General features: G+C 71.4%; 53 protein-coding genes and 3 tRNA genes (2 of these 56 running past the window's edge). 25 read left to right on the top strand and 31 right to left on the bottom strand.

The annotated features are described in order from the left end of the window. Together ACH4VX_RS18205 and ACH4VX_RS18200 are read left to right on the top strand one after the other, a co-directional pair. Positions 1 to 67, top strand: partial view of an ATP-binding cassette domain-containing protein gene (locus tag ACH4VX_RS18205; protein ID WP_398368381.1) — the final stretch only. It extends 956 nt beyond the left edge of the window; 67 of the gene's 1023 nt are visible here — the last part of the coding sequence; its start codon lies off the left edge, out of view; its stop codon occupies positions 65 to 67. After that, complete coding sequence (locus tag ACH4VX_RS18200; protein WP_398368380.1) at positions 64 to 912, top strand: ABC transporter permease; 849 nt, start codon at positions 64 to 66, stop codon at positions 910 to 912. Before ACH4VX_RS18205 ends, ACH4VX_RS18200 begins: the two co-directional genes overlap by 4 nt. A gap of 6 nt (positions 913 to 918) precedes the next feature. Here ACH4VX_RS18200 and ACH4VX_RS18195 read toward each other — a convergent pair whose 3' ends face one another. The 6 genes from ACH4VX_RS18195 to pdhA all read right to left on the bottom strand — a co-directional run bounded on the left by ACH4VX_RS18195 (position 919) and on the right by pdhA (position 8036). After that, entirely contained in the window at positions 919 to 2013 is a 1095-nt protein-coding gene (locus ACH4VX_RS18195) for a potassium channel family protein (RefSeq protein WP_398368379.1), read from the bottom strand. Then, positions 2010 to 3374: a molybdopterin molybdotransferase MoeA gene (locus tag ACH4VX_RS18190; protein WP_398368378.1), complete on the bottom strand. Its 1365-nt coding sequence runs from the start codon at positions 3372 to 3374 to the stop codon at positions 2010 to 2012. Before ACH4VX_RS18190 ends, ACH4VX_RS18195 begins: the two co-directional genes overlap by 4 nt. After that, complete coding sequence (locus ACH4VX_RS18185) at positions 3374 to 4408, bottom strand: NTP transferase domain-containing protein (protein ID WP_398368377.1); 1035 nt, start codon at positions 4406 to 4408, stop codon at positions 3374 to 3376. The genes ACH4VX_RS18190 and ACH4VX_RS18185 overlap by 1 nt, the downstream gene beginning before the upstream one ends. A gap of 84 nt (positions 4409 to 4492) precedes the next feature. Continuing rightward, the gene (locus ACH4VX_RS18180; protein ID WP_398368376.1) at positions 4493 to 5893 is read right to left on the bottom strand and encodes a dihydrolipoamide acetyltransferase family protein; all 1401 of its coding nucleotides are present in this window, start codon (positions 5891 to 5893) and stop codon (positions 4493 to 4495) included. Next, positions 5893 to 6897 (bottom strand): alpha-ketoacid dehydrogenase subunit beta, encoded by a 1005-nt coding sequence (locus ACH4VX_RS18175; RefSeq protein WP_398368375.1) that lies wholly within the window; start codon positions 6895 to 6897, stop codon positions 5893 to 5895. Before ACH4VX_RS18175 ends, ACH4VX_RS18180 begins: the two co-directional genes overlap by 1 nt. Next, positions 6894 to 8036: a pyruvate dehydrogenase (acetyl-transferring) E1 component subunit alpha gene (gene pdhA / locus ACH4VX_RS18170; RefSeq protein WP_398368374.1), complete on the bottom strand. Its 1143-nt coding sequence runs from the start codon at positions 8034 to 8036 to the stop codon at positions 6894 to 6896. Before pdhA ends, ACH4VX_RS18175 begins: the two co-directional genes overlap by 4 nt. Before the next feature lie 185 nt (positions 8037 to 8221). Between pdhA and ACH4VX_RS18165 the strand changes: the two genes are divergently transcribed. Beyond that, positions 8222 to 8707, top strand: coding sequence for an Lrp/AsnC family transcriptional regulator (locus ACH4VX_RS18165; RefSeq protein ID WP_398368437.1), 486 nt, complete (start codon positions 8222 to 8224; stop codon positions 8705 to 8707). A 6-nt stretch (positions 8708 to 8713) separates the two neighbouring features. Here the strand turns inward: ACH4VX_RS18165 and ACH4VX_RS18160 are convergent, their stop codons facing one another. Together ACH4VX_RS18160 and ACH4VX_RS18155 are read right to left on the bottom strand one after the other, a co-directional pair. Next, on the bottom strand, positions 8714 to 9304 hold the full coding sequence (locus tag ACH4VX_RS18160; protein WP_398368373.1) for a TetR/AcrR family transcriptional regulator: 591 nt from the start codon (positions 9302 to 9304) through the stop codon (positions 8714 to 8716). Continuing rightward, positions 9301 to 10815, bottom strand: coding sequence for a 3-hydroxyacyl-CoA dehydrogenase (locus ACH4VX_RS18155; protein WP_398368372.1), 1515 nt, complete (start codon positions 10813 to 10815; stop codon positions 9301 to 9303). The genes ACH4VX_RS18160 and ACH4VX_RS18155 overlap by 4 nt, the downstream gene beginning before the upstream one ends. A 160-nt stretch (positions 10816 to 10975) precedes the next feature. Between ACH4VX_RS18155 and paaN the strand changes: the two genes are divergently transcribed. Beyond that, on the top strand, positions 10976 to 12667 hold the full coding sequence (paaN, locus tag ACH4VX_RS18150) for a phenylacetic acid degradation protein PaaN (protein ID WP_398368371.1): 1692 nt from the start codon (positions 10976 to 10978) through the stop codon (positions 12665 to 12667). A gap of 9 nt (positions 12668 to 12676) precedes the next feature. Here the strand turns inward: paaN and ACH4VX_RS18145 are convergent, their stop codons facing one another. Genes ACH4VX_RS18145 through ACH4VX_RS18135 form a run of 3 tightly spaced genes read right to left on the bottom strand, consistent with a single transcriptional unit; the run spans position 12677 to position 15568 of the window. Beyond that, positions 12677 to 13450, bottom strand: a complete 774-nt coding sequence (locus ACH4VX_RS18145; RefSeq protein WP_398368370.1) for a TrmH family RNA methyltransferase — start codon at positions 13448 to 13450, stop codon at positions 12677 to 12679. A 10-nt stretch (positions 13451 to 13460) separates the two neighbouring features. Continuing rightward, entirely contained in the window at positions 13461 to 14702 is a 1242-nt protein-coding gene (locus ACH4VX_RS18140; RefSeq protein ID WP_398368369.1) for an HTTM domain-containing protein, read from the bottom strand. Next, a complete protein-coding gene (locus ACH4VX_RS18135) occupies positions 14699 to 15568 on the bottom strand; it encodes a DUF5819 family protein (RefSeq protein ID WP_398368368.1) in 870 nt (289 codons plus the stop codon). The genes ACH4VX_RS18140 and ACH4VX_RS18135 overlap by 4 nt, the downstream gene beginning before the upstream one ends. Before the next feature lie 299 nt (positions 15569 to 15867). On the opposite strand from ACH4VX_RS18135, the gene paaA reads away from it, so the two are divergent. From paaA to ACH4VX_RS18110, 5 genes are read left to right on the top strand one after another with little or no spacing between them, the layout of a single operon-like run. After that, on the top strand, positions 15868 to 16881 hold the full coding sequence (paaA, locus tag ACH4VX_RS18130; RefSeq protein ID WP_398368367.1) for a 1,2-phenylacetyl-CoA epoxidase subunit PaaA: 1014 nt from the start codon (positions 15868 to 15870) through the stop codon (positions 16879 to 16881). Continuing rightward, on the top strand, positions 16878 to 17165 hold the full coding sequence (gene paaB, locus ACH4VX_RS18125) for a 1,2-phenylacetyl-CoA epoxidase subunit PaaB (protein WP_093764322.1): 288 nt from the start codon (positions 16878 to 16880) through the stop codon (positions 17163 to 17165). Before paaA ends, paaB begins: the two co-directional genes overlap by 4 nt. Then, positions 17162 to 17896: a 1,2-phenylacetyl-CoA epoxidase subunit PaaC gene (paaC, locus tag ACH4VX_RS18120; protein WP_398368366.1), complete on the top strand. Its 735-nt coding sequence runs from the start codon at positions 17162 to 17164 to the stop codon at positions 17894 to 17896. The genes paaB and paaC overlap by 4 nt, the downstream gene beginning before the upstream one ends. Then, a complete protein-coding gene (paaD, locus tag ACH4VX_RS18115; protein WP_398368365.1) occupies positions 17890 to 18432 on the top strand; it encodes a 1,2-phenylacetyl-CoA epoxidase subunit PaaD in 543 nt (180 codons plus the stop codon). The genes paaC and paaD overlap by 7 nt, the downstream gene beginning before the upstream one ends. Further along, positions 18432 to 19490 carry a 2Fe-2S iron-sulfur cluster-binding protein gene (locus ACH4VX_RS18110; RefSeq protein ID WP_398368364.1) on the top strand — a complete coding sequence of 353 codons (1059 nt, stop codon included), beginning with the start codon at positions 18432 to 18434 and terminating at the stop codon, positions 19488 to 19490. Before paaD ends, ACH4VX_RS18110 begins: the two co-directional genes overlap by 1 nt. Positions 19491 to 19583: 93 nt before the next feature. Here ACH4VX_RS18110 and ACH4VX_RS18105 read toward each other — a convergent pair whose 3' ends face one another. The 4 genes from ACH4VX_RS18105 to ACH4VX_RS18090 all read right to left on the bottom strand — a co-directional run bounded on the left by ACH4VX_RS18105 (position 19584) and on the right by ACH4VX_RS18090 (position 23152). Continuing rightward, positions 19584 to 19913 carry a rhodanese-like domain-containing protein gene (locus tag ACH4VX_RS18105; protein WP_398368436.1) on the bottom strand — a complete coding sequence of 110 codons (330 nt, stop codon included), beginning with the start codon at positions 19911 to 19913 and terminating at the stop codon, positions 19584 to 19586. A 52-nt stretch (positions 19914 to 19965) separates the two neighbouring features. Continuing rightward, a complete protein-coding gene (locus ACH4VX_RS18100; RefSeq protein ID WP_398368363.1) occupies positions 19966 to 20805 on the bottom strand; it encodes a J domain-containing protein in 840 nt (279 codons plus the stop codon). 91 nt (positions 20806 to 20896) lie between these two features. Then, complete coding sequence (locus ACH4VX_RS18095) at positions 20897 to 22336, bottom strand: DUF2252 domain-containing protein (protein WP_398368435.1); 1440 nt, start codon at positions 22334 to 22336, stop codon at positions 20897 to 20899. A gap of 150 nt (positions 22337 to 22486) precedes the next feature. Further along, positions 22487 to 23152 carry a ScbR family autoregulator-binding transcription factor gene (locus tag ACH4VX_RS18090; RefSeq protein ID WP_398368362.1) on the bottom strand — a complete coding sequence of 222 codons (666 nt, stop codon included), beginning with the start codon at positions 23150 to 23152 and terminating at the stop codon, positions 22487 to 22489. A gap of 246 nt (positions 23153 to 23398) precedes the next feature. Between ACH4VX_RS18090 and ACH4VX_RS18085 the strand changes: the two genes are divergently transcribed. Then, complete coding sequence (locus ACH4VX_RS18085) at positions 23399 to 24358, top strand: ScbA/BarX family gamma-butyrolactone biosynthesis protein (protein WP_398368361.1); 960 nt, start codon at positions 23399 to 23401, stop codon at positions 24356 to 24358. Then, positions 24355 to 25281: an NAD-dependent epimerase/dehydratase family protein gene (locus ACH4VX_RS18080; protein ID WP_398368360.1), complete on the top strand. Its 927-nt coding sequence runs from the start codon at positions 24355 to 24357 to the stop codon at positions 25279 to 25281. The genes ACH4VX_RS18085 and ACH4VX_RS18080 overlap by 4 nt, the downstream gene beginning before the upstream one ends. A gap of 26 nt (positions 25282 to 25307) precedes the next feature. Here the strand turns inward: ACH4VX_RS18080 and ACH4VX_RS18075 are convergent, their stop codons facing one another. Further along, the gene (locus ACH4VX_RS18075; RefSeq protein WP_398368434.1) at positions 25308 to 25940 is read right to left on the bottom strand and encodes a response regulator; all 633 of its coding nucleotides are present in this window, start codon (positions 25938 to 25940) and stop codon (positions 25308 to 25310) included. A gap of 23 nt (positions 25941 to 25963) precedes the next feature. Next, positions 25964 to 27220: a sensor histidine kinase gene (locus ACH4VX_RS18070; RefSeq protein WP_398368433.1), complete on the bottom strand. Its 1257-nt coding sequence runs from the start codon at positions 27218 to 27220 to the stop codon at positions 25964 to 25966. Positions 27221 to 27429: 209 nt separating this feature from the next. On the opposite strand from ACH4VX_RS18070, the gene ACH4VX_RS18065 reads away from it, so the two are divergent. Both ACH4VX_RS18065 and ACH4VX_RS18060 read left to right on the top strand, forming a co-directional pair. Next, positions 27430 to 28176 (top strand): ABC transporter ATP-binding protein, encoded by a 747-nt coding sequence (locus tag ACH4VX_RS18065; RefSeq protein WP_398368359.1) that lies wholly within the window; start codon positions 27430 to 27432, stop codon positions 28174 to 28176. Beyond that, on the top strand, positions 28170 to 30626 hold the full coding sequence (locus ACH4VX_RS18060; RefSeq protein WP_398368358.1) for an FtsX-like permease family protein: 2457 nt from the start codon (positions 28170 to 28172) through the stop codon (positions 30624 to 30626). The genes ACH4VX_RS18065 and ACH4VX_RS18060 overlap by 7 nt, the downstream gene beginning before the upstream one ends. 304 nt (positions 30627 to 30930) lie before the next feature. On the opposite strand, the gene ACH4VX_RS18055 is transcribed toward ACH4VX_RS18060, so the two are convergent. Continuing rightward, a tRNA-Leu gene (locus ACH4VX_RS18055) sits at positions 30931 to 31014 on the bottom strand. 519 nt (positions 31015 to 31533) lie between these two features. On the opposite strand from ACH4VX_RS18055, the gene ACH4VX_RS18050 reads away from it, so the two are divergent. From ACH4VX_RS18050 to ACH4VX_RS18020, 7 genes are all read left to right on the top strand, one after another. After that, entirely contained in the window at positions 31534 to 32388 is an 855-nt protein-coding gene (locus ACH4VX_RS18050) for an FhaA domain-containing protein (protein ID WP_398368357.1), read from the top strand. Between the two features lie 10 nt (positions 32389 to 32398). Further along, positions 32399 to 32908: an FHA domain-containing protein gene (locus tag ACH4VX_RS18045; RefSeq protein ID WP_398368356.1), complete on the top strand. Its 510-nt coding sequence runs from the start codon at positions 32399 to 32401 to the stop codon at positions 32906 to 32908. 141 nt (positions 32909 to 33049) lie between these two features. Further along, a complete protein-coding gene (locus ACH4VX_RS18040; protein WP_398368432.1) occupies positions 33050 to 34591 on the top strand; it encodes a Stp1/IreP family PP2C-type Ser/Thr phosphatase in 1542 nt (513 codons plus the stop codon). 27 nt (positions 34592 to 34618) lie between these two features. Continuing rightward, entirely contained in the window at positions 34619 to 36067 is a 1449-nt protein-coding gene (locus ACH4VX_RS18035) for an FtsW/RodA/SpoVE family cell cycle protein (RefSeq protein WP_398368355.1), read from the top strand. Next, the gene (locus ACH4VX_RS18030; protein WP_398368354.1) at positions 36064 to 37530 is read left to right on the top strand and encodes a peptidoglycan D,D-transpeptidase FtsI family protein; all 1467 of its coding nucleotides are present in this window, start codon (positions 36064 to 36066) and stop codon (positions 37528 to 37530) included. Before ACH4VX_RS18035 ends, ACH4VX_RS18030 begins: the two co-directional genes overlap by 4 nt. Positions 37531 to 37698: 168 nt before the next feature. Continuing rightward, positions 37699 to 39699 carry a Stk1 family PASTA domain-containing Ser/Thr kinase gene (gene pknB, locus ACH4VX_RS18025; RefSeq protein ID WP_398368353.1) on the top strand — a complete coding sequence of 667 codons (2001 nt, stop codon included), beginning with the start codon at positions 37699 to 37701 and terminating at the stop codon, positions 39697 to 39699. Positions 39700 to 39884: 185 nt separating this feature from the next. Beyond that, the gene (locus ACH4VX_RS18020) at positions 39885 to 40925 is read left to right on the top strand and encodes a restriction endonuclease (protein WP_398368352.1); all 1041 of its coding nucleotides are present in this window, start codon (positions 39885 to 39887) and stop codon (positions 40923 to 40925) included. A gap of 90 nt (positions 40926 to 41015) precedes the next feature. On the opposite strand, the gene ACH4VX_RS18015 is transcribed toward ACH4VX_RS18020, so the two are convergent. From ACH4VX_RS18015 to ACH4VX_RS17995, 5 genes are all read right to left on the bottom strand, one after another. Continuing rightward, entirely contained in the window at positions 41016 to 41783 is a 768-nt protein-coding gene (locus tag ACH4VX_RS18015; RefSeq protein ID WP_398368351.1) for a class E sortase, read from the bottom strand. 13 nt (positions 41784 to 41796) lie between these two features. Further along, positions 41797 to 42924, bottom strand: coding sequence for a class E sortase (locus ACH4VX_RS18010; protein ID WP_398368350.1), 1128 nt, complete (start codon positions 42922 to 42924; stop codon positions 41797 to 41799). Further along, the gene (locus ACH4VX_RS18005) at positions 42921 to 43562 is read right to left on the bottom strand and encodes an aminodeoxychorismate/anthranilate synthase component II (RefSeq protein WP_398368349.1); all 642 of its coding nucleotides are present in this window, start codon (positions 43560 to 43562) and stop codon (positions 42921 to 42923) included. The genes ACH4VX_RS18010 and ACH4VX_RS18005 overlap by 4 nt, the downstream gene beginning before the upstream one ends. Further along, positions 43559 to 43720 (bottom strand): hypothetical protein, encoded by a 162-nt coding sequence (locus tag ACH4VX_RS18000; RefSeq protein ID WP_040906698.1) that lies wholly within the window; start codon positions 43718 to 43720, stop codon positions 43559 to 43561. The genes ACH4VX_RS18005 and ACH4VX_RS18000 overlap by 4 nt, the downstream gene beginning before the upstream one ends. A gap of 197 nt (positions 43721 to 43917) precedes the next feature. Then, entirely contained in the window at positions 43918 to 44697 is a 780-nt protein-coding gene (locus ACH4VX_RS17995) for a DUF881 domain-containing protein (RefSeq protein WP_398368348.1), read from the bottom strand. A gap of 141 nt (positions 44698 to 44838) precedes the next feature. Here ACH4VX_RS17995 and crgA point away from each other — a divergent pair, with 141 nt between their 5' ends. Next, a complete protein-coding gene (gene crgA / locus ACH4VX_RS17990) occupies positions 44839 to 45093 on the top strand; it encodes a cell division protein CrgA (protein ID WP_030215376.1) in 255 nt (84 codons plus the stop codon). A 279-nt stretch (positions 45094 to 45372) separates the two neighbouring features. Here the strand turns inward: crgA and ACH4VX_RS17985 are convergent, their stop codons facing one another. Together ACH4VX_RS17985 and ACH4VX_RS17980 are read right to left on the bottom strand one after the other, a co-directional pair. Next, positions 45373 to 46263, bottom strand: coding sequence for a rhomboid family intramembrane serine protease (locus ACH4VX_RS17985; protein WP_398368347.1), 891 nt, complete (start codon positions 46261 to 46263; stop codon positions 45373 to 45375). Between the two features lie 104 nt (positions 46264 to 46367). Continuing rightward, positions 46368 to 46895, bottom strand: a complete 528-nt coding sequence (locus tag ACH4VX_RS17980) for a peptidylprolyl isomerase (protein ID WP_398368346.1) — start codon at positions 46893 to 46895, stop codon at positions 46368 to 46370. Between the two features lie 339 nt (positions 46896 to 47234). Here ACH4VX_RS17980 and ACH4VX_RS17975 point away from each other — a divergent pair, with 339 nt between their 5' ends. After that, positions 47235 to 47924, top strand: a complete 690-nt coding sequence (locus tag ACH4VX_RS17975; RefSeq protein WP_398368345.1) for a DUF5324 family protein — start codon at positions 47235 to 47237, stop codon at positions 47922 to 47924. A gap of 124 nt (positions 47925 to 48048) precedes the next feature. Here ACH4VX_RS17975 and ACH4VX_RS17970 read toward each other — a convergent pair. Next, positions 48049 to 48121 (bottom strand) — tRNA-Ala (locus tag ACH4VX_RS17970). Between the two features lie 182 nt (positions 48122 to 48303). On the opposite strand from ACH4VX_RS17970, the gene ACH4VX_RS17965 reads away from it, so the two are divergent. Both ACH4VX_RS17965 and ACH4VX_RS17960 read left to right on the top strand, forming a co-directional pair. Continuing rightward, a complete protein-coding gene (locus ACH4VX_RS17965) occupies positions 48304 to 48852 on the top strand; it encodes a helix-turn-helix domain-containing protein (protein ID WP_398368344.1) in 549 nt (182 codons plus the stop codon). Positions 48853 to 48939: 87 nt separating this feature from the next. Further along, the gene (locus ACH4VX_RS17960) at positions 48940 to 50487 is read left to right on the top strand and encodes a protein kinase (RefSeq protein ID WP_398368343.1); all 1548 of its coding nucleotides are present in this window, start codon (positions 48940 to 48942) and stop codon (positions 50485 to 50487) included. A gap of 29 nt (positions 50488 to 50516) precedes the next feature. Here the strand turns inward: ACH4VX_RS17960 and ACH4VX_RS17955 are convergent, their stop codons facing one another. Next, positions 50517 to 51785: a hypothetical protein gene (locus ACH4VX_RS17955; RefSeq protein ID WP_398368431.1), complete on the bottom strand. Its 1269-nt coding sequence runs from the start codon at positions 51783 to 51785 to the stop codon at positions 50517 to 50519. A 208-nt stretch (positions 51786 to 51993) separates the two neighbouring features. Beyond that, a complete protein-coding gene (locus tag ACH4VX_RS17950) occupies positions 51994 to 52122 on the bottom strand; it encodes a DLW-39 family protein (protein WP_003999697.1) in 129 nt (42 codons plus the stop codon). 338 nt (positions 52123 to 52460) lie between these two features. Here ACH4VX_RS17950 and ACH4VX_RS17945 point away from each other — a divergent pair, with 338 nt between their 5' ends. Beyond that, positions 52461 to 52829: a DUF6344 domain-containing protein gene (locus ACH4VX_RS17945; protein ID WP_398368342.1), complete on the top strand. Its 369-nt coding sequence runs from the start codon at positions 52461 to 52463 to the stop codon at positions 52827 to 52829. Positions 52830 to 53033: 204 nt separating this feature from the next. Here ACH4VX_RS17945 and ACH4VX_RS17940 read toward each other — a convergent pair. The 3 genes from ACH4VX_RS17940 to gyrA form a co-directional block, all read right to left on the bottom strand. Then, positions 53034 to 53110 (bottom strand) — tRNA-Ile (locus ACH4VX_RS17940). Between the two features lie 121 nt (positions 53111 to 53231). Beyond that, positions 53232 to 53981: a DUF3566 domain-containing protein gene (locus ACH4VX_RS17935; protein ID WP_398368341.1), complete on the bottom strand. Its 750-nt coding sequence runs from the start codon at positions 53979 to 53981 to the stop codon at positions 53232 to 53234. A gap of 18 nt (positions 53982 to 53999) precedes the next feature. Then, positions 54000 to 56180, bottom strand: partial view of a DNA gyrase subunit A gene (gene gyrA / locus ACH4VX_RS17930; protein ID WP_398368340.1) — the 3' portion only. It continues 414 nt past the right edge of the window; the window shows 2181 of its 2595 coding nt (coding positions 415-2595); the start codon falls outside the window, past its right edge; the stop codon is at positions 54000 to 54002.

Here is a 56180-nt window from a genome sequence, read left to right as displayed (position 1 = left end):
CGGCCACGACACCCACGAATCCGGCCCCGACAACGCCCACGACCCGAAGGACGAGGTGGCGGCATGAGCACCACGACGACCGCCGAGAGCGCCGAACTCGCCCCGGTGCGCACCGACTCCCTCGCCGAACTGCTGGTCGTCAAGGAGCGCCCGCCGCGGCCCAGCGCGTGGTCGGCCTCGCTGACCTTCGGCTGGCGGGCGATCCTGAAGATCAAGCACGTGCCGGAGCAGCTGTTCGACGTGACGGCGTTCCCGATCATGATGGTGCTGATGTACACGTACCTGTTCGGCGGGGCGCTGGCCGGGTCGCCGAAGGAGTACATCCAGTTCCTGCTGCCGGGGATCCTGGTGATGTCGGTCGTGATGATCACCATGTACACCGGGGTCTCGGTCAACACGGACATCGAGAAGGGCGTCTTCGACCGGTTCCGCAGCCTGCCGATCTGGCGGCCGTCGACGATGGTCGGCTATCTGCTCGGTGACGCCCTGCGTTACACCATCGCGTCGGTCGTGATGCTGACCGTCGGCATGATCCTCGGCTACCGCGCCGACGGCGGGGTGGTCGGCGTACTCGCCGGGATCGCGCTGCTGGTGCTGTTCTCGTTCGCCTTCTCGTGGATCTGGACCATGTTCGGGCTGATGCTGCGCACCGAGAAGTCGGTGATGGGCGTCAGCATGATGGTGATCTTCCCGCTCACCTTCCTGTCCAACGTCTTCGTCGACCCGAGGACCATGCCGGGCTGGCTGCAGGCGTTCGTCAACAACAGCCCCGTCACCCACCTGGCGTCCGCGGTGCGCGGGCTGATGGCGGGTGACTGGCCGGCCGACGAGATCGCCTGGACGCTGGGCTGGGCCGCCCTGTTCGTGGCGGTCTTCGGGCCGGTCACGATGCGGCTGTACAACCGGAAGTAGGCGGCCTCAGCTGCGGAGCGGGCGGAAGTCGGGTGCGATCTGCGTGCCCGGCGTCGCCCGCACGATCGTGATCAGCCGGTCCGTCAGCTCCAGCGTGCCGACGTCCCGGTCGTCGTAGCCGAGCACCCGGTGCCCGCGTACGACGCTCACCACCAGGTCGCCGATCTCGCGGGGCGTCTTGCCCACCTCGGCCTTTATGACCGGCCGCTCCACCATGTCGAGCCCGGTGCCCTGCTGGATGAGGTCCTCCATGACCATGCCGGCCGAAGGGCTGAGCACGGACAGCCCGAGCAGCCGCCCGGCCGCGCTGGCGCTGGTGATGACCGCGTCGGCGCCCGACTGCTTCAGCAGCGGGGCGTTCTCCTCCTCGCGCACCGCGGCCACGATCTTCGCGCCCCGGTTGAGCTGTCGTGCCGTCAGCGTCACGAGGACGGCCGTGTCGTCGCGCTGCGTCGCGATGATGATCTGCCGTGCCCGCTGCACCTCGGCCCGCTTCAGCACCTCGCTGCGCGTGGCGTCCCCTATGACACCCGCGTAGCCGTCCGCCGTGGCCGCCTCGACCGCCTTCGCGCTGGGGTCGACGACCACGACCTGCTCCTTCCTGAGCCCGGTCGCGCAGACGGTCTTGATCGCGGACCTGCCCTTGGTGCCGAACCCGACGACGACGGTGTGATCGCGCAACGCGGACCTCCAGCGGTTCAGTCGCCACTCCTCCCTCGTGCGTTCGGTGAGGGCCTCGAGGGTGGTGCCGACCAGGATGATCAGGAACAGCACGCGCAGTGGCGTGATGACGAAGATATTGGTGAGCCGGGCGCTGTCGCTGACCGGCGTGATGTCTCCGTACCCGGTGGTGGAGAGGGTGACGGTCGCGTAGTAGAACGCGTCGAGGAGATCGATGGATCCGTCGGAGTTGTCGTTGTAGCCCTCCTGGTCGGCGAAGACGACGAACGCCGTCACCACCAGCACCACCAGGGCCATGGACAGCCGTTTGGCGACCTGGCGGACCGGGTGCTCCACCAGTTTCCTCGGGAGTCTCACCCTATGGGTCACCAGGTGTTCGTCCGCCTGGCGAGCGATGGCGTCCTGGCCCGGAAGTTTCACGTGAAACACACCCCGATTCCCCCGGACGCCCAGGGCAGGTCGAGCAGTTCCGCCTCCTGGCCGGGCCGCGCTCCGCCGGGAGGCACGACGGCGAGCGCGTCGGCCGCCGCGATGCCGCGCAGCATGGCCGGGCCGTTGTAGAGCAGCGGCAGCGCCCGGTCGCCGCGCAGGGCGACGGGGACCAGCCGGGTGTCGTACGGGTGCCCCTGCACCCCGTCCCGCAGCGGCAGCGCGTACGGCTCGGGGGCGGGGCGGGCCGCGAGGGCGCGCAGCAGGGGCTCGGCGAGCGTGAGCAGGCCGGAGACGGCGGCGAGGGGGTTGCCGGGCAGGCCGACGAGGTGCTGGTCGTCCTTGGTGCGGGCCAGGAGCATGGGGTGGCCGGGGCGCACCTTGACGCCGTCCACGAGGAGTTCGGCGCCGATGCGGCGCAGCACGGGGTGCACATGGTCGACCGGGCCCGCGGCGGTGCCGCCGGTGGTGACGACGACCTCGGCGTCGGACGCCGTGATGGCCTCGTACAACGCCTGTTCGTCGTCGCCGACCCGGCGTACGACGGTCACCTCCGCGCCGAGTGCGCGCAGCCAGGGCGGCAGCAGCGGGCCGAGCGCGTCCCGGATCAGCCCGTCGTGCGGCAGGCCCTCGCCGAGCAGTTCGCCGCCGAGGACGAACACGTCGGCACGGGGGCGGGGGACGGCGGTGAGCGTGTCGTATCCGGCGGCGGCGGCCATGCCCAGGACGGGCGGGGTCACCGGGGTGCCCACGGGCAGCAACTGGTCGCCGCTGCGGCACTCCTGGCCGCGGGGGCGGATGTCCTGGCCGTGGGTGACCGTGTGCGGCGGCCGGGTGGCGGCGGTGACGTGCAGCCGGCCCTTGTCGTCGGTGCGGCCGTGTTCGCTGCGGAGTACGGCGGTGGTGTCCGGGGGGGTGCGGGCGCCGGTGGCGATACGGACGGCCTCTCCGTCGGTGAGCGGCGTGTGCGCGGCGTGCCCGGCGAGGACGCCTTCGTCCCGTACGGACCAGGGACCGGGGCCGGAGACCGCCCAGCCGTCCATCGCGGAGGTGTCGAAGGAGGGCAGGTCGATGAGGGCGGTGAGGGGGGTGGCGAGGGTGAGGCCGAGGGCGGAGGCGAGGGGGACGGCGACCGGGGTCAGGTAACCGGTGCGGCCGCCGGTGCCGTGGCGCGGGGCGCGTTCGGCGATGACGCGGGCGTCGGGCCAGGCGGTGGCGTCGTGGTGCGGGTGGCGGGGGGCGCCGGAGGGCTGGTCGCCGGTGCGGCCGGGGTGTTTCTTCACGAGGGCGAGCGCCTCCTCGACGTCGAGGTCGTCGGCGTTCTCGTCGGCCCGGGTGGCGCGCGCGGCCATCAGGCGTCCGGGCGGGTGTCGGGGGTGGCGTCGGGCGCCACGTCACCGGGCTCGACACCGGAGGACGCGGTGTCCGCGGTGTTGTCGGGGCCTGTGTTTTCTGTGGTGGTCCTGGAGCCTGTGGTGTCCGTGGCGTCAGGGGTTTCCTCGTCGGCCCAGCGCAGGGCGAGTGCCGCGGCCTTGTGGGCCGCCTCGGCGACGGCCTCCCGGTCGCCGCCCGCCCGTGCGGCCGCGTAGCCGACGAGGAAGGTGGTCAGCGGCGCGGCGGGCCGGGCCACCCCGTGGGCGGCGTCGCGGGCGAGGTCGAGCAGTACGCCGGTGTCGACGTCCAGGTCGATGCCCAGCTCGTCCTTGACCGCGGAGATCCATTCATCCAACACGTGTCCATGCTCCCTGATGCGTGCCCTGGCGGTGGTGATGTCGTCCCAGGTGTCGCAGTCGAAGGACGCCACCGGGTCGGGGATACGGGTGAGATCGAGCGAACCGGTCAGCCGGCGCAGGGGCAGCCCGGCCAGCTCGCCGTGCCGGCCGGTGAGCACGGTCAGTTCGCGGCGCAGGGACCCGGTCCGGTACGCGGCGACGAGCGGCTGGTCCCGTCCGTCGGAGTCGGTCAGCAGCACGCCGTCGGTGGTGCCGTGGCGGAGTGGCGCCAAGAGCCCCCGCACCGTGCGGCGGTCGAGGAACGGCAGGTCGGCGGAGAGCACGACGACATGGTCGGCCGTGGTGTGCCGGAGCCCGGCGGCGAGCGCGGCCAGGGGGCCGCCGCCCGGAGGTTCCTCGCGGGCCCAGACCACGGGCCGCGCGGTGGGTCGGGGGCCGGCGACGACCACCGTGGTCCGGGCGCCGGCGCAGGCCGTGAGCACCCGGTCGAGCAGCGCCCGTCCACCCACCCGCACCCCGGGCTTGTCCGCGCCCCCGAGCCGTCGGGCGGCGCCACCGGCGAGCACGACGGCGTCGTACGCGGAGCCGGGGCCCCCGGGGGAACCGCCGGAAGGATCACCGGAGGGATCGCCGGGTGGCTGATACTCGGTCACCCTCCGAGTATGCGTGCCCCCGCGATCACAGGGAACGCGGGGGCACCGAGATGTGACCGGGGAGACCGGTGGCTCGAAGCGGACTCACAGCGTCCGCAGCAGTACCGCCGGTTGTTCGACGCAGTCCGCCACGTACCGCAGGAAGCCTCCCGCGGTACCGCCGTCGCAGACCCGGTGGTCGAAGGTGAGCGCGAGCTGCACGACCTGCCGCACCGCCAGCTCGCCCTCGTGCACCCACGGTTTGGGGACGATGCGGCCGACGCCGAGCATGGCGGCCTCGGGGTGGTTGATGATCGGTGTGGAGCCGTCGACGCCGAAGACGCCGTAGTTGTTCAACGTGAAGGTGCCGCCCGTGAGTTCCGCGGGCGTCAGCGCCCCGGACCGGGCCGCCCCGGTCAGCCGGGCGAACTCGGCCGTGAGCGACTCGGCGTCCCGCGTGTGCGCGTCCCTGACGACGGGGACGACCAGTCCCCGGTCGGTCTGCGCGGCGAAGCCGAGGTGCACCTCGCCGTACCGGACGATCTCCCTGGCCTCGGTGTCCACCGAGGAGTTGAGCTCGGGGAAGCGGGCGAGTGCGGCGGTGCAGATGCGGGCCAGCAGGGCGATGACGGAGATCTTCGGTCCGCCGGCCGCGTTCATCGCCGCGCGGGTCCGCATCAGTTCGGTCGCGTCGGCGTCCACCCAGCAGGTCGCGTCGGGGATCTCGGTGCGGCTGCGGGAGAGCTTGTCGGCGACGGTCCCGCGGATGCCCTTGAGGGGGACACGGGTCACGCCCGAGGCGCCCGCGGCCGGTGCCGTCGCACCCGTCCGGTCGGCCCGCGTGCGCGGTTCGTCGGCCGTCGCGCCCGTACGGCCCTGTGCGGCGGCGGCGCGCAGGGCGTACTCCACGTCCGCGCGGAGGATCAGGCCCTCGGGTCCGGAGCCGGTCATCTCCCGCAGGTCCAGGCCGTTCTGCCGGGCCAGTCTGCGCACCAGGGGCGAGATCACGGGGACGGGGCCCTCCACCGCGCCCGGGGTGCGGGCCTGCGCGGCGACGGGCTCCGCGGTCCTGACCCGCCCGTTCGCTGTCGGGGTGGCGGGTGTCGTCTCCGCCGGACGCACCCGGCGGCGGCGGGCCGGTGCCTCCGCGGTGCCGTAGCCGACCAGGACGTTGCCGGAGCCCTCGGTGGCCGGGGCCCGGCCGCGCGCACCCTCGGATTCCGCGGGGCCGGCGTCCCCGGCCGGGCGGCCGTCGGCCGGCTCGCCCACCGCCACCGTCAGCAGCGGAGCACCGACGGGCAGCTCCGTGCCCTCCGCGCCGAAGCGGGCCGTGACGACACCGCCGTAGGGGCAGGGCACATCCACCATCGCCTTGGCCGTCTCGACCTCGACGACCGGCTGGTCCACGGCGACGACGTCACCGACCTCGACCAGCCAGCGCACGATCTCCGCCTCGGTGAGCCCCTCACCGAGGTCGGGCAGCTTGAACTCCAGCACCTGTGCCATCAGCTCTCGGCCTCCCATTGCAGACGCCCCACGGCGTCCAGGATCCGGTCCACTCCGGGCAGGTGGTGGCGCTCCAGCATCGGCGGCGGATAAGGCAGGTCGAACCCGGCCACACGCAGCACCGGCGCCTCCAGGTGGTGGAAGCAGCGCTCCGTGACCCGGGCCGCGATCTCCCCGCCCGGGCCGCCGAAGCCGCCCGACTCGTGGACGACGACCGCGCGTCCCGTCCGCCGCACCGAGGCGCACACCGTCTCGTCGTCGAACGGCACCAGGGAGCGCAGATCGACGACTTCGAGGTCCCAGCCCTCGGCCCGGGCCGCCTCGGCCGCCTCCATGCAGGCGGGCAGCGACGGCCCGTACGTGATGAGCGTGGCGCTCCGCCCTGAGCGCCGCACCACCGCACGGCCTATCGGTTCAACGGCCGTCGGCTCCTCCGGGTTCCAGGAGTCCTTCGACCAGTACAGCCGCTTGGGCTCCAGGAAGACGACCGGGTCGTCGGAGGCGATGGCGGCGCGCAGCAGCCCGTAGGCGTCGGCGACGGTGGCGGGCGTGACGACGTGGAGCCCCGGAGTCGCCATGTAGTACGCCTCGGAGGAGTCGCTGTGGTGCTCGACGCCGCCGATGCCACCGCCGTAGGGGACGCGGACGGTGAGCGGCAGGGGCATCTTCCCGCGCGTGCGGTTGCGCATCTTGGCCACGTGCGAGACGAGCTGTTCGAACGCCGGGTAGGCGAACGCGTCGAACTGCATCTCCACGACCGGGCGCAGCCCGTACATGGCCATGCCGACGGCCGTGCCGAGGATGCCCGCCTCGGCCAGCGGGGTGTCCGTGCAGCGGTCCGGGCCGAACTCCTCGGCGAGTCCGTCGGTGACCCGGAAGACACCTCCGAGGGTGCCGACGTCCTCGCCCATGACGTGCACGGACGGGTCGGCGGCCATGGCGTCGCGCATGGCGCGCGTGAGGGCCTGCGCCATGGTGGCCGGCTTGACGGCGACGGTGGTCATCGCTGCGCCCCTTCCGGCTCGGCCCCGGCCGCCAGCTCGGCCCGCAGCTGCTCCCGCTGCTCCAGCAGCTGGGGGGTGGGCTCGGCGTAGACGTGGGCGAAGAGGTCCATGGGGTCGAGCGCCGGGTCCTCGTTCATGCGGGCGCGCAGGGAGGCGGCCATGGTCTCGGCGTCCTGGCGGACGGCCTCGGCACCGGCCCCGTCGAGCAGTCCGCGCCCGGTCAGTTCGTGTTCGAGGAGCGTGATCGGGTCGTGCCGCTTCCAGGTCTCGACCTCGGCGTCGCCGCGGTAGCGGGTGGCGTCGTCGGCGTTGGTGTGGGCCTCCACGCGGTACGTGATCGCCTCGACCAGGGTCGGGCCGCCGCCCGCGCGGGCGCGGCGTACGGCGTCGGCCAGGACCTCGTGCACGGCGGCGGCGTCGTTGCCGTCCACCAGGCGGCCGGGCATGCCGTAGCCGACGGCCTTGTGGGCCAGCGACGGGGCCGCGGTCTGCTTGGCGAGCGGTACGGAGATCGCGAAGCCGTTGTTCTGGACGAGGAAGACCACCGGGGCCTGCCAGACGGCGGCGAAGTTCAGCGCCTCGTGGAAGTCGCCCTCGCTGGTGCCGCCGTCGCCGACCATGGCGAGCGCGACCACGTCGTCGCCCTTGAGGCGGGCGGCGTGCGCGAGACCGACGGCGTGCGGCAGCTGGGTGGCGAGCGGGGTGCTCAGCGGGGCCACGCGGTGCTCGTAGGGGTCGTAGCCGGTGTGCCGGTCGCCGCGCAGCAGGGTGAGGGCCTCGACGGGGTCCACACCGCGCGCGACGACGGCGAGGGTGTCGCGGTAGCTCGGGAAGAGCCAGTCGCGCTCCTCCAGGACGAGCGCGGCGGCGACCTCGCAGGCCTCCTGGCCGGTGCTGGAGGGGTAGACCGCGAGACGGCCCTGCTTGGTGAGGGCGGTGGCCTGCGCGTTGTAGCGGCGGCCCTTCACCAGCCCCGCGTACAGCCGGCGCAGCAGCTCCGGGTCGGCCTCGGCGGCCGCCTCGGTGCCGAGCACGCGGTACGGCTCCGCGTCGGGCAGCAGCGGCACGGGGTCGGTACGGGGCTGCCAGGCGGGCGGCGGGGTCGGCCGGTAGGCCCCCCGCTGCTCCATGACCGTCATGACGGCACCTCCTCGTGGGATGTCGGAGGCACGGCGTCTGTGACGCGCCTCACCAACCGATTGTTCGGTCGTCGGCACATTTTGGCTACGGGTGGCACCGGGCTGTGGACAAACGGTTCTCCACAACCTGAGATGGATGCAGGACGTCCACGGCGGAGAGGTGGGGGCGGGTGGCATCTGAACAAATGGCCGAGGGCCGGGAGGGGACCGGGCCGCTTGCTCCCGCGCGGCCCCTGGACGCCATCGACCAGGACATCCTGCGGATGCTCCAGGCGGACGGCCGCGCGTCCGTACGCTCGGTCGCCGAGCGGGTCCACGTCTCCCGCGCGAACGCGTACGCACGCATCAACCGGCTGGTCGAGGACGGTGTCATCCGCGGCTTCGGGGCCCGCGTCAACCATGAGCGGGCCGGTCACGGGACGTCCGCGTACATCACCCTGAAGATCGTCCAGAACACCTGGCGCACGGTCCGCGAGCAGCTCCGGCAGCTTCCGGGCGCCTCGCACATCGCTTTGGTGGGAGGGGACTTCGACGTACTGCTGCTGGTGCACACGCCCGACAACCGGGCGCTGCGCGAGCTGGTGCTGACCCGGCTCCAGGCGATCCCCGAGGTGCTGAGCACGCGCACCCTGCTGGTGTTCGAGGAGGAGGACCTGGAGCCGCAGGGGTGACGACCCTCAGGACGCCTTGCGCAGCCCCCCGAAGGCCAGCTGCGCCACCGCGTCGGCCACCTCGCGCTCGCTCATGCCACGCCCGTCCGGCCGGTACCACTCCACAATCGAGTTGATCATGCCGAAGACCAGCCGGGTCACCAGGCGCACCTCTATGTCCTCGCGCACGTCCCCGTCGGCCGCCGCCGCCTTCAGCAGCGCCGCCACCCGGTGGTCGAACTCGCGCCGCCGCTCCAGCGCCCACCGCTCGGTGCCCGTGTTGCCGCGCACCCGCAGCAGCAGCGTCACGTACGGCAGTTCGGCGATCAGCACCTCGACCATGCGCCGCACGACGTACTCCAGGCGCTCGGCGGCACGCCCCACGCGCGCGTGCTCCTCGTCGAGGATCTCGAAGAGCCCGTCCAGGGCCCGGCTCACCGCGCGGCGCAGCAGTTCCTCCTTGCCGGCCACGTGGTGGTAGATCGACGACTTGGAGATGCCGGCGGCCTTGGAGAGGTGCTCCATGGAGGTGCCGTCGTAGCCGCGCTCGTTGAACACCTGGACGGCGACGGACAGCAGCGTCTCCGGGGTGTACGTGTCGCGCTTGGCGGTGGTCATGGGGTGTCCTCCCGCTTGTCGGTGGCGCACGCGTACCGGTAGAGCGCGAGGGACGGCGCGTAGCGGCCGGACGGATCGATCTCGTGCAGTTCGTCCAGCAGGGAGCCGGCCCAGCCGCGGCCGAGGCGGCGGCTCCACTCAAGGGGCCCCAGGGGGTAGTTCACGCCCAGGCGCATCGCGGTGTCGATGTCCTCCTCGGTGGCGACGCCCTTGGCGACGGCGTCGACCGCCAGGTCGATGATCCGGGCCACCGTCCGCGCGACGATCATTCCGGGGACGTCCCCGATGACGCTGACCTTCTTGCCGAGCGCCTGGAACAGTCCGGTGGCCTCGGCGACGGTCACCGGGGAGGTGTTCGGGGCGTGGGACAGGGCGACGCGCGTGGCCTCGCGGTAGTCGAGGGCGAGGTCGAAGTAGACGACGTCGCGGTACTCCACGGAGGTCTGGCCGTCGGTGAGCGCCAGCTGGCCGCCACTGGGCAGCACCAGGCGGGTGCCGTTGTCCTCGTCCTCCTCGCGCACCTGGATCCCGGCCTCGCGGATCAGGGCGAGCAGGTCCGAGGCGGGCCCCAGACCGCCCTCGGCGACCACGTACGCGGGCGGCTCGGCGGGCTCCGCGGTGTGCGGCTCGGGGCGCTCGGCGCCGTCCCGGTGGTCGTACCAGCCGTGCCCGGTCTTGCGGCCGAGGCGGCCGGACTCGACCAGGCGGCGCTGGGCGAGCGAGGGGGTGAAGCGCACGTCCTGGAAGAAGGACTGCCACACCGAGTGCGTCACGGACTCGTTGACGTCCTGGCCGATGAGGTCGGTCAGTTCGAAGGCGCCCATCCGGAACCCGCCGGACTCGCGCAGGACCGCGTCGATGGTGGCCGGGTCGGCGCCCTGGGACTCGTACACCGCGAAGGCCTCGGCGTAGAAGGGCCGGGCGACGCGGTTGACGATGAAGCCGGGGGTGTCGGCGCAGGCGACGGGCGTCTTGCCCCAGGCGCGGGCCGTCTCGTACGCGCGCGTGGCGTACGAGACGTCGGTGGTGAAGCCGGAGACGACCTCGACGAGCGGCAGCAGCGGGGCGGGGTTGAAGAAGTGCAGGCCCACGAAGCGGCCGGGCACGCGCAGGGCACCGCCGATCGCGGTGACCGACAGGGAGGAGGTGTTGGTGGCGAGCAGGCAGTCGTAGGAGACGACGTCCTCCAGCGCGCGGAACAGCTCCTGCTTGACGTCCAGGCGCTCCAGGACGGCCTCGACGACCAGGGCGCAGTCGGCGAGCCCGGTGAGCTCGCCGACGGGCCGCAGACGGGCACGGGCCGCGTCCCGCTCGGCGGCGGTGAGGCGCTCCTTCTCCACCAGCCGGTCGAGCCGGGCGCCGATCGCTTCGGCCGCCTGACGGGCCCGGCCGGGGGCGGCGTCGTACAGCCGCACGGAATGGCCCGCGACCAGCGCGACCTGGGCGATTCCCTGACCCATGGTGCCGGTGCCGACCACGGCCACGGGACTGCTGAGGTCGAGTGCTGTCATGTGCGCGATCCTCCCGCACGGGGTTTTCCACAGATGCGGCGGACCCCCTTGTACCGACCGATCGTTCGGTTACTCTAACTCCGACCGCCCGTTCTGACTACGTTTCCGCACAGGTCCATGAGCTCGACGAAGAGTTCCTGAGACGAGGAGTTGGTCCCGCATGGCCGCCGAACTCACCGCGCACGAACTGATCGCCCGGCACCGTCCCACCCTGGACCAGGCGCTGGAAGCGATCCGCACGCGCGCGTACTGGTCACCCCACCCCGAGCACCCCAAGGCCTACGGGGAGCACGGCAGCCTGGACATGGCGGCGGGCAAGGCCGCCTTCGACGCCCTGGCCGGCACCCGCCTCGACCTCGGCCAGCCCGGCACGGACGGCTGGGTGGACGGCGAGACCTCCCCGTACGGCATCGAGCCGGGCGTCAGCTACCCGCACGCGGACCTCGACGAGCTGCTGCCGGCCATGAGGTCCGGGATGCGGGCCTGGCGGGACGCGGGCCCGGAGACCCGCGCGGTGGTCTGCCTGGAGATCCTCAAGCGGATCAGCGACCGGACGATGGAGTTCGCCCAGGCGGTCATGCACACCTCCGGCCAGGCGTTCATGATGGCGTTCCAGGCGGGCGGCCCGCACGCGCAGGACCGCGGCATGGAGGCGGTGGCCTACGCCTACGCGGAGCAGACCCGCACGCCCGACACCGCGGAGTGGACCAAGCCCCAGGGCAAGCGCGACCCGCTCGCCCTCACCAAGCGGTTCGTCCCGGTCCCGCGCGGCATCGCGCTGGTCATCGGCTGCAACACTTTCCCGACGTGGAACGGCTACCCGGGCCTGTTCGCCTCTCTCGCCACCGGCAACGCGGTCCTGGTCAAGCCGCACCCCCGCGCGGTTCTGCCGCTCGCGCTCACCGTCCAGGTCGCCCGTCAGGTGCTCACCGAGGCCGGCTTCGACCCGAACCTGGTGGCGCTGGCCGCCGAGCGGCCCGGCGAGGGCATCGCCAAGACCCTCGCGACCCGCCCGGAGATCCGGATCATCGACTACACGGGCTCCACGGAGTTCGGCGACTGGCTGGAGAGCAACGCCCGCCAGGCGCAGGTGTACACCGAGAAGGCCGGCGTCAACACGGTGATCGTGGAGTCGACCGGCGACTACAAGGGGATGCTGGCCAATCTGGCGTTCTCCCTGTCGCTGTACAGCGGCCAGATGTGCACCACCCCGCAGAACCTGCTGATCCCGCGCGACGGCATCACCACCGACCAGGGCCCCAAGTCCTTCGACGAGGTCGCCGCCGACCTGGCGAAGGCGGTCGACGGCCTGCTCGGCGACGACGCGCGCGCCAACGCGCTGCTGGGCGCGATCGTCAGCCCGGACGTCAAGGCCCGCCTGGAGGCCGCCGCCGGGCTCGGCGAGGTCGCCCTCGCCTCCCGCGAGATCGCGCACCCGGAGTTCCCGGGAGCGGTGGTGCGCACGCCGGTGATCGTGAAACTCGACGGCGCCAAGCCGGACGCCGAGGCCGCCTACATGAGCGAGTGCTTCGGCCCGGTCTCCTTCGCCGTCGCGGTCGGCTCGGTCGCCGACGCGGCGGACCTGCTGCGGCGCACCGTCCGGGAGAAGGGCGCCATGACGGTCGGCGCGTACACCACCTCCCCGGAGGTCGAGGAGACGGTGCGGGAGGTCTGCCTGGAGGAGGCCGCCCAGCTCTCCCTGAACCTCACCGGCGGGGTGTACGTCAACCAGACGGCCGCCTTCTCCGACTTCCACGGCTCCGGCGGCAACCCGGCGGCCAACGCGGCTCTGTGCGACGGCGCGTTCGTGGCCAACCGGTTCCGGGTGGTCGAGGTGCGCCGGGAGGCGTGAGGGATCCGTTCAGGAGGGTGCGCCCCCGGTGGCGCTCCAGTGGTACAGCGTCATGGCCGCACTGGTCGCGAGGTTGTAGCTGGAGACCTGGGGGCGCATCGGCAGCGCCACCAGATGGTCGGCCCGCGCGCGGAGCTCCGCCGACAGTCCGCTGCGCTCGGAGCCGAAGGCGAGCAGCGCGTCGTCCGGCAGCTTCAGCGAGCGGATGTCCTCGCCCTCCGGGTCGAGCGCGAAGACCGGGCCGGGCGGCAGCTCCTCCACGGACAGCCGCTCCACGGCGGTGGCGAAGTGCAGCCCCGCCCCGCCGCGTACGACGGTGGGGTGCCAGGGGTCGAGCGTGCCGGTGGTGACGACCCCGGTCGCCCCGAAACCGGCGGCCAGCCGGATCACCGCGCCCGCGTTGCCGAGGTTGCGCGGATTGTCCAGGACCACCACCGGGGCGGTGCGCGGGGTGTGCGCCAGCTTCTCGAGGTTGCCCGCGCGGGTGGGGCGTACGGCCAGGGCGGCCACGGCGGTGGGGTGCGGGCGCGGCACGAGAGCGGCGTACGTCTCGTGGGGCACCTCGGTCAGCAGCTCCGCCAGCGTGTCCCGCACGTCCCCGGCCAGCTCGTCGGCGAGCGCGAGCGCGCCGGCCCGGTCCGCGGTGAGCGCCGCCCGGACCTCGGCCCCGAAGCGCACGGCGTGCTTGAGGGCGTGGAAGCCGTCGAGCAGCACGGCGGTGCCGGCCAGACGGTGCCAGGCGGAGACGGGGTCGGCCGAGGTCTCGGGAGCGGGGTCGGTCATGGCGTGCAGCCTACGTGCGCGGGCTCGGCACTCCGCCGGGTGCCGGAGCAGCCTCCACCGGGTCCATTCCGGCCGGGGGGCCGGCCGGGGGCCGCGGTCGCGGAACCGACGTCCCGCGCGGGCGCAGCCGCCCACGCGCGCGGGCCGCGAGGTTCCCGAGGCGGCGCAGGAAGGCCGTCGGCAGGAAGACCGCGTCCGCCGCGATCATCGCCAGGGAGAAGAAGGGCAGTCCGAGCACGACGGCGATGACCGCGTGCTCCATGATCATGAAGGCCAGCAGGACGTTCTTGACCCGACGGTTGAACAGCGTGAACGGGAAGGCGACCTGCACGGCGACCGTCCCGTAGGTCACCAGCATCACCATCGTGCCGCTGGCCGACAGCAGGTCCGCGAGGGCCGGCCAGGGGGAGAAGTACTCCAGGTGCAGCGGGTAGTGGACGGCGGTCCCGTCCTGCCAGCGGGAGCCCTGGACCTTGTACCAGCCGGCCGTGGCGTAGATCAGACACGCCTCGGCCATGATCACGAGCAGCGCGCCGTTGTGCACGGTGTTCGCGACGACGTCCAGCAGGATCCGCGGCTGCCCGGTCCTCGCGCGGAGCCCGACCAGCCACCACAGCGCCTGCGCGGTCCATACGGTCCACAGCAGCACCGGTATGAACCGGTCGCCGTCCATCCGGCCCGCCGTCGTCGCCAGGACCAGCAGGAAGCCCAGGACGCCCCACAGCAGCGGGCCGACCCGGTCGCGCGGCCGCTCGCCACGCGCGCGTGCCTCGGCCGCGCGGCGCGCGCGCCGCGCGTCCAGGGACCAGACCTGACCACAGCGCGTGAACACCAGGTAGACCGACATCAGGTGCAGGACGTTGTCGCCGCCGTCCCCCATGAAGACGCTGCGGTTCTGCAGCGCCAGCACACCCACCATGAACAGCACCGACATGGTGCGGGTGCGCCAGCCGAGCAGCAGGAGGAGGCTCCACAGCACGGCGAGCGCGTAGACGGCCTCGAACCAGACCTGGCTGTCCGACCACAACAGCGGCGTGAAGGCGTCGTTCGTCGCGACCAGCTGATCGGCGAGGTCCCAGCTCCAGGGCCCGTCGGGGCCGTACAGCTCCTGACGGTGGGGGAACTCGCGCAGCAGGAACAGCAGCCAGGTCAGGCTGAAGCCGATGCGGATCACGGCGGTCTGGTGGGGGCCGAGCGCGGAGTCGGTGACGCGGGCGATCGCGCGGGACAGGGCCGACGAGCAGCGGTTCACCCCACACCTCCCCGGGCCTCGTCCTCGGGCAGTGACCACCAGGACAGCGTGCGGTACACGGGTGTGGCGGAGATCTTCTCCCCGCTCCACTCGGGCGGCGGCACCTGGGCGGTCCGTGAGCGGATCTGGACGCGCGCGACGGCACCGTCCGCACCGGCCGCGTCCGCGCGGTCGAGGCGCAGCGCCATGATCCGGCGCAGATACGTCTCGGACAGCGCCCCGCGCAGGCCCACCGGCCGGTTGTCGTTGTCGTGCGTGGCGACGAAGAAGTCCCAGGCGCGGCGCAGCTCGTTCTGCTGGGTGTGGCTGGGCAGGGGGTTGCCGTCGATGGCGCGACCGTCCTGGGCGGACAGGTCGTACCAGCCGGTGGTCCGTGTCCCCCCGTCCGCCGTGCGGATCTCGGCACGCACCTGGACGGCGATGTCCTGCTGCAACGGGTTCGGCGCGAACAGCTTCCAGTTCTGCTCGAACTCCGGGTAGATCCAGTCCTCGACCGTCTCGCGGTGCTCCTTGCTGACCGTGTTCGCCGGTGCGACGTGCAGGAACGTCATGCCGAGGTGCACACAGACCGCGACCGCGACGACCGCGAGCGCCATCGCGGCGCCGATCCGATAGCGCAGGGAGAGTGCGGCCACCCCGGCGCGGGATCCGGCGGGCGGGCCGGCAGGGGAGTGCGGCGCGGGCGGGCCGACAGGGGAGTGCGGCGCGGGCGGGCCGTCCGCGGGTTGCCCGGGATCGGACGGAGGGGTCCGGGGCCCTGATGGGTCCACCGGCGACGCGGGGGCGGGCAGGGCGGGGCGCGGGTCGGGCACGCCCCGCCCGGCAGGCCCGTGCCGGGCGTCCGAGCCCTTGTCGTACGCGTTCATCCCGCCCCGATCCACCGATCCCGGTCCGTCACCGCTTCCGCCCCGCCGCGAGGGCCTGGCACCGCTCCGTCGCGTCGCACGGAACGGTACTCAGCACCGGCCCCCCGGGCACAGTCCCGCCGGGATCCCGTTCCGTTGCCGTCACCACACCGCGGTCCGAGCCCCGGCGTCCACAGGCGGCCCCCGCAGGTTATCCACAACGGTTGACACCTCGCGGCGCCCGTCTCACCATGGAATCGCACGAACCGAACGATCGGTCGGGAGCGTGCTCCGGGAAGCATCCAGTCGAGGGGGACCTCATGGCGACAGCAGCCGCCCGCGATACGGCCGGCAGCCAGGCGTACGACGCACCGGCCGGCGCCGGCGACACCGCCGGTCACGAGCGCGCCTTCGACGCGGCCGTCGCCGCCGACGAGCGGATCGAACCGCGCGACTGGATGCCGGACGCCTACCGGGCCACGCTCGTCCGGCAGATCGCCCAGCACGCGCACTCCGAGATCATCGGCATGCAGCCGGAGGCCAACTGGATCACCCGCGCGCCCTCGCTGCGCCGCAAGGCGATCCTGATGGCCAAGGTGCAGGACGAGGCCGGACACGGCCTGTATCTGTACAGCGCCGCCGAGACGCTCGGCACCAGCCGCGACGAGCTGCTCGACAAGCTCCACTCCGGCCGCCAGAAGTACTCCTCGATCTTCAACTACCCGACGCTGACCTGGGCGGACGTCGGCGCCATCGGCTGGCTGGTGGACGGCGCCGCGATCACCAACCAGGTCCCCCTGTGCCGCTGCTCCTACGGGCCGTACGCACGCGCGATGGTCCGCATCTGCAAGGAGGAGTCCTTCCACCAGCGCCAGGGCTACGAGCTGCTGCTGGCCCTCGGCAGGGGCACCCCGCAGCAGCGCGCGATGGCGCAGGACGCGGTGGACCGCTGGTGGTGGCCGTCGCTGATGATGTTCGGGCCGCCCGACGACGAGTCCCAGCACTCCGCGCAGTCGATGGCCTGGAAGATCAAGCGCCACTCCAACGACGAGCTGCGGCAGCGCTTCGTCGACATCTGCGTCCCCCAGGCCGCATCGCTCGGCCTCACCCTCCCCGACCCGGACCTGAAGTGGAACGAGGAGCGCGGGCACCACGACTTCGGCGCGATCGACTGGTCGGAGTTCCGGGACGTCCTCAAGGGCAACGGCCCGTGCAACGAACAGCGGCTGACCCGGCGCAGGCAAGCCCACGAGGAGGGCGCCTGGGTCAGGGAGGCCGCGGCGGCCCACGCGGCCAAGCACACGAACGGCGAGACAGGAGCCACACGAGCATGACCCACACCGACTGGCCCCTGTGGGAGGTCTTCGTGCGCTCGCGCCGCGGACTGTCCCACACCCACGCCGGCAGCCTGCACGCGCCGGACGCGGAGCTCGCCCTGCGCAACGCCCGCGATCTGTACACCCGGCGCGGCGAGGGCGTCTCGATCTGGGTCGTCCCGTCGTCCGCGATCACCGCCTCCTCGCCCGACGAGAAGGACCCGTTCTTCGAACCGGCCGCCGACAAGCCCTACCGGCACCCGACGTTCTACGAGATCCCCGAGGGGGTGCAGCACCTGTGACGACGACCCCCGCCAAGGACACCGCCCACACGGCGGCCGCGCTCGCCCTCGGCGACGACGCGCTGGTGCTCTCCCACCGCCTGGGCGAGTGGGCCGGCCACGCCCCCGTGCTGGAGGAGGAGGTCGCCCTCGCCAACATCGCGCTGGACCTGCTGGGCCAGGCCCGGGTGCTGCTGTCGATGGCGGGCGACGAGGACGAGCTGGCCTATCTGCGCGAGGAACGCGCCTTCCGCAACCTCCAGCTGGTGGAGCAGCCGAACGGCGACTTCGCCCACACCATCGTCCGCCAGCTGTACTTCTCCGCCCACCAATACCTCCTCTACGGCGAACTGGCCTCCGGTGACAGCCCGTTCGCACCGCTGGCCGGCAAGGCCGTCAAGGAGACCGCCTACCACCGCGACCACGCCGAGCAGTGGACGCTGCGGCTCGGTGACGGCACGGACGAGAGCCGTGCGCGGACGCAGCGGGCCGTGGACGCGCTGTGGCGCCACACCGGCGAGATGTTCCAGCCCGTCGAGGGCCTGGACGTCGACTGGTCCGGCCTGGGGACGGCCTGGCTCGAGTGGGTCTCGGAGGTGCTGCGCCGGGCCACCCTCACGGTGCCCGAGGGCCCGCGCACGGGAGCGTGGGCGGCCGGTGCGGGCCGTCAGGGCCTGCACACCGAGCCCTTCGGCCGGATGCTCGCCGAGATGCAGCACCTGCACCGCAGCCATCCGGGGGCGACATGGTGACCACCATCACCCCGCTGGAGGCCGAACTCCTGGAACTCGCCGGTTCGGTGCCCGACCCCGAACTGCCCGTGCTGACGCTGCGCGAACTGGGCGTCGTGCGCGCGGTGCACGCGCGCGGCACGGACACCGTCGAGGTCGAGCTGACCCCGACGTACACCGGCTGCCCGGCCGTCGAGGCGATGAGCCTGGACATCGAGCGGGTGCTGCACGAGCACGGGGTGCGCGAGGTCACCGTGCGCAGAGTGCTCGCGCCCGCCTGGTCGACCGACGACATCACGGACGAAGGACGCCGCAAACTGCGGGAGTTCGGCATCGCCCCGCCCCGCGTACGGGCGGCCTCCGGGCCGGTCGGGGTGGAGCTGGGCCCGACCCGCGCCGGTCCGCCCCGGCCGGAGGACGAGCCGGTGCCCGTCCGCTGCCCGCGCTGCGGCTCCGCCGAGACCGAACTGCTCAGCCGTTTCTCGTCCACCGCGTGCAAGGCACTGCGCCGCTGCCTGGCCTGCCGTGAACCGTTCGACCACTTCAAGGAGTTGTGATGGCCCGCTTCCACCGGCTCCGGGTGGCCGCGGTCGACCGGCTCACCGACGACTCCGTCGCCCTCACCCTCACCGTCCCCCCGCACCTGGCCGAGGAGTACCGGTACACCCCCGGCCAGCACCTGGCCCTGCGGCGCGTCGCGGGCCGCGAGGACATCCGGCGCACCTACTCCATCTGCTCCCCCGCACCCGACGGTGGGGCCCCGAGCGCCCTCCGGGTCGGTGTGCGGCTGGTCGAGGGCGGCGCCTTCTCCACGTACGCGCTCAAGGAGATCGCCCTCGGCGACGAGCTGGAGGTGATGACCCCGGCCGGCCGCTTCACGCTCCCTCCCGCGCCCGGCCGGTACGCGGCGATCGTCGGCGGCAGCGGCATCACACCGGTGCTGTCGATCGTCTCGACCCTCCTCGCGCGCGAGCCGCGGGCCCGGTTCTGCCTGATCCGCAGCGACCGGACGACCGCCTCGACGATGTTCCTGGAGGAGGTCGCCGACCTGAAGGACCGCTACCCCGAGCGGCTCCACCTGGTGACGGTGCTCTCCCGTGAGGAACAGCAGGCGGGGCTGCCGTCCGGACGGCTGGACCAGGAGCGGCTGACCGGGCTGCTCCCGGTCCTGCTGCCCGTGGAACAGGTGGACGGCTGGTTCCTGTGTGGGCCGTACGGCCTGGTCGAAGGAGCCGAGCGGGCGCTGCGCGGGCTGGGCGTGGCGCGCTCTCGCGTCCACCAGGAGATCTTCCACGTGGACGCCGGTACGGCGACCGTCGCCACGGTGCCCGCCCCCGCGCACAGCACGGTCACCGCCCGGCTCGACGGACGCGGCGGGACCTGGCCCGTCCAGGACGGCGAGTCCCTGCTGGACACGGTGCTGCGCAACCGGTCCGACGCGCCCTACGCCTGCAAGGGCGGGGTGTGCGGAACCTGCCGTGCCTTCCTCGTCTCGGGCGAGGTGCGGATGGACCGCAACTTCGCGCTGGAGTCGGAGGAGACGGAGGCGGGCTATGTCCTGGCCTGCCAGTCGCATCCGGTGACGGAAAGGGTGGAACTGGACTTCGACCGGTAGGAGCCCCGGCGGGCCGGGGCCGGCCTCCGGGGCCCTGCCAGGTCCCTCCCTCCCGTAGGACGGCCGAGCGCGCGGACGTCCGCCGGAGGGGCGCTACAGCACGTGCCCCGGCGTCCCGTCGTCCGTGACGACGGCACGCCCGGCGGCCTCCCACACCTGCATGCCGCCGTCCACGTTCACGGCGTCGACGCCCTGCTGGGCCAGATACACGGCGACCTGCGCCGACCGTCCACCGGAACGGCAGATCACATGGATCCGGCCGTCCTGCGGGGCGGCCTCGGTCAGCTCACCGTAGCGGGCCACGAACTCACTGATGGGGATGTGCAGCGCCCCTGCGGCGTGACCGGCCTTCCACTCGTCGTCCTCGCGGACGTCCAGCAGGAAGTCGCCGTCCTTGAGGTCCGCGACCCGGACCGTGGGCACACCAGCTCCAAAACTCATGCCCCCGACGCTACCCGACCGGGCGGGCCCCGGTTCAGGCCAGCAGCGCCGCCAGCTCCGCCTCGCGTTCGGTCACCTGGGTCCGCAGCTGCTCGGCGATCTCCTCGAGAAGCCTGTCGGGGTCGTCCGGGGCGAGACGGAGCATCGAGCCGATGGCACCGTCCTCCAGTTCCCTGGCGACCAGCGTGAGCAGTTCCTTGCGCTGGGCGAGCCATTCGAGGCGGGCGTAGAGCTCCTCGCCGGCGCTCGGGACGCGCTTGAGCTCCGGTCCCGCGGCCCACTCCTCGGCGAGTTCGCGCAGCTCGTCCTCGTTGCCGCGGGCGTAGGCGGCGTTGACGCGGGTGATGAACTCCTCGCGGCGCGCGCGTTCCTTGTCCTCCTGCGCCAGGTCCGGGTGGGCCTTGCGGGCGAGGTCACGGTAGAGCTTGCGGGCCTCCTCGCTGGGCCGCACCCGCCGCGGGGGCCGCACCGGCTGGTCGGTGAGCATGGCGGTGGCCTCGGGGAAGAGACCGTCGCCGTCCATCCAGCCGTTGAGCAGCTCCTCGACACCGGGGATCGGCATCAGCCGGGCGCGCGCCTCGTCGGCCCGGCGCCGGTCCTCGGGGTCGTCGCTGCGGGCGGCCCTGGCCTCCAGGATCTGGGCGTCCAGTTCCTCGAGCCGGGCGTACACCGGGCCGAGCTTCTGTTCGTGCAGCCGGGAGAAGTTCTCGACCTCGACGCGGAAGGTCTCCACGGCGATCTCGAACTCGATCAGCGCCTGCTCGGCCGCGCGCACGGCCTGCTCCAGCCGCTCCTCGGGCCGCGCCGCACCACCACCGCCGGGGGTCCGCTCCGCGCCGGCGCCGCCACTCTGCTCACCTTCCGAGGTCGTCACCCGGACAGCGTAGGCCACCCGCCCGGGCACCACGCCCCGCTCCGGCGGCGCACTCCCCGGCCGGGGACGCGCGCCTGTCCCGGATGCCCGCTCACACCCCCGTCTCCGCCGCGATCCGTCCCGACCGCACCGCGGTCACCAGGTCCGTGTGGTCCGCCTCGGTGCGGTCGGCGTAGGCGACGGCGAAGGCCGCCACCGCCTCGTCCAGTTCGTCGTTCTTGCCGCAGTAGCCGGCGATCAGGCGGGGGTCGGCGCTGTGGGAGTGGGCGCGGGCCAGCAGGGCACCGGTCATGCGGGCGTAGTCGTCGACCTGGTCGGCGGCCAGCGCGGCCGGGTCGACGCTGCCCTTGCGGTTGCGGAACTGGCGCACCTGGAAGGGGCGGCCGTCGACCGTCGTCCAGCCCAGCAGGCTGTCGCTTATCACCTGCATCCGCTTCTGGCCGTGGACCACCCGCCTGCCCTCGTGGCCGGCCTCGGGGGCGTCGAATCCGGCCTCCGGCAGATGCGGCACAAGTGCCGAGGGGCGGGCCTCCTTCACCTGGAGGACCAGGGGCTCGCCCCGGTGGTCGAGGAGCAGCACGACGTACGAGCGGGTGCCCACGCTGCCGGTGCCGACGACACGGAACGCCACGTCGTGCACCGCGTGCCGGGCCAGCAGCGGGTGGCGGTCCGGCGGGAGCGTGCCGAGGTACTGCTCCAGTGAGGCGGCCACCGCGGCGGCCTCGCCGTCCGGTACGCGGCGCAGTACCGGCGGCGCGTCGACGAAACGGCGTCCGCCGTCCCCGGTCGTCTCGGTGGACCTGGCCGCGAACCGGCCACTGGTGTTCGCGCGGGCCTTCTCGGAGACCCGCTCCAGGGTGCCCAGCAGGTCGTGGGCGTCGGTGTGGGAGACCAGTTCCTCGTCCGCGATGGCGTTCCAGGCGTCCAGTGCCGGCAGCCTGGACAGCAGCCGCATCGTGCGGCGGTAGGCGCCCACGGTGTCGTGGGCCGCGGCGCGGCAGGTGTCCTCGTCCGCGCCGGCCTCGCGCCCGGCGAGCACCAGGGAGGTGGCGAGCCTTTTGAGGTCCCATTCCCAGGGGCCGTGCACCGTCTCGTCGAAGTCGTTCAGGTCGATGACCAGGCCACCGCGCGCGTCGCCGTAGAGACCGAAGTTCGCCGCGTGGGCGTCGCCGCAGATCTGGGCGCCGACCCGGGTCACCGGCGTGCGGGCCAGGTCGTACGCCATGAGGCCCGCCGATCCGCGCAGGAAGGCGAACGGGGTCGCCGCCATCCTGCCCACCCGGATCGGTGCGAGCTCGGGCAGCCGGCCGCGGCTGGACTCCTCGACGGCGCTCACGGCGTCGGGGCGGGAGGCGTCCAGGTCGAGGGTGGCGTGTGCCGTGCGGGGAACCTGCCCGCGCAGGGCCTTGCCCTCGTCCTTGGGGCTGTCCTCGGCGGGCCACTCGGCGAACCCCGGCACCCGCGGCAGCCGCCGCACCGGGGTCGCACCACCGGTCCCGGTCACACCGGCGGGCTCACGAGTCCCGGACATCCCGGCAACGGCTTCGGTCACGGCGACCGCCTCCCCCGTACACATACGTGCCGTACACACGCGTCGACATCGATCGTGCCGACCGTACAGCCGGTGGCCGAAACGCGTCAGACCCTGTGGACAACTCGCCCGGTGTGGAGAAGCCCGGGCCTACCCGGCTTCCGCCACCTCTCCCTCCACCGGCAGCAACCGCCCCTCGGCGAGCAGCCGCCCGGCGCGGTCCTGGGAGATGTCCAGCCTGGCCAGCACGGCCGGAACGGCCACGCCCGGCAGCATGTGGTGGAAGAGCACGACGACCCGGTGCTCCAGGTCCTGCCGCTGACAGCGCAGCTGCGACAGGAGCTGCACCCCGGAGAAGCTCGCGACCAGCAGTTCCGCCGTCTCCGTCGCGTCGACGTGCGGCAGCAGTTCGCCTCCCGCCTTGGCCTCGGCCAGGGTCCGGGTGGTCTGGTCGATCCACATGCCGAACGCCGGCGTGCGGTCCAGTCCCAGCGCTCCCTGGTCCAGGGCCAGTCCGACGCTGGCACGTACCAGCGGCTCGGTCCGCAGCCGCAGCGCCAGTACCAGGCCGGAGTCGACGAGTTCCTGCAGCTTGCTGGACTGGGGCGGCAGGGAGATCGCGAGCTGCTCCTCGAACACGCCGAGCGCCAGCTCCTCCTTGGAGCCGAAGTGGAAGTACAGCGCGCCCTTGGTGACCCCGGCCCGCTCAAGGATCTCCCCGATGGTCGCCGAGGTGTAGCCGCGTTCGTCGAAGACGGCCGCCGCCGCCTCCAGGATGGTCCGCCGGGTGCGGATCGCGCGCTCCTGTCGCGCCATCGGGTGCCTCCTGATCTGGGTGGATCTCATGGATCTCTCGGGTCGCACCGTGCAGCCGTCGTGAAGTCGCCGTGAAGCCGCCGTGCGGTCTGTCGTGCTTGTGCGGGCGCGTGGGCTCGTCTCCGGCGATGTGGATCACCCTTGGAAAAAAACCAACTCGTCCGTATCTTAGTGCGAACCGACCGGAGGTCCGATTGCCGATCCCGGGGGTTCCTCATGCCGCAGCCGGATTCCTGGAGCGCACTCATGGAGGATCAGACCGGACAGCGGGGCTCGCCCGCAAACACCGCCGGCAGACCCGGTGCCCGCACCCGCGTCACGACCGAACTCGCCCATCGCCCCCGCGCGGCGGACGTCTTCCCGGTCGAATGGGTCCGGCTCTCGGACGTCCGCTTCCGTGTCACCGCCCGCTGGCCCGCCGACCACGCCTTCTTCGGCCCCGTCGACGACCACCGCCAGGATCCGATGATCGTCGGTGAAACGTTGCGTCAGACCTCGATGGCCCTCGCCCACGCGGAGTTCGGCGCCCCCGCCGACACCCACTTCGTCATGCGGGACCTGGACATCTCCACCGACCCGGACCGGCTGCTGCTCGCGGACGCGGACGAGCCGGTCACCGTCGACGTCGTCTGCTCCGAGGTCCGCCGCCGTGGCCGCGGCCTGAACGGCATGCGCACGACGATGGAGTTCCACCGCGCGGGACGCCTCGTCGCCCGGGGCACCGGCAGCACCGGCTGCACCTCCCCGGCCGCCTACCGCCGCCTGCGGGAACGCCAACTGGCCGCCCAGGGGGAGCGAATAGCGCTGCCGGAACCGGTGTCACCCGAACTGGTGGGCCGCCACCGCGCGGAGGACGTCGTCCTCGCCCCCGCGGACCGACCCGGCTCCTGGCTGCTGCGCGCGCACACCGGGCACCCGGTCCTCTTCCCGCGTCCCAACGACCACGTCCCCGGCATGGTCCTGTTCGAAGCGGCCCGCCAGGCCGCGACCGCGGCATCGGGCCGGCTGCCCTTCCTGCCGTCCGAACTGGCCGTCTCCTTCAGCCGGTACGCCGAACTGGACAGCCCCTGCCGGCTCGACACCGAAGTCCTGGACAAGGGCGAGGGCGAGGTGACGGTGCGGGTGTCGGGCACACAGGCCGGCCGGCCCGTCTTCGCCGCCACCCTCACCTGCGCGCCCACGGCCCCGGTACGGTCCCTGCCGTGACCGTCGACCTCCTGATCACCGGCGCGACGGGCTTCATCGGCAGCCGGGCCGTCGCGGCGGCCCGCGGGCGCCCCGACGTCCGCGTCCGCTCACTGTCCCGCCGTACGCCGCCCGAGCGGCCGGACTCCAAGGCGGTGCCCGGTGATCTCGCCGACCCGCGCACCCTGCACGGCAGTTGCGCCGGCGTCGACGTCCTCGTCCACTGCGCCTCCCGCGTGGGCGGTGACCCGGAGTCCGTCGCCGCGGTCAACGACCTCGGCACGAAGGCCCTGGTGGAGGAGGCCGTGCGGAGCGGAGTGCGCCGGATCGTGTACGTGAGCACCGCCGCCGTCCACGGCCGGGGCCCCTTCCGGGGCGTACGGCCCGGCGAGGCCCCGATCGCGCCCGTCTCCGCCACCAGCCGCACCCGCGCGGCGGCCGAACGGCACGTCCTCGACGCGGGCGGCCTGGTGCTGCGCCCGCACCTGGTGCACGGCGAGGGCGACCGCTGGGTGATCCCCGGACTGGTGGGGCTGCTGCGTGAGTTGTCCGCCACCGTGTCCGGCTGCGAGGCGCTCCAGTCGATGATCGACGTCGACACCCTGGGCCGGGCGGTCGTCGCCGCGGCGCTGTCCCCCGGCCACGGCCCCGGCACCCACTACGTGGGCCACCCGGACCCCGTCCCCGCCTCGGAGTTGCTCGCCGCCGTGTGCGAGCGGGTGGAACGGCCCGGCGACGGCGCCTCGGTGGACGTGGCCACCGCCCGCGCCCGGGCCGCCGGATCCCCGCGCGCGCTGCACCACCTGGACATGCTCACCGTGGACCACTGGTTCGCGGACGACGGCTTCTGGAAGGACCTGGACTGCTCACCGGGTGAGGGATTCACCCGTGCGTTCGCGCGGTCGGCTTCCTGGTACCGGTCGTACGTGACGACCGGCCGGTAAGGAAACCGCCTGGCCGGTCTGGCCGATCACGTCCGCAGATAAGCCAGCACCGCCAGGACCCGCCGATGCGTCTCGTCCGTCACCGGCAGGTCCAGCTTGGTGAAGATGCTGCCGATGTGCTTGCCGACGGCGGCCTCCGACACCACCAGCTCGCGGGCGATCGCGCCGTTGGACTTGCCCTGCGCTATCGACGCCAGCACCTCCCGCTCCCGCGGGGACAGCCGCTCCAGCGGGTCGCGGCGGTGGCGCAGCAACTGCCGTACGACCTCGGGATCGACCACCGTGCCGCCGCCCGCGACCTGGCTCAGCGCGGTCACGAACTCCTCGATCTGGCCGACCCGGTCCTTGAGCAGGTAACCGATGCCGGTCCCGTCGCCGGAGTCCAGCAGGTCGGAGGCGTACCGGCGCTGCACGTACTGGCTGAGCACGAGAACGGGCAGCGTGGGCCGCTCGGTGCGCAGGCGCACGGCCGCGTGCAGGCCCTCGTCCTGGAAGCCCGGGGGCATCCGCACGTCCGTCACCACGATGTCGGGTTCGTGTTTCCCGGCCTCGACGACCAGCGCCTCGGCGTCACCGACCGCCGCGACGACCTCGTGCCCGCACTCCCGGAGCAGGCCGATCAGGCCCTCCCGCAGCAGCACGCTGTCCTCGGCCAGCACGACGCGCAGTGCTCGGCCGTCCGTCAGGGAGAGCAAGGGGCGCAAGGGATCTCCACACGCAGCAGGGTCGGTCCGCCCACCGGGCTGGACAAGGTGAGTCTGCCATCGAGCACCGACACCCGGTCGGCGAGTCCGGTCAGCCCGCTGCCCGCCCCGGCCCGTGCGCCGCCCCGCCCGTCGTCGCGGACCTCCAGCAGCAGCCGCCCGTCACGGTGCCCGCCGTCCACCCGCGCGCGGCTCGCCCCACTGTGCCGGGCGACGTTGGCGAGCGCCTCGCACACCACGAAGTACGCGGCGGCCTCGACCGGCGTGGGCAGCCGGCCGGTGAGATCCAGATCCAGGTCCACGGGTACGGCGGACCGGTCGGCGGCGTCGGCGACCGCGGCCTCGAGACCGTAGTCGGTGAGGACCCGGGGGTGGATGCCGTGGATGAGCTCCCGCAGCTCCCGAAGCGCCCGGCCCACCTCGTCGTGGGCCTTGGCGAGCCGGTCGGCGAGCGGTCCGGGCGGCGCCTCCAGGCGGGCCAGACCCAGCGTCATCGTCAGGGCGACCAGACGCTGCTGGGCCCCGTCGTGCAGATCGCGCTCGATGCGCCGCCGTTCCACCTCGAAGGCCTCCACCAGCCGCACCCGGGACCGGGTCAGTTCGGTCACCCTGGCGTCCAGGTCGGTCTCGCGCGGGGCGATCAGCAGCCGGGTCAGTCCCGCGCGGGCACCCGCCGCAACGCCCAGCAGGTAGGCGCCCAGGGCGAGCAGGACGATCCCGAGCAGTGCGGCACCGGCCGCCGCCGGCCAGGTGGTGACCGTCCACAGCTTGAGGACCTTCGCCTCCCTGCCGTCCCCGACCGTGGCCATCAGCAACGGGGTGGCGGTCACGGCCGCCGGGAGGAGCAGACCGGCCGTGAACACGAGGGCGTCGACCGGCCACAGCAGGCCCGCGAACAGCAGGGTGTGACCGAACTCCCGCCAGGTGGCCCGCTCCCGCAGCCGGGCGGTCAGCCAGGCCCGCAGGCCGGGGGTGGCGGGCGGCCGGTGCGGGTCGGGTACCGGATCGCGGTCGACCAGCCGCAGCCGCCACCGCTCCAGCCGGGCCACCGGTATGCCCGCGAGGACGGTGCCGAGCAGCAGCGGCAGCCCCACCAGGGCGAGCGCGAGCACCCCGCCGGCCACCACCGACACCACGATGCCCACGAGCACGACCGCGCCGGTCACCGCGCCGGTGAGCAGATACACGGCCGAGCGCCACGGCCACACCGACAGCGCGTAGCCGGGACGGGACATGGCCTGCCAGAGGTTTCGAGGCTGCATGCGGATCACCGTAGAAGCCGGCGCCGCCCGGGGCCATCGGCCTGGCCGGAGGCTTCGGGGTATGCCTGGCCCTACCTCTTTTCTCGCCTCTGCCGCACTGCGCCGACCGGCTCCCGGACGGTTTCGTTTCCCTCGGACGACCAGCCCGGCAGCGGCCGGGCCCGGACAGGGGAGTGGAGCACATGAGCCAGAAGGACGGCGACGCGATCACCTTGCGTCGGGTGAGCCGGCGGTACGGGTCGGGCGGCGGGGCGGTGAGCGCGCTGGACGAGGTCTCCCTCGCCTTCCCGCGCGGGAGTTTCACCGCCGTGATGGGCCCGTCCGGCTCCGGCAAGTCGACGCTGCTGCAGTGCGCCGCCGGACTCGACCGGCCCACCTCGGGCTCGGTCACCGTCGGCGGCACCGAGCTGACCGGACTCGGTGAGAGACGGCTGACCCTGCTGCGCCGCGAGCGCATCGGCTTCGTCTTCCAGGCGTTCAACCTGCTGCCGGCGCTGACCGCCGAGCAGAACGTCGCCCTCCCGCTGCGGCTGGCCGGCCGGCGCGTGCCGCGGGCCCGGATCCGTGAGGCGCTCCACCAGGTCGGTCTCGGTGACCGCGCCCGGCACCGGCCCGCCGAGCTGTCCGGCGGGCAGCAGCAGCGGGTCGCGCTGGCCCGTGCCCTGATCACCCGCCCCGACGTGCTGTTCGCCGACGAACCGACCGGCGCGCTGGACTCCCGCACCGGACACGAGGTGCTCACGCTGCTGCGTGGCATGGCCGACCGGGAGGGACAGACGATCGTCATGGTGACCCACGACCCGGTGGCCGCCTCCCGCGCCGACCGCGTGGTCTTCCTGGTCGACGGCCGTGTCCACGGCGAGCTGTCCGGCGCGGGTGCCGACACCGTCGCCGCGCGGATGACCGGACTGGAGGCCGTGCCGTGCTGAACCTCGCCCTGCGCACCCTGCGCGCCCGGTGGCTCACCTTCGCCGGCAGCTTCACCGCCCTCGCGCTGGGCGTGGCCCTCCTCACCGTCATGGGACTCGCCCTCGCCTCCTCCCTGGACGCTCCCGCGCGGGGGCCGGAACGGTTCGCCGCCGCCCCGGCCGTGGTGAAGGGCGCGGACACCCTGCGGGTACCGACGCCCAACGGCGAACGGACCGGGAAACTGGCGCACCCGCGCGCGGTGCCTGCAGAGACCGTCGCGAAGCTGCGCCGGCTCGGCACGGTCGTCGAGGACCGCTCCTACCCCGTGCGCGCGGAGGGCGGTCCCGGCGAGCTGACCGGCCACCCCTGGTCCACCGCCGCGTTCGCCCCGTACGCCGTCGAGGCGGGCCGTGCGCCCCGCGCGGACGACGAGGTCGTCGTCAGCGGCGACTGGGCGCGGCCCGGCACACGGGTGCGCACGGACCACGGCACCGTGCGGGTCGTGGGCACCGTGGCCGGCCGCGGCTTCGAGCACGCCGTCTTCCACACCGACGCGCGCGCCGCCGAGCTGTCCCCGGCCGTCGTCCAGCTGGTCGTGGACGCCGACCCGACGGCCGTACGGGAAGCGGTGCGCGGAGCCGAGGGCGTCCGGGTCCTCACCGGGAAGAGCCGCCGGTACGCCGACGCGGATCCCGAACGCGACAGCAAGGCGCTGACCGCGATGAACGCCCTGTTCGGCACGGCGGGCGGGGTCTCCGCCTTCGTCTCGGTGTTCGTGGTGGCGTCCACCTTCGCCTTCACGGTCGACCGGCGGCGCCGGGAGTTCGGACTGCTGCGCACCGCGGGCGCCACCCCGGGCCAGATACGGCGCACGGTGTTCTGCGAGGCCCTGCTGATCGGGGTACTCGCCTCGGCCGCCGGCTGCGCGCTCGGCGGGTACGCGGCACCCTCGCTCGCCGCGTGGGTGGCCGACGTGGAGCTGGCGCCGGGCTGGTTCACCATCGGCGACGCGCACTGGCCGTACCACGTGGCGTTCTGGACGGGGCTCCTCGTCGCCCTGAGCGGTGTCGTCGTGGCCTCCTGGCGGGCGGGGCGCACGGGCCCCGCCCAGGCGCTGCGCGAGGCGTCCGCCGACAGCGGGGCCATGACACGGGGGCGGTGGCTGTGCGGCACGGCTCTGCTGCTGACCGCCGGGGTGACGCTCGCCCTGGCGCTGCTCGGCGATCCGGGCGACCTGCTGCACCGCAAGACCTACGTCAGCCGGCCCATGCTGCTGATCACCGCCGCCGCGCTGCTCACCCCGCTGGTGGTGCGCCCGCTGACCCGGCTGTCCACCTGGCTTCCGGCCCGGCTGCCGGGGGCGGTCGGCATGCTGGTGCGTGAGAACGCGGCCGCCGGGGTGCGCCGTACGGCCGCGGTCGCGGCGCCCGTGCTGGTCACGGTCGCCCTCGCGGGCTCGTTGCTCGGGGCCACCGCCACCCTGGACCGGGCCAGGGCCGCCGAGACGCGGGAGCGGACCACCGCGGCGTTCGTCGTCACAGCCGCGGGTGACGGGTCCTTCGACGCACGGACGCTGGACCGGCTGCGCGCGGTGCCCGGCGCGCGGGTGTCGGAGAGCGCGCCGAGCACGGTGTACGTCCTGGAGGAGGGCGTGGCGCTGATCAGGTCCGAGGCCCGGGCCGTCGGCCCCGGGGCGCTGGCGGCCACCGCGCGGCTGCCGCTCGCCGCGGGGAAGGTCACCGACCTCGACGACGGCTCGATCGTCGTCAACGAGGAGTGGGAGCGGCACACGGTCGGGCAGCGCGTGCGGGTGTGGCTCGGGGACGGCACGGAGCGGACGCTGCGGATCGCCGCGGTGATGACCACCGGCACCGGCGACAACGGCGTCTACGTCACCCCGGCCAACGCTCCGGGCGCGCGCGTGGACCGGGTGGACGTCGCCCTCGCGGACGGTGCCGACGCGCGCGTGGTGGCCGCCGGTCTGGAGCGGGCGGTACGGCCCGCCGGCGGTCAGGTCCGCACCGGGGACCGGTGGGCAGCCGCCTCGGACCCCGGGAGCGAACGCGCCACCCGTTACGGCCTCCTGCTGGTCCTCGGCATCGCCCTGCTCTACACGGGCATCTCCCTGGCCAACACCATGGTCATGGCGACCTCCGACCGGGTGCGCGACCTCGCGGTACTGCGGCTGGCCGGGGCCACGCGGTGGCAGGTGCTGCGGATGGTGGGCGCGGAGTCGCTGACGGTGGTCGCGGTCGGCGCGGTCCTGGGTCTGACCGTGGCCGCGCTCAACCTGGCCGGCATGGGGGGAGCACTGGCCCTGCTCTCGGCCCCCGCCACGATCGCCCTCCCCTGGTCCACGCTCGCCGCCGTCACGGCCGCCTGCGCCGTACTCGCCACGGCCTCCGCGGTCGTCCCCACCGCCCTCGCCCTGCGCCGGCCCGCACTGGAATCGGCGGGCGTCCGCGAGTAGCCCCTTCGAAGCCCGCACTGGAATCGGCGGGCGTCCGCGAGTAGCCCCTTCGAAGCCCGCACTGGAATCGGCGGGCGTCCGCGAGTGAACCCACGAGGCCCGCTCCGGACGTCCCGCCGGCGCCCTCCCCGCACCCTTTCGAGGGCCTCCCCGGAGGCCCTCACCACGCGCCCCGAGGGCGAACGGCACGCCACTCCACGACGAAAAGGATCATGAGATGTTCCTCACACACCACCCCGCCACCGCACCCGCTCCGAGCACGCGAAACGGGCGGCATCCGATGGATGCCGCCCGTTCGACGGTGTGCGCGAGGGGGGAGTTGAACCCCCACGCCCTTTCGGGCACTGGAACCTGAATCCAGCGCGTCTGCCTATTCCGCCACCCGCGCATTGGGTGTGTCCTCCGGGCCCTGCCCCTTGGGGCCTTGCGCCTTCCGACACCCAGAACATTAGCACGCTGGTCGGGATGGATTCACACCCCTTTCCCCACGGCCGCCCCCACCGCTCCCACCGCCCCCGACGAGCCCGGATCACCCCGGCCGGCCTCCTCACGGCCCCCGATGTCGCGGCGGTGACCGCTTCACGTATCAACCTCGTACCGGTAGTCCCCGTCTGTCCAGGAGCCGGACGGAGTCCACAGCCGGGTGCGGGACACTGGGCTGCGGCCCCCTCTACGATCCATGGCAGAACGACGCGCACGAGCACGGACGAAGGAGTTCGCCGAAGGAGTTCGAAGAAGGGCTCCGGAGGGAACTTCGTCAGGCGTCGACACCCGTCGACCGGGCCGACAGGGGGAACCAGCCGATCGACCGGCGCGTGGATACGATCAGTAAGCAGTACCAGGTAGGCGGTGCGCGAAACGGTGCGCCGGGCAGTACACAGGACGGCAGCGACGGAGGAGGTGCCCCATGGGAGTCCTGAAGAAGTTCGAGCAGCGTCTCGAAGGTCTGGTCAACGGCACCTTCGCCAAGGTGTTCAAGTCCGAGGTGCAGCCCGTGGAGATCGCGGGAGCGCTCCAGCGGGAGTGCGACAACAACGCCACCATCTGGAACCGCGACCGCACCGTCGTACCCAACGACTTCATCGTCGAACTGAGCACCCCGGACTTCGAGCGGCTCAGCCCGTACTCCGGCCAGCTCGGCGACGAGCTCGCCGGCATGGTGCGCGACTACGCCAAGTCGCAGCGCTACACCTTCATGGGTCCCATCAAGGTGCACCTGGAGAAGGCGGACGACCTCGACACCGGCCTGTACCGGGTCCGCAGCCGTACGCTCGCCTCCTCCACCGGCCAGGCCCCCGCCGCTCCCGGCGGCGCACCGCCGGCCGGCCGCCCCGGAGGCTACGGCTACCCGCCGGCCGGCCCCGCGGGCGCCCCGCCCATGCCGGCCGCGCCGCCGCCCGGCGGCAGGCCCGCCGGTGGTTACGGCTACCCGCAGCCCGCGGGCGGCCAGCGGCCCCCCGCCGCCCCCACGGCCGGCGGACGCACCCGCTACTGGATCGAGATCAACGGCACCCGCCACCAGATCTCCCGCGCCACCCTCGTGATGGGCCGCAGCACCGAAGCCGACGTACGGATCGACGACCCCGGCGTCTCCCGCCGGCACTGCGAGATCCGGACCGGAACGCCCTCGACGATCCAGGATCTCGGATCCACCAACGGCATCGTGGTGGACGGGCAGCACACCACCCGCGCTACGCTCCGCGACGGCTCGCGGATCGTCGTGGGCAGCACCACCGTTATCTATAGGCAAGCCGAAGGGTGAAGCGGGGGCAATGTCAGAGCTGACCCTCACGGTCATGCGGCTGGGGTTCCTGGCCGTACTGTGGCTGTTCGTGATCGTGGCCGTACAGGTCATCCGGAGTGACCTGTTCGGCACCCGCGTCACCCAGCGCGGATCCCGGCGGGACGCCGGCCGGGCGCAGCAGGCGGCCCGCCAGGCGCCTCCGCCGCAGCGCCAGCAGTCCGGCGGCGGACGCCGCGGCCGCAACACCCCCACCAAGCTGGTCGTGTCCGAGGGCACCCTCACCGGCACCACCGTCGCCCTCCAGGGCCAGACCATCACCCTGGGCCGGGCGCACGACAGCACGATCGTGCTGGACGACGACTACGCCTCCAGCCGCCATGCCAGGATCTACCCGGACCGCGACGGTCAGTGGATCGTCGAGGACCTGGGCTCCACCAACGGCACCTACCTGGACCGGACCCGGCTGACGACCCCCACACCGATTTCGCTGGGCGCACCGATCCGCATCGGCAAGACCGTCATCGAGCTGCGGAAGTAGTGCTACACCAATGAATGAGCGCGAGCGGAGCGAGCACGCAGTGGGGGTCCCCATCCAGGGCCCCGGCGCGCTCCCGACCGGAGGGTGGGCAGTGTGGCTCGACACGACCGGCTGTACCCGGAGCCGACAGGCGAGGTGCGCATGAGTCTGTCCCTGCGCTTCGCCGCCGGATCGCACAAGGGCATGATCCGCGAGGGCAACGAGGACTCCGGTTACGCCGGTCCCCGCCTGCTCGCCATCGCCGACGGCATGGGCGGCGCCGCCGCCGGCGAGGTCGCCTCCTCCGAGGCGATCTCCACCATCGTCGCCCTCGACGACGACGTCCCCGGCTCCGACCTGCTCACCTCGCTCGGCACCGCCGTCCAGCGCGCCAACGACCAGCTGCGCATGATGGTCGAGGAGGACCCCCAGCTCGAGGGCATGGGCACCACCCTGACCGCCCTGCTGTGGACCGGTCAGCGCCTCGGCATGGTGCACGTCGGCGACTCCCGCGCCTACCTCCTGCGTGACGGCGTCCTCACCCAGATCACCCAGGACCACACCTGGGTGCAGCGTCTGGTCGACGAGGGCCGGATCACCGAGGAGGAGGCCACCACCCACCCGCAGCGCTCCCTGCTCATGCGGGCCCTCGGCAGCGGCGAACACGTCGAACCCGACCTGTCCATTCGCGAGGTCCGGGCCGGCGACCGGTACCTGATCTGCTCCGACGGCCTGTCCGGCGTGGTCTCCCACCAGACCCTCGAGGACACCCTGGCCAGCTACCAGGGCCCCGAGGAGACCGTCCAGAACCTGATCGAGCTGGCCCTGCGCGGCGGCGGTCCCGACAACATCACCGTGATCATCGCCGACGTCCTGGACCTCGACACCGGTGACACCCTCGCCGGGCAGCTGTCCGACACCCCGGTCGTGGTCGGCGCCGTCGCCGAGAACCAGAACCAGCTCTCCGACAACGGCATCATGCAGACCCCCGCCGGCCGCGCCTCCGGTCTCGGCCGCCGGCGCGGAGAGGGCGGCGGGGGCGAGTTCGGCCCGCCCGGCAGCGGCGACATCACCGGCTTCATCCCCACCGACGGCTTCGCCTACGGCGACGACGACTTCACCAAGCCCGGCAAGAACCGCCGGTGGCTCAAGCGGTCCGTCTACAGCCTGCTCGCGCTCGCCGTCCTCGGCGGCGGCATGTACGGCGGCTGGCGCTGGACCCAGACGCAGTACTACGTCGGCACCAAGGGCGAGCACGTCGCGTTGTACCGGGGCATCAACCAGGACCTCGCCTGGGTCTCCCTCTCGAAGGTCGAGAAGGACCACCCCGAGATCGAACTCAAGTACCTGCCGCCCTACCAGCAGAAGCTGGTCGAGGCGACCATCGCCGAAGGCGACCTCTACGGCGCCCGCGCGAAGATCGAGGAACTGTCGGTGCAGGCCTCCGCGTGCAAGAAGCAGGCCGAACGGCGCTCCGCCGAGAGCGAGAAGAACGCGAAGACCGGCGAGGGCGAGGCCGGAGGCACCACGGGAACCACACCCGCCTCCTTCACGTCCAAGGCTTCGCCGACGCCGAACCCCTCGGGCTCGGCGAAGGCACCGGAGCAGTCCACGCCCCCGTCCACGACCGCACCCACCTCCAGCCCCGGCCCCAGCCTCTCGGAGGAGGAGCAGAAGGTCGTCTCGCTGTGCGGTAAGCAGTAGGCAAGCCGTGAGAGGCCCTGTCACACGATGAGCAGTACTACCAACCCGTCGACGCAGCACACGTCCACGATCGGCGCGATCGGAGCGCCCAGCCGACGCAACACCGAGCTCGCGCTCCTGGTGTTCGCCGTCGTCATCCCGGTCTTCGCCTACGCCAACGTGGGGCTGGCCATCAGCGACGAGCTGCCCACCGGGCTGCTGAGCTACGGCCTGGGCCTCGGCCTGATGGCGGGCGTCGGCCACCTCGCCGTACGGAAGTTCGCCCCGTACGCGGACCCGCTGATGCTGCCGCTGGCCACCCTGCTCAACGGCATCGGCCTGGTCGCCATCTGGCGCCTGGACCAGTCGAAGCGGCTGCAGGCGAGCAGCACGTTCGTCGAGGCGGCGCCGCGCCAGCTGATGTACTCCGCGCTCGGCGTCGGCCTGTTCATGGCCGTACTGTTCTTCCTCAAGGACCACCGCGTCCTGCAGCGCTACACCTACATCTCCATGGCCGGCGCGCTGATCCTGCTGCTCCTGCCGCTGGTCCCGGGCCTCGGCCACAACGTCTACGGCGCCAAGATCTGGATCAAGATCCCCGGTCTCGGCACCCTCCAGCCAGGCGAGTTCGCCAAGATCGTCCTCGCGGTCTTCTTCGCGGGCTACCTCATGGTCAAACGCGACGCCCTGGCCCTCGCCAGCCGCCGCTTCATGGGGCTCTACCTGCCCCGCGGCCGCGACCTCGGCCCGATCATCGTCGTCTGGATCATCTCCATCCTGATCCTGGTCTTCGAGACCGACCTCGGCACCTCGCTGCTGTTCTTCGGCATGTTCGTGATCATGCTGTACGTCGCCACCGAGCGGACCAGCTGGATCGTGTTCGGCCTGCTGATGTCCGCGGTCGGCGCCGTCGGCGTGGCGAGCTTCGAACCGCACATCCAGACGCGCGTGCAGGCCTGGCTCGACCCGATGCGCGAGTACGAACTCAGCCGCGCCGGAGTCAGCGACGGCATCGTCCACTCCGAGCAGGCCATGCAGGCCCTGTGGGCCTTCGGCTCCGGCGGCACCCTCGGCACCGGCTGGGGCCAGGGCAACTCCGACCTCATCGGCTTCGCCTCCAACTCCGACTTCATCCTCGCCACCTTCGGCGAGGAGATCGGCCTGGCCGGCGTCATGGCACTGATCCTGCTCTACGCGCTGATCGTGGAACGCGGCGTGCGCACCGCCCTCGCCGCCCGCGACCCCTTCGGCAAACTGCTCGCCATCGGCCTGTCCGGCGCCTTCGCGCTCCAGGTCTTCGTCGTCGCCGGCGGCGTCATGGGCCTGATCCCGCTGACCGGTATGACGATGCCCTTCCTGGCGTACGGCGGCTCCTCCGTCATCGCCAACTGGGCGCTGATCGGCATCCTGCTCAGAATCAGCGACACCGCCCGCCGTCCGGCGCCCGCCCCCGCCGCCAACCCCGACGCCGAGATGACACAGGTGGTCCGCCCGTGAACAAGCCCCTGCGCCGGGTCGCGATCTTCTGCGGCCTGCTCATCCTCGCCCTGCTCATCCGGGGCAACTGGCTGCAGTACGCCCAGGCCGACAAGCTGGCCACGGACACCGAGAACCGCCGCGTCAACATCGAGCGCTACGCCACCCCACGCGGCAACATCATCGTCGACGGCAAGGCGATCACCGGTTCCGTCGAGTCCAAGAGCGGCGACTACAAGTTCAAGCGCACCTGGACCGACGGCGCCATGTGGGCGCCCATCACCGGCTACTCCTCACAGGCCTTCGGCGCCAACCAGCTGGAGAGCCTGGAGGACGGCATCCTCACCGGCAACGACGACCGGCTCTTCTTCCGCAACACCCTCGACATGATCACGGGCAAGCCGAAGGAAGGCGGCAGCGTCGTCACCACCCTCGACGCCGCCGCGCAGAAGGCCGCGTACAAGGGTCTCGGCGACAAGAAGGGCGCCGTCGCCGCGATCGACCCGGCGACCGGCAAGATCCTGGCGCTGGCCTCCACGCCGTCGTACGACCCGTCGAAGTTCGCCGGGGCCTCCAACGAGGACGCCAAGGCCTGGCAGGCAGTCCAGAAGGCGAACAACCCCGACGACCCGATGCTGAACCGGGCGCTGCGCGAGACCTACTCGCCGGGCTCCACCTTCAAGGTGGTCACCGCCGCCGCGGCGCTGGAGGAGGGCTTGGTCACCGACATCGACACCAAGACCGACACGCCGGAACCGTGGATCATGCCGGACACCACCACGCCCCTGCGGAACCACGGGAACATCCCCTGCGAGAACGCCACCCTGCGCGTGGCCATGCAGTACTCCTGCAACTCCGTTTTCGGCAAGCTCAGCCACGAGGTCGGCAACGAGCAGATGATCGAGTACGCGGAGAAGTTCGGCTTCAACAACCCCGAGCTGGACACCCCGGTCCGCGCCGCCGAGAGCGTCTTCCCCGAGGACAACAGGTCGCAGAACGCCATGGCCGGCATCGGCCAGGCCTCCAACCGCGCCACCCCGCTCCAGATGGCCATGGTCACCGCCGCCATCGCCAACGACGGCAAGCTGATGAAGCCGTACATGGTCGACCAGCTCAAGGCCGCGAACCTGGACACCATCGAGACGACCGAACCGCAGGAGCTGTCCCAGCCCCTCTCCTCGGAGAACGCCCAGAAGATCCAGGAAATGATGGAGACCGTCGTCGAGGACGGCACCGGAGGCAACGCACGGATCGACGGTGTCACCGTCGGCGGCAAGACCGGTACCGCCGAGCGCGGCGTCAACAACAGCGAGACGCCCTACGCCTGGTTCATCTCGTACGCCAAGACCGACGAGGGTTCCCCGGTCGCCGTCGCCGTCGTCGTCGAGGACAGCAAAGCGACCGGTGCCGACATCAGCGGTGGCGGCCTGGCCGCACCGATCGCCAAGGACGTCATGGAGGCGGTCCTCAAGGGCAAGCAGTGACTCCCCTCACGTCCGCTTCACATCGGTGCACGTTGAGGTACCGGTCCTGTATCGGCTGACGTACTTGGCCAGGTCACACAAAACGAGCCGGGTACGGTAGGCCCGGACGGCAGCCTCCGGCGGCACGAGCGTGCCGCCCGGGACCGACGGAGAGGGCTGGTAGTAGCTATGGAAGAGCCGCGTCGCCTCGGCGGCCGGTACGAGCTGGGCCCGGTGCTCGGCCGTGGTGGCATGGCGGAGGTTTACCACGCGCATGACACCAGGCTCGGGCGCCAGGTGGCGGTGAAGACGCTGCGCGCGGATCTCGCACGCGACCCGTCCTTCCAGGCCCGGTTCCGCCGGGAGGCCCAGTCGGCCGCCTCGCTCAACCATCCCGCGATCGTGGCGGTCTACGACACGGGCGAGGACTACATCGACAACGTGTCGATCCCGTACATCGTCATGGAGTACGTCGACGGCTCCACGCTCCGTGAGCTCCTGCACAGCGGCCGCAAGCTGCTGCCGGAGCGCACGCTGGAGATGACCATCGGCATCCTCCAGGCCCTGGAGTACTCGCACCGGGCCGGCATCGTCCACCGCGACATCAAGCCGGCCAACGTCATGCTGACGCGCAACGGCCAGGTCAAGGTCATGGACTTCGGCATCGCCCGCGCGATGGGCGACTCCGGCATGACGATGACGCAGACCTCGGCCGTCATCGGCACCGCGCAGTACCTCTCGCCGGAGCAGGCCAAGGGCGAGCAGGTCGACGCGCGCTCCGACCTGTACTCCACCGGCTGCCTGCTGTACGAACTGCTGACCGTCCGGCCGCCCTTCGTGGGCGACTCCCCGGTCGCGGTCGCCTACCAGCACGTACGGGAGGAACCGCAGCCGCCGAGCGTCTTCGACCCCGAGATCACGCCCGAGATGGACGCGATCGTGCTGAAGGCGCTCGTCAAGGACCCCGACTACCGGTACCAGTCGGCCGACGAGATGCGCGCCGACATCGAGGCCTGCCTCGACGGCCAGCCCGTCGCGGCGACCGCCGCCCTGGGCGCGGCCGGCTACGGCGGCTACCCCGACGACCAGCCGACGACGGCACTGCGCGCGGACGCCGGCGCCGGAGCGGCGACGTCGATGCTGCCGCCCATGAACCCGGACGACGGCGGCTACGGCTACGACGACCGCCAGAGCCGCCGGCGCCAGCCGAAGAAGAACAACACCTCGACGATATTGCTGGTCGTGGCGGGTGTCCTGGTCCTCATCGGCGCGATCCTGATCGGCCGCTGGGCCATCAGCGGCAGCGGTGGCGTGGACAACGACAAGGTCGCGACCCCGAACTTCATCGGCGAGGCCAAAGCGGACGCCGAACAGCTGGCCGTCAACGGCGATTTGAAGCTCACCTTCAAGGAAGGGCCCTGCGAGAACCAGAGCAAGGGCAAGATCTGCGACCAGGACCCCGACGCGGGCACCAAGGTCGACAAGGACTCCACCGTCAATCTGACGGTCTCCACCGGTGCGCCGAAGGTGACCGTGCCCGACGTGCAGGGCCTCACCTACGAGAAGGCGAAGTCCCAGCTCGAGGAGAAGGGCTTCACGGTCGAGCAGGAGACGGAGGTGTCCGACCAGACCCCGGGTGTGGTCATCGGACAGGACCCCGAGGGCGACACGGAGCAGGAGAAGGGCAGCACGATCACCCTCACCGTCGCCAAGGAGGCGGACAAGGCAACCGTGCCCGACGTCACCAACAGGACCTGTGACGAGGCCAAGGCGCAGATGACCGGCAACGGGCTCGTCGGCAACTGCGTCGAGGTGGAGACGGACAACCAGGCGCTGGTCGGCAAGGTCATCGGCACCGATCCCCAGCAGGGCACCCAGCTCGCCAAGAACTCGCCGGTCACCATCCAGATCGGCAAGGCCAAGGAGAACCAGCAGGTCGCGGTTCCGAACATCAATGGGCAGACCCTCAAGGACGCCCGGAGGATGATCGAGCAGGCCGGACTGGTGGTCGGCAACATCGGTGGTTCGCAGGACGAGAACAGCAGGGTCGTCGCGTCCAACCCCGGCCAGGGCAACCCGGTCGACAAGGGCACGGCGGTCAGCCTGGTCACCGTGGACCAGGGCGGCAACAACGGGGGCAACAACGGCGGCATCTTCGGCGGCCTCACCGGCGGCAACGAGGACGACTGACCCGCAGCGCCCCGCATGACAGGAGCCCCGGTGCCCTCTCCGGAGGGGGCCGGGGCTCTCGTCATGGACCCGCCCTGCACACACGTCCTCGCTTCGCTCGTGCCTTCGCCTTTCACCACTCGTTGATCGGGTGGGGCGGGACATCTGGAGTTCTGCCCCGAACGCGAAGATCGAAGGGACAGAAGATGATCGGGGAATCCGTACTGCTGGAATCGCAGACGCTACGCAGCAGCGTGCTGGACCGCACAGACGTACTCGACAAGGTCAAGGCCTTGTCACTGCTGCCGGACGGGATGCATGTGACGACGGCGATGGTGGCGGCGTACTTCGACGTCACCACTGAGGCGATCCGTCAGCTCAAGGCACGACACCGCGGGGAACTGTCGTGCAACGGAATGATGACGCTCCAAGGCCCTGAGCTCGCACAATTTAAGCGTGACGTCCTGTCACTCTATCCGGGAGGTTATCCACAGCCCCGGTCGAGCCTCACTCTCTACTCGCGCCGTGCCGTCCTCAACGTCGCGATGCTTCTCCGCGACAGCGACGTCGCCCGCCAGGTACGCACATACCTGCTCGACATGGAGCGCCTGGCCCGCACACAGCCTGTGGAAAACTCCGTCCGAACGGAAGCCCTCCCCCTCGACGACCACATCGACCGACGCATCACCCACATCCTCGGCACGACGGTCGTGCCGATGTTCAACACCCTGATCGCCACATCCGGTGAACACCGCCGCGAACTCATCGAACTCCGCGAGGACATCGAGAACGTCGAACGCACGCTGTGCCGGCACCACCGCCGGATCAGCAGTCTGGAAGAAGCGACGCCGACAGACCGGGCCAGGGACTCCATCGCGGCCATGACCTGGCAGGCGTTCGAACGTCACGTGGCCGACCTGCTGCGCCGGGACGGCTGCGGCGACGTCGTCGTACGACAGGCCTACATCGACCGGGGCATCGACATCACCGCACGCACGGCCGACGGCCGCACTGTCGCCGTCCAGTGCAAGAACCGGGCGAGCCACCGCCACGTGCCGAGCTCGGACATGCAGAGGTTCGCCGGAGCCGCACGAGCCGTCGAACGCGTCGATGTCGCCCTGTTCGTCACCACGTCCTACTTCAGCCACGAAGCACAGGCGATCGCCGACCTGAGCGGAGTCCTCACCGTGAGCCGTGAGGAACTGGAGGCGTGGAGCGCCGGAGCACGGCTGAAGGCGCTGCGCTAGGCCCGGGAGAAGAAGGCCCGAAGCCGCAAAGGCAAGTTGCGGCTTCGGGCCTTCACCATGTTAGGCAACGGACTCCCTCAGCAGGGGAAGTCAGCGCAGTTCCTTCGGCGGTGTCCGCTCCTCGTCCACCTTCTCCGTGCGGACCAGTTCGCCCCAGACGACGTAGCGGTACTTGCTGGTGTACACCGGCGTGCAGGTGGTCAGCGTGATGTAGTGGCCGGCCTTCTTCCTGCCGGACTCCTTCGGGATCTTCCCGAGGACGTCGACGTTGTACTTCGAGGTCTCGGGGAGGATGCCGTAGACCTTGTAGACGTACCACTTGTCCTTCGTCTCGAAGACGATCGGGTCGCCCTTCCCGATCTTGTGGATGCCGTGGAACTTCGCGCCGTGCCCGTCCCGGTGGGCGGCGAGGGAGAAGTTGCCCTCCTTGCCGGAGGTCGGCAGGACCGCCTTCACGGGGTCGGTGTAGTAGCCGGCGACGCCGTCGTTGAGGACCTTCATCGACGTGCCCTTCTCGACGAGGATCTCGTCACCGGTCATCGCGGGCACGTGCAGGAAGCCGATGCCGTTCCCGCTGTCGTAGGAGGCGGGCCCGCCACTGCCACCACCGCCGTCGGACTCCCGGGACCAGGAGTCACGGACCTTGTCCGCCTGCTGGTCCGCCGCGCGGTCGGCGACGACGTTCGTCCACCACAGCGAGTAGACGACGAACAGACCGAGCACCAGGCCCACGGTGATGAGGAGTTCCCCGAAGAAGCTGACGACCAGCGCCACCGGACCCGGCCGACGGCGCCCCGGAGGCGGCGGGGACGCGGACGCGTCGGTGTGTTCTGCGGTGCCGTCGGCGGTCGCTGCCACGTTTCCTCTGCCCTTAACTGACGAGCGCATCCGGCTTGCCCTTGCTGCGCGGCCGTTCCTCGACCATCTTGCCCCAGACGATCAAGCGGTACTTGCTGGTGAACTCCGGTGTGCACGTGGTCATCGTGATGTAGCGGCCGGGCCCGGTGAACCCCGAGCCCTTCGGCACCGGTTCGAGGACGCTCACATTGCTCGGCGACGTCACCGGCAGGATCGACGCCATCTTGTAGACGAAGTACTCGTCCTGCGTCTCGACGACGATCGGATCACCCGGCTCCAGCCGGTTGATGTACCGGAACGGCTCCCCGTGCGTGTTGCGGTGGCCCGCCAGCCCGAAGTTGCCGGTCCTCGCGTCCGGCATCGCCGTCTTCAGCGCACCCTCCGCGTAGTGCCCCACCATGCCGCGGTCGAGCACCTTCTTGCTGCTGATGCCCTCCGCGATCGGCACCACCACGTCCAGCTTGGGGATGTGCAGCAGCGCGAAGCCCTGCCCCGGCTCGAACGCCCCCGGCTTGCGCTCGCCGTTCGCCCAGTCGTCCTGGAGGTCGCTGACCTCCTTGCCGGCCTGCGCGTGCGCCCGCACGTTCGTCCACCACAACTGGTAGGTGACGAACAACAGCATCAGCACACCGCAGGTGATGAACACCTCGCCGATCGCCCGGCTCGCGACGACCGCCGGACTCGCCTTGCGCGCCCGCGCCTGCCGACGCGCCTCCACCCGCGACAGCGGCGCCCGTGACGCCCCCTCGGACGCCTCTGACGCCCCTTCCCGGCCTGCGTCCGCGCCAAGGGCCTCCGCGGCCTGGTGAGAGCCTCCACGGCGCCCCTGGCGCTTCCTGGCGGCCTTCCTGCGGGCCGCACGCCCGCCCGATGCCGCTAAAGGAGCCGACGCGGACTCCTCACGCTCCGTCCGCTCCGGCGGCTCGGGGATCCGCAGCGCCACCGTCTCCTCGTCGACCGGCGGCAGATACACGGTGTTCTCGGAAACACCGCCAGGGGAGTCGGACGCCGTGTCGTCGTACCAGCCGTCCCCGTACGCACCCGGCGCCCCGTACGGCTGCCCGCCGTACGGGGTGCGCTGCTCACCGGCGCCGCCGTAGGCGTCGGCGCCGGACTCGCGCTCGGGGCGCAGCGCGGTCACGCCGAGGACCTGCCCACCACCGGGGCGAGCCCCGCCGACCTCGCCACCGCGCCCTCGTCGCCGCACTCCACCAGCCAGTTGGCCAGCATCCGGTGGCCGTGCTCGGTCAGCACCGACTCGGGATGGAACTGCACCCCCTCGACCAGGAGTTCACGGTGCCTCAGCCCCATCACTATGCCGTCCGGCGTCCTGGCCGTGACCTCCAGCTCCGCCGGTACCGTGGCCGGTTCGGCGGCCAGCGAGTGATAGCGGGTCGCCGTGAACGGGGAGGGCAGGCCCGCGAAGACACCCTTGCCCCCGTGCTCCACCGGCGACGTCTTGCCGTGCAGCAGCTCGGGCGCACGGCCCACGACACCGCCGTACGCCACCTGCATCGACTGCATGCCGAGGCAGACACCGAAGACCGGCACCCCGGTGGACGCGCAGTGCCGCACCATGTCCACGCAGACGCCGGCCTCCTCCGGGGTACCGGGCCCCGGCGACAGCAGCACCCCGTCGAAGCCTCCCCCACGGGCGTGTTCCGGCGACACCTCGTCGTTGCGCAGGACCTCGCACTCGGCACCCAGCTGGTACAGGTACTGGACGAGGTTGAAGACGAAGCTGTCGTAGTTGTCGACGACGAGAATGCGCGCGCTCACTGGTTGTCCACCGTCACATCGTTGAAGGGCAGCAGCGGCTCGGCCCACGGAAAGACGTACTGGAAGAGGACGTAGACCACGGCGGTGATCAGCACCAGCGAGAGGAGTGCCCGCACCCATCCGTTGCCCGGCAGATGCCGCCAGATCCAGCTGTACATGCCGTCCCTTCCGTCGTACCACGGCACCAGACCCACGCCGTACGCCAACAGACTAACGGCGCGGCCCTTCCGGTTTCCCGGCCTCCACAGGCTGTGTGGGATCAGGACGGGACCGGCCGTGTGCACCCACGAGTACGTGGCTCGGGGCCGATCGCCTCGATGTCCGGGCATGTTCCACGTGAAACCGGGACGGGCCGCTACTCCACGGGCTTCGCGTGGTGCAGGTCCACCGTGCCCGAATAGCCGGGAAGGGTCACGGTCCCGTTGTCCTCGACCTGCCAGCCGAGCCCGTAGACGTTGACGTACACCATGTAGTTCTGGATCGCCGGCGAAGCGCTGAGCGCCTTCTTCAGCTTCCCGGGATCACCGACCGCCGTGATCTTGTACGGCGGCGAGTAGACGCGGCCCTGCAGGATCAGGGTGTTGCCCACACAGCGCACCGCGCTGGTGGAGATCAGCCGCTGGTCCATGACCTTGATGCCCTCGGCGCCGCCCTGCCACATCGCGTTCACCACGGCCTGGAGGTCCTGCTGGTGGATGACCAGATAGTCGGGCTGCGGCTCGGGATAGCCGGGCAGCTTGGCGGTGGCGTCCGGCGGCGCGTCGTTGAGGGTGACCGTGATCGCCTCACCCTTGAGCTTCTGCGTGCCGGCGCGCTTCTCCAGGCCGGCGAGCTTGTCGTCCTCCGCCTTGGTGCTGCCGTCGTCCCGCTCGGCGAGGGACTCCACGTCGTCGCGCAACGCGCCGTTGGACTCCTCCAGCTCGCCGTTCTTGCGGCTGCGCTCGTGGATCAGGTCGGAGAGCTTCAGCAGCGAGGCGTCCGTGCGGATGTTGGTGCCCTTGGCCGTGTCGAAGCTGGTGAAGAAGATGAGTCCCGCCAGAGCGAAGACACCCGCGGTGAGGATCCGCACGGGCCTCGGGCCGCGTCGGCGGGCAGGACTGGATTCCTTCCCGGGAAAGTCGGCAGAATTGCTCAACGTACCCTTATCTCCTTCGGCGCCGCGGAAGCACTACGCTAACGGACGCCCGGGGGAGCGCTCAGAGTCCCCTAGTACGCTGCTCCGAGCCCGACCCAGTTCCCTGCGCGGCCACGCAGCGCATCGACAGGAGAGACCCTCGTGCCGAAGTCACGTATCCGCAAGAAGGCCGACTACACGCCGCCGCCGGCGAAGCAGACGACCGCGCTCAAGCTGACCAATCGTGCCTGGGTCGCGCCGGTGATGCTGGCCCTGTTCCTCATCGGCCTGGCCTGGATCGTCGTCTTCTACGTCACCGACGGTTCGCTGCCCATCGACGCCCTGGGCAACTGGAACATCGTGGTGGGCTTCGGGTTCATCGCCGCCGGATTCGGTGTCTCCACCCAGTGGAAGTAACGCTCGCCGCACGGTGAGCACAGTCCTGCCCAGAGCTGTTGAACAGCTCTGGGCAGGACTGTCCTCTGAGTTATCCACAGCCCTTGTCCACATGTGGACAGGAAACTCGATCTGTGGATAACTTTCGGGACGTTGACGCCGGTGTGACAGAAGTACCGGTAACCGAAAATCTGTTCGCACACCGTCTGACCTGCGGAAACACTGGCCGATCACCCGGCAGCCAACCCCTTCCGCACCCTGTGCACAAGATCCACCACCGACTGTGGACAAACTCGGTGCTCAGGTGAGCTGCGCCGTCCTCAGCACGGTCATCAGGACGACCACGGCCAGCACCAGCGCACACGTCCCGTACTGCACCAGCGCCCGCCGCTCCCGCGGGGCGTGCACCATGGCGTACCCGATCACGACACCGGCGACGAGCCCTCCGATGTGGGCCTGCCAGGCGATGTTGCTCCAGCCGAATGTGATGATCACGTTGATCACCAGCAGGGCGATGACCGGACGCATGTCGTGGTTGAGACGGCGCATCAGTACGGCGGTCGCGCCGAAGAGGCCGAAGACCGCACCGGACGCGCCGAGCGAGGCCGTACCCCCCGCGACCAGCAGATACGTCAGCGCGCTGCCCGCCAGGCCGGAGATCAGATAGAGCGCGAGATAGCGAGCGCGCCCCAGAGCCTGCTCCAGTGGTCCGCCGAGCCACCACAGGCCGAGCATGTTGAAGGCGATGTGCCAGATCGCCTCGTGCGTGAACATCGAGGTGATCAGGCGGTACCACTCGCCCTCGGCCACCCCCTCGGTGGGCATGAACGGTGCCGGCGGCCAGACGCCGACCAGCACGAGGGGATCCAGCAGTGACGGCCGGGCCTTCACGGCGATGAACACCGCGAGGTTGATCCCGAGGAGGATCTTGGTCAGCAGGCGGGGGTCGGCGGCGACGGCTCCCCCGGCGATCGTGCGGGGCATGGAGGCCGTGGGCGCGTGCCCCGTACCCGAACCTCCCCCACGGACGCACTCCGGGCACTGGAACCCGACCGAGGCGTCGACCATGCACTCCGGGCAGATCGGCCGCTCGCAGCGGGTGCAGCGGATGCCGGTCTCGCGGTCCGGGTGGCGATAGCAGACGGGGACGCGTCGGGCGTCCTGCGGACTGCCGGCAGCCTGGTCGTCCATGGGATCCCCTAGGTCGTGTGGAAAAGCCCCGCCCCGCCCATCCTTACGGATGAGCGGGGCGATTGGTTCCCTTCGGGGGCTTTCGCACTCCGGGGGACGAGGTGTCAGCCCTCGCGGATCTCGACCGACTCGATCACGACGTCGTTCACCGGGCGGTCGGTGCGCGGGTTGGTCTGCGCGGACGCGATGGCGTCGATGACCTTCTGGCTGGCGCCGTCGGTGACCTCGCCGAAGATGGTGTGCTTGCGGTTCAGCCAGGCCGTCGGGGCGACGGTGATGAAGAACTGCGAGCCGTTGGTGCCCGGGCCCGCGTTGGCCATCGCCAGCAGGTAGGGCTTGTCGAAGCGCAGGTCCGGGTGGAACTCGTCCTCGAACTGGTAGCCGGGACCACCGGTGCCGTTACCCAGCGGGTCTCCGCCCTGGATCATGAAACCGCTGATCACCCGGTGGAAGACCGTACCGTCGTAGAGCTTGTCCGTGGACTTCGCACCGGTCTGCGGGTGGGTCCACTCCCGCTCGCCCTTGGCGAGCTCGACGAAGTTCTTGACCGTGATCGGCGCCTGGTTCGGGAAGAGCCGGACCTGGATGTCGCCGTGATTGGTCTTCAGGGTGGCGTTGAGCTGCTCAGCCACGATGTGCCTTCCGTTGTCTTTCCGTGACTCCCTGATCCTCGCACGGACGGGACGCACAGTCGTCCGGCGCCCGTTCACAGGTGGGCAACCGGGGCGTTCCGCTTGCGGAAAACCGGCTGAGTGGTCCCGTGCCGGGGGCGCAAGGCGACGATCCGTGGCATTGTCGACGACAAGCTCCCGTTGCCCCGTATTCATCCGCTATTGCACGTGATACCGCGATCGATCGACTTCACCGGCACCCGGATGCCCGTCCGCGCATGCCGCGCGGCAACCCGACAGGCATGATCCGTAAAAGGGTGGAAAGTCGAAATACCGTACGCCACCGAGGAGGAGGAACCCGTGACCCGCATCGACAGCGTGCGCGCCGCGACCGGTTCGGCGAAGGACAGCGTGCTGCACGCCGCGGAAGTGGTGGCGCCCTACGCCGACACGGCCAAGGTCAGGGCCGCACACTACGCACAGGAAGCCCGCGTACGGCTCGCGCCCGTGGTGACGCAGGCCGCCGGCCACGCCCGCGTCCAGTACGGCGCCCATGTGCAGCCCTATCTGGAACAGGCCCGGACGCATGTTCCGCCGAAGGTCGACCAGGCTGCCGACCGCACCCGCAAGGCCGCCCGGCAGGCGGCGGACTACTCCCGTCCGCGGATCGAGCAGGCGGTGGCCGCCGCCGGTCCTGCGCGGGAAGAGGCCGCGGCCCGTGGTGCGGCCGCGCTGGCCGCGCTGCGCGGCCAGGTTTCGGCGCGGCAGATCCAGAAACTGGTCCGCAAGCAGCAGCGGCGGGCGAGGGCCGGCCGTGCCGCGAAGACAGTCCTGATTCTGGGTGCCGTGGCAGGCGGTGCCTTCGCCGCCTGGAAGTGGTGGGACAAGCAGGCCAACCCGGACTGGCTGGTGGAGCCGCCGGCCGCGACGGACGTGTCGTCGGGGTCGGCGAAGCTGACGTCGGTGGACGGCAGCAGTGGGGCCACGCTCGACCCGGAGGTCGAGGCCAAGGAGGCCGAGGAGGCCACCCGGCGCGACGACCAGACCTGACGCGCGAGAACACCAACGGCGCGGTGGGGCGGAAGACTTGGGTGTCTTCCGCCCCACCGCGCCGTTTCACGTGAAACAAGGGACCCCTCTCACCGCGTTTCCGCAGGTGGGAGGGGTCCGAATGTGGAGCCTAGGGGAGTCGAACCCCTGACATCTGCCATGCAAAGACAGCGCTCTACCAACTGAGCTAAGGCCCCGGAGGAAAGCGTCCACCTGCAAGAACCGCATCCCGGTGGGCGCCCGAGACCAGAGTACCGGGTCCCCCCGGGGATTCCGCAAAAAGATTGGGGGTCCCCGTGACCGACCACTCTCCGTAAGATGCTCGGACGTGGTTCGCTACAGCGAACCACGGTTCTTGGGGAAGCGATGGGGAGACGCAATGGACGCCGCACAGCAGGAAGCCACCGCCAGAGCGCGGGAACTGCAGCGGAACTGGTACGGGGAGCCGCTGGGGGCGCTCTTCCGTAGGCTCATAGACGACCTGGGCCTCAACCAGGCTCGTCTCGCGGGGGTTCTGGGACTGTCCGCACCGATGCTGTCGCAGCTGATGAGCGGCCAGCGGGCGAAGATCGGAAATCCCGCTGTGGTGCAGCGGGTGCAGCTGCTGCAGGACCTGGCGGGGCAGGTCGCGGACGGCAGTGTGAGCGCGGCCGAGGCTACCGAGCGCATGGACGAGATCAAGAAGTCGCAGGGGGGATCGGTGCTCAGCAACACCACGCAGACGACGGGCAGTTCGGGGGCGCCCACGGTCAAGCGGGTGGTCCGTGAGATCCAGTCCCTGCTGCGCTCAGTGGCCGCCGCCGGTGACATCATCGAGGCCGCCGACACCCTCGCCCCCACCCACCCCGAACTGGCAGAGTTCCTCCGGGTCTACGGCGCGGGCCGCACCTCCGACGCGGTCACGCACTACCAGTCCCACCAGAACTGATTCCCCGCCCGGCGGCCGAAGGGGGTTCGGCTGCCGGGGACGCGCGGAAAACGGGGGACACCGCAGGGGGAGGGGCGACGCACAGCGATGGGTGAGGTCTTCGCCGGCCGGTACGAACTGGTCGATCCGATCGGGCGCGGGGGTGTCGGTGCCGTCTGGCGCGCCTGGGACCACCGCCGCCGTCGTTATGTGGCTGCCAAGGTCCTGTTGCAGAGCGACGCCCATTCCCTGCTCCGTTTCGTGCGTGAGCAGGCGCTGCGGATCGATCACCCCCATGTCCTGGCGCCCACCAGCTGGGCCGCCGACGACGACAAGGTCCTGTTCACCATGGACCTGGTCCCCGGCGGTTCGCTGGTCCACCTGGTCGGCGACTACGGTCCGCTGCCGCCGGCCTTTGTCTGCACCCTGCTCGACCAGTTGCTGGCGGGACTCGCCGCGGTGCACGCGGAGGACGTCGTGCACCGCGACATCAAGCCCGCCAACGTGCTCCTGGAGGCCACCGGCACGGGCAGACCGCGGCTGCGGCTGTCGGACTTCGGTATCGCGATGCGGCTGGGTGAGCCCCGGCTGACCGAGACCAATCTGGTGGTGGGCACGCCGGGTTATCTCGCGCCGGAGCAGCTGATGGGCTCCGAACCGGACTTCCCCGCCGACCTCTTCGCCGTGGGCCTGGTCGCGCTGTATCTGCTGGAAGGCGCCAAGCCGGACGCCAAGGCCCTCATCCAGTACTTCGCCGATCACGGGACGCCCGGTGCTCCCCAGGGCATCCCCGAGCCGCTGTGGCAGGTGGTGGCCTCGTTGCTCCAGCCGGATCCGCAGGCGCGGTTCCGCACGGCCACGGGGGCGCGGAAGGCGCTCGCGGCTGCCGCGGAGCTTCTTCCGGAATCCGGTCCCGACGACGAAGTGATCGAGATCTTCGACCAATTGGGTCCTCTGCCCCCGGGTTTCGCCACGGACGGTCCGCTGAAGCGGGCTTCGGGCGTGGGGCGTACGGTCCCGGAGGAGGAACGGGGCTCTTTGACCGGTGCCGGGTCCGGGTCCGGGTCCGGCCGGGACACGGGCGGTGCGGACGCCTCCGACGGCACGACCGGCCCCGGATCCGTCCGGCCGGCCACGGCAGCGGGCGCCGGAACCGGGTCAAGGGCGCTCGGTGCGGACCTGGACAGGGTCGGAGGTGTCGTACCCGCCGATCCGCGTCTGGGCACCGCGTCCGGCTCCTCCCCGCAGTCGCCCGGCATGTCGGACACCGGAAGCTTCCCCCTGCCACCGCCCCGGGCCACGACCACCCCCTCCCCCGTGTCCGCCCCGCCCCCCGAACAGGCCCCCCGGGTGCCGGTACAGCACCAGTCGGCCAACGCCGTCCCCTACGTGTCCCCCCACGACCCCACTCGTCAGCTGCGCTCCCCCCTGCCACGGCCGACCGCGTATCCCGACGCCTCCACCGCGGAATACACCGCCCAGGCCGCGCAGGCTCCGCCTCCGAGCGAGGTACTGTCGCAGCACGGGTCCACCGTCCCTCGGACCCACCGTCGGCGCAGCCGGCGCCCCGGCCCTCCGGCACAGGTGGTCGTTCCCCTGCTGCTCCTGGCTCTGGCCTGCTACGCCGTGGGGTTCTGGGCCCTCACGCGCATCTGACCGCCGCTGCCCGCGGGATGCCCACGGTCTTACGGCACGGCCCGCCGCCGAGCCGCCAGCGTCCACACGCCGAGCCCCGCCAGCAGTGCGGTGCCCGTGCCGATGCCGCCCACCGCGAGCGCCCGGAAGGCGGTGCCGTCGCCCGCGTGCTCGCCCTCGGCCGCCTCCCGGTCCGCCCCCGTGACCGTGAAGACGTCCGGCGGCACGGACTCCCCCGCGTATCCGGGCCCGTTCTGTGCCGCACCGCTCAGCCGCACCCGCAGGGTCAGCGGAACGGGCCCGTCGCCGAAGTCGTCCGCCACCGCCGCCGAGAGGTGCGCGACGAGGTAGTAGGAGCCGGCGAACCGCATCGCCCCGACCTGACGGCCGGCGGCGTGCCGATTGACGTACGCGACCGGCGGGAGGGGCGCGAGGCTCTCCGCCTTCTTGCTGCCGTCGTAACCGACGCCCACGTCCACGATGTGACCGCGTACGGGGTTGTAGAGGTCCAGGTCCAGCGCGGCGGTGGCATAGCCGCTGCCGCCCGTGCTCGAACCGCCCAGTTCGGCGGTGGCGTAGAGCTGTCGGCCCCAGTCGACGGGGACCTTGTAGAAGAGTGTCTGGCCGGGGCGGATGTCGTCCCGCCAGACTCCCTGGCCGACAGGGGTGGCCCGGGTGAAGCCCGCGCCTCCGGAGCGCCGTTCGGGCTTTCCCGGGAGGGGCTGTGGCGGGGCGGAGTTCCACTCCTTCGGCGCACTCGTCGCACCGGCCTTCTTCGGAGGGGGCTCCGACACCACGGTGAGTTCCATCTCCCAGGGGCCGGGGGAGGAGCCCACCCCGTCCGGGTCGACGCGTTCGACGCTCAGGTAGTACGTACCGGCCTCCTGGCAGAGGGATCTCCTGGGGGAGATCTCCCGCATGGCCCACGCGGCGACCGGATGCGGGCTGCCGGCGGCGCCGAAGCTCGCCGTGTCCACGTCACAGGAGCGGCCCTCACTGTCCTGCACGGACACCTTGACCCCGTCGATGACGGAGGCGGTGCGGCCGGCCGGGGGCACCGCGGTGGCGGAGGCGTAGGTGCTCGTGGTGCCGTCGAGTTCGAGGCGGTAGTAGACAGTGCCGCTCGCCGGGAGGGTGCTCCGGTAGGTGCGGCCGGGCTCCAGTTCCGCGGTGTCCGCGGTGCTCACGGCGCCGTCGATCCTCCGCGCGTCCTCCGCGAAGGCGTAAGCCCCGACGCCTTCGGCGGCCTCGCTCGCGACGGCCGCCCGCCCCTGCAGCACACCGGCCAGTCCCAGCACCATCACGGACGCGAGCGTCACCACGCCCGCACGTCCGCCGACCGAGGGCCCGTTGTGCCCAGCCCGGGCCGTACCCCGCCGTCCCCTCACGCGCCACCCCTCGTCGTCTCCCGGACGTCGCACCGCGCCCATCCTGCCCCGTGGACGAGGCCCGCCGACAAGTCCCCGCCACACACAAAACCCCGACCGCGTGGGCGGCCGGGGTCTGTTCAGCGTCGGTTGTCGGTACTCACGAACCCGTGGGCACGGAGTCAGTCGCCTCCGTCCACAGATCCTGCTCGGCGCGATCCGCCTGGATCTGGCGGTACACGAGGAGCCCGCCGATGGCGGCCAGTGCGACCAGGAGAAGCTTCTTCACCGCGCGACCTCGTCTTTCCTTGACGTAGGGGACCTCTGCCGCCCGACTATACACACCGGTCGATACCGATCGGTGACCTGCGTCGGCCCTTCAACTGCCCTCCGGCACGGCGCAGTAGAAGCGGAGTACGGCGATCCGACCGGAGGGTGACCGCGCCCGTACGGACGGTCACTTTGATGGTTTCTCTGGCGACTCGGCATCTTTTCATCGCTTATGCACCCATCCGTGTGGTGTTCATCTGAACATCCACGCGCCACGGGCGTCGGTCCACCACTTCGCGAGCCCCATACACATCATGAGGAAAGTACGCAAATCGCCCAACCCGAAAGTGAGGGGCCATGGCCCGGAACAAGGTCATGAAGCTGTGGAACGCCATCGTCACCGCCTTCCTCGCGCTGTGCACGGCGCTCGGACTCATCACCACGACCGCCTCCGCGGCCGTACCGCAGACCGACAAGACGCGCAACAGCGACAGCGTCCCGAACGTGTCGGCGCCGATGACGCCCCTCTGGTCCTGGTCACTGGCCAGGGCCCTGCCCCCCACGATGAAACAGCGCATCCACGCCGAGGCCCACGGCAAGTCTCCCAGCTGCCGGCACCGTCCGCTCTCGGACACGACGGCGGAGTCCGACTCCGCGGACTGCTCCGACGACACGGCGTCCACCCGCGCGGAACCCGTCACCGGCCGCATCCCCCTCCAGCGCTGATCGCGGGGGCCGCTCCCGCCCCCACCTCGTGCCGTCGCCGCTTCCCGAGTCCTGGCGAACTTGCGTACAGCACCACGGCCCGAGCCGACACCGGAAGACCCCCGGTCGACATCCGACCGGGGGTCTTCCGCGCTGTGTGCGGCACATCACCGAGACCACACACGTCAAAGACCCCCGGTCGCTTTCGACCGGGGGTCTTCTCACTGGTGGGGCTAACAGGATTTGAACCTGTGGCCTCATCCTTATCAGGGATGCGCTCTAACCAACTGAGCTATAGCCCCGCCGCGCTCTGCGGTGTATGTCCCGCGCGCTGACTCCTGAAGATTAGCGCACGACCGGGGCAGTCCCAAAATCGGTTGTCGCAGGACCGCCGGAGCGGGCGGGGAAAGCCTGGTGATCAGCTCATTCGTCCTCGGCCAGGGTCAGCTCGACACCGCCCACGAAGCCCGCGGAGAGGTTGTAGATGAACGCGCCGAGCGTCGCGAGCGCCGTCGCCAGGACGACGTCGATGACCGCGATGATCGTCGTGAACATCAGGACGTTGGGCAGCGACAGGAACGACTGGAGGTCGAAGCCGTTCGAATCGTTGGAACCGGTCGCCTCGGAGATCGTGCCGCCGACCGTCGAGAACACACCCATGGCGTCCATGACCATCCACAGCACCGCGGACGCGACGATCGTGCAGATGCCGAGCGCGATGGAGAGCAGGAAGCTGACCTTCATCACCGACCACGGGTCGGCCTTCGACACCCGCAGACGCGCCTTGCGCACGCGCGGAGTGGTCCGCGCCCCCGTGCGGGGACGCCGTACCGCGCCGGTCTGACCGGCCGCCGTACCGGCGGCCTGCGCCGGGTAGGCCTGCGGCGGGTGGTACGGGCCCGCCTGCTGCTGCGACTGCCGTTCCCCCGGCAGCGGTGAGGCCGTCTGAGCGGCGGCGCCCTGGTCGGGCGCGGCCTGCTGCGGGCCTCTGGTGTCCGTCACGGTTCCCCCCTGGGATCCCTGCCTGCCGGACGAGGAGGCGTCCTTGGCGGGCGGCTTGATCGCTTTGAGATTGGTCGTATGCGGATCCGCCGCCCGCGCGGCGGAGCCACGGCCGCCGCCGTCCGTTCCCCTGCTGGTACCGGCCGGTCCGGCGCCCGTGGCTCCGCTCACGCTGTCTCACTCCTCGTGCTACTCGGGCGAGGGCGCCTCACCCTCGTCCGTGCCGGCGGTCGCGGCCCCGTCGGCGGACTCGTCCACGGCCACGTCGCCGTCGACTTCCTCCGCCTCGCGTCCAGCCTCGGCGTTACGGGCGATGCCGACCACGGCATCGCGCTTGCCCAGATTGATCAGTTGGACGCCCATGGTGTCACGGCCGGTTTCCCTGATCTCGTTGACTCGCGTACGAATCACACCACCCGACAGCGTGATGGCGAGGATCTCGTCGGTCTCCTCGACCACCAGCGCGCCGACGAGGGTGCCGCGGTCCTCGACAATCTTGGCAGCCTTGATGCCGAGGCCGCCGCGACCCTGGACGCGGTACTCGTCGACAGCGGTCCGCTTCGCGTACCCGCCGTCTGTGGCAGTGAACACGAACGTACCGGGTCGAACAACATTCATCGAGAGCAGCTCGTCCCCCCCGCGGAAACTCATGCCCTTGACGCCCGAGGTCGCACGGCCCATGGGACGGAGCGTGTCGTCCGTCGCCGTGAACCTGATCGACTGCGCCTTCTTGCTGATCAGCAGCAGATCGTCGTCGGCCGAGACGAGTTCGGCACCGATCAGTTCGTCGTCGGAACCGTCCTCCTGCTCCCGCAGGTTGATCGCGATCACGCCGCCCGAGCGCGGGGAGTCGTAGTCCTTCAGCGACGTCTTCTTCACCAGGCCCGCCTTGGTGGCCAGGACCAGATAGGGCACCGCCTCGTAGTCGCGGATCGCGCGGATCTGGGCGATCGTCTCGTCCGGCTGGAAGGCCAGCAGATTCGCCACGTGCTGCCCGCGCGCGTCCCGGCCGGCGTCGGGCAGCTCGTAGGCCTTCACCCGGTAGACCCGGCCCTTGTTGGTGAAGAACAGCAGCCAGTGGTGGGTGGTGGACACGAAGAAGTGGTTGACGATGTCGTCTTCCTTGAGCTTCGTGCCGCGTACGCCCTTGCCGCCGCGCTTCTGGGCCCGGTAGTCGTCGGTCTTGGTGCGCTTGATGTAGCCGCCGCGCGTGACCGTGACGACGATGTCCTCTTCGGCGATCAGGTCCTCCATGGACATGTCGCCCTCGTAGGGGATCAGCTTCGTCTTGCGGTCGTCGCCGTACTTCTCGACGATCGCGGCCAGCTCCTGGCTGACGATGCCGCGCTGGCGGACCGGGGAGGCGAGGATCTCGTTGTACTCGTTGATCTTCGTCTGGAGCTCGTCGTGCTCCTGGACGATCTTCTGGCGTTCCAGGGCGGCCAGTCGGCGCAGCTGCATCTCGAGGATGGCGTTGGCCTGGATCTCGTCGATCCGCAGGAGGTCCATCAGGCCCCCGCGCGCGATCTCCACGGTGTCGCTGCGCCGGATCAGCGCGATGACCTCGTCGATGGCGTCCAGGGCCTTCAGCAGGCCACGCAGGATGTGCGCCCGCTCCTCGGCCTTGCGCAGCCGGAAGCGCGTACGGCGGACGATGACCTCGATCTGGTGGTTCACCCAGTGCCGGATGAACGCGTCCAGGGAGAGCGTGCGCGGCACTCCGTCGACCAGGGCCAGCATGTTGGCGCCGAAGTTCGACTGCAGGTCGGTGTGCTTGTAGAGGTTGTTCAGGACGACCTTGGCGACCGCGTCCCGCTTCAACACGATGACCAGGCGCTGGCCGGTCCGGGAGGACGTCTCGTCGCGGACGTCCGCGATGCCGCCGATCTTGCCGTCCTTCACCAGGTCGGCGATCTTCTGCGCGAGGTTGTCGGGGTTGGTCTGGTAGGGCAGCTCCGTGACCACCAGGCACTGGCGGTTCTGGATCTCCTCGACCTCGACCACCGCGCGCATGGTGATCGAGCCGCGGCCCGTGCGGTACGCCTCCTCGATGCCCTTGCGGCCGACCACGAGGGCACCGGTCGGGAAGTCGGGGCCCTTGATGCGCTCGATGAGCGCGTCCAGCAGTTCCTCGTGCGAGGACTCGAAGTTCTCCAGGTACCACTGGGCGCCGGCCGCGACCTCGCGCAGGTTGTGCGAGGGGATGTTGGTCGCCATGCCGACCGCGATACCGGCCGAGCCGTTGATCAGCAGGTTCGGGAAGCGGGCCGGCAGGACGGTCGGCTCCTGGGAGCGGCCGTCGTAGTTGTCCGTGAAGTCGACGGTCTCCTCGTCGATGTCGCGGACCATCTCCATCGCCAACGGCGCCAT

Origin of the sequence: Streptomyces sp. NPDC020731 (genome assembly GCF_044334705.1) — a bacterium.
In the GTDB taxonomy this organism is placed as follows: Bacteria; Actinomycetota; Actinomycetes; order Streptomycetales; family Streptomycetaceae; genus Streptomyces.
Note: the sequence above shows the minus strand (reverse complement) of the source record. Positions and strands in the feature narration are given on the sequence as shown.

Bases quoted from the DNA above. Each gene is read 5' to 3' on its own strand.
- ACH4VX_RS18050 (WP_398368357.1), top strand. From the start codon at position 31,534: ATGGGAGTCCTGAAGAAGTTCGAGCAGCGTCTCGAAGGTCTGGTCAAC.
- ACH4VX_RS18040 (WP_398368432.1), top strand. From the start codon at position 33,050: ATGAGTCTGTCCCTGCGCTTCGCCGCCGGATCGCACAAGGGCATGATC.
- ACH4VX_RS18145 (WP_398368370.1), bottom strand. From the start codon at position 13,450: ATGACCGACCCCGCTCCCGAGACCTCGGCCGACCCCGTCTCCGCCTGG.
- ACH4VX_RS18000 (WP_040906698.1), bottom strand. From the start codon at position 43,720: ATGTACAGCTGGATCTGGCGGCATCTGCCGGGCAACGGATGGGTGCGG.
- ACH4VX_RS18110 (WP_398368364.1), top strand. From the start codon at position 18,432: ATGGCCCGCTTCCACCGGCTCCGGGTGGCCGCGGTCGACCGGCTCACC.
- ACH4VX_RS18175 (WP_398368375.1), bottom strand. From the start codon at position 6,897: ATGACCACCGTCGCCGTCAAGCCGGCCACCATGGCGCAGGCCCTCACG.
- paaA (WP_398368367.1), top strand. From the start codon at position 15,868: ATGGCGACAGCAGCCGCCCGCGATACGGCCGGCAGCCAGGCGTACGAC.
- ACH4VX_RS17985 (WP_398368347.1), bottom strand. From the start codon at position 46,263: ATGGACGACCAGGCTGCCGGCAGTCCGCAGGACGCCCGACGCGTCCCC.
- ACH4VX_RS18020 (WP_398368352.1), top strand. From the start codon at position 39,885: ATGATCGGGGAATCCGTACTGCTGGAATCGCAGACGCTACGCAGCAGC.
- pknB (WP_398368353.1), top strand. From the start codon at position 37,699: ATGGAAGAGCCGCGTCGCCTCGGCGGCCGGTACGAGCTGGGCCCGGTG.
- ACH4VX_RS18155 (WP_398368372.1), bottom strand. From the start codon at position 10,815: ATGACAGCACTCGACCTCAGCAGTCCCGTGGCCGTGGTCGGCACCGGC.
- ACH4VX_RS17965 (WP_398368344.1), top strand. From the start codon at position 48,304: ATGGACGCCGCACAGCAGGAAGCCACCGCCAGAGCGCGGGAACTGCAG.
- ACH4VX_RS18085 (WP_398368361.1), top strand. From the start codon at position 23,399: ATGGAGGATCAGACCGGACAGCGGGGCTCGCCCGCAAACACCGCCGGC.
- ACH4VX_RS17960 (WP_398368343.1), top strand. From the start codon at position 48,940: ATGGGTGAGGTCTTCGCCGGCCGGTACGAACTGGTCGATCCGATCGGG.
- ACH4VX_RS18165 (WP_398368437.1), top strand. From the start codon at position 8,222: ATGGCCGAGGGCCGGGAGGGGACCGGGCCGCTTGCTCCCGCGCGGCCC.
- paaD (WP_398368365.1), top strand. From the start codon at position 17,890: ATGGTGACCACCATCACCCCGCTGGAGGCCGAACTCCTGGAACTCGCC.
- pdhA (WP_398368374.1), bottom strand. From the start codon at position 8,036: ATGACGGTCATGGAGCAGCGGGGGGCCTACCGGCCGACCCCGCCGCCC.
- ACH4VX_RS17945 (WP_398368342.1), top strand. From the start codon at position 52,461: ATGGCCCGGAACAAGGTCATGAAGCTGTGGAACGCCATCGTCACCGCC.
- ACH4VX_RS18035 (WP_398368355.1), top strand. From the start codon at position 34,619: ATGAGCAGTACTACCAACCCGTCGACGCAGCACACGTCCACGATCGGC.
- ACH4VX_RS18200 (WP_398368380.1), top strand. From the start codon at position 64: ATGAGCACCACGACGACCGCCGAGAGCGCCGAACTCGCCCCGGTGCGC.
- ACH4VX_RS18180 (WP_398368376.1), bottom strand. From the start codon at position 5,893: ATGGCACAGGTGCTGGAGTTCAAGCTGCCCGACCTCGGTGAGGGGCTC.
- ACH4VX_RS18065 (WP_398368359.1), top strand. From the start codon at position 27,430: ATGAGCCAGAAGGACGGCGACGCGATCACCTTGCGTCGGGTGAGCCGG.
- ACH4VX_RS18190 (WP_398368378.1), bottom strand. From the start codon at position 3,374: ATGGCCGCGCGCGCCACCCGGGCCGACGAGAACGCCGACGACCTCGAC.
- ACH4VX_RS18070 (WP_398368433.1), bottom strand. From the start codon at position 27,220: ATGTCCCGTCCCGGCTACGCGCTGTCGGTGTGGCCGTGGCGCTCGGCC.
- ACH4VX_RS18090 (WP_398368362.1), bottom strand. From the start codon at position 23,152: ATGGCGCGACAGGAGCGCGCGATCCGCACCCGGCGGACCATCCTGGAG.
- ACH4VX_RS18095 (WP_398368435.1), bottom strand. From the start codon at position 22,336: ATGTCCGGGACTCGTGAGCCCGCCGGTGTGACCGGGACCGGTGGTGCG.
- ACH4VX_RS18160 (WP_398368373.1), bottom strand. From the start codon at position 9,304: ATGACCACCGCCAAGCGCGACACGTACACCCCGGAGACGCTGCTGTCC.
- ACH4VX_RS18135 (WP_398368368.1), bottom strand. From the start codon at position 15,568: ATGAACGCGTACGACAAGGGCTCGGACGCCCGGCACGGGCCTGCCGGG.
- ACH4VX_RS18045 (WP_398368356.1), top strand. From the start codon at position 32,399: ATGTCAGAGCTGACCCTCACGGTCATGCGGCTGGGGTTCCTGGCCGTA.
- paaN (WP_398368371.1), top strand. From the start codon at position 10,976: ATGGCCGCCGAACTCACCGCGCACGAACTGATCGCCCGGCACCGTCCC.
- paaB (WP_093764322.1), top strand. From the start codon at position 16,878: ATGACCCACACCGACTGGCCCCTGTGGGAGGTCTTCGTGCGCTCGCGC.